Annotated in this window: 47 protein-coding genes and 1 riboswitch; of the genes, 17 read left to right on the top strand and 30 right to left on the bottom strand. The window is 70.8% G+C overall.

Going from position 1 to position 51526, the window contains the following annotated elements:
• Window positions 1-68: 68 nt before the first annotated feature.
• A complete protein-coding gene (locus AB0I53_RS28580; protein ID WP_358609402.1) occupies window positions 69-1037 on the bottom strand; it encodes a type IV toxin-antitoxin system AbiEi family antitoxin domain-containing protein in 969 nt (322 codons plus the stop codon).
• A gap of 133 nt (window positions 1038-1170) precedes the next feature.
• The gene (locus tag AB0I53_RS28585) at window positions 1171-1779 is read right to left on the bottom strand and encodes a TetR/AcrR family transcriptional regulator (RefSeq protein ID WP_358609405.1); all 609 of its coding nucleotides are present in this window, start codon (window positions 1777-1779) and stop codon (window positions 1171-1173) included.
• A gap of 153 nt (window positions 1780-1932) precedes the next feature.
• On the opposite strand from AB0I53_RS28585, the gene AB0I53_RS28590 reads away from it, so the two are divergent.
• The 3 genes from AB0I53_RS28590 to AB0I53_RS28600 all read left to right on the top strand — a co-directional run bounded on the left by AB0I53_RS28590 (window position 1933) and on the right by AB0I53_RS28600 (window position 4728).
• A complete protein-coding gene (locus tag AB0I53_RS28590; protein WP_358609408.1) occupies window positions 1933-3498 on the top strand; it encodes an MFS transporter in 1566 nt (521 codons plus the stop codon).
• 138 nt (window positions 3499-3636) lie between these two features.
• Window positions 3637-4356, top strand: a complete 720-nt coding sequence (locus AB0I53_RS28595; RefSeq protein WP_358609411.1) for a sulfite exporter TauE/SafE family protein — start codon at window positions 3637-3639, stop codon at window positions 4354-4356.
• A gap of 153 nt (window positions 4357-4509) precedes the next feature.
• Complete coding sequence (locus tag AB0I53_RS28600; RefSeq protein WP_358609414.1) at window positions 4510-4728, top strand: zinc finger protein; 219 nt, start codon at window positions 4510-4512, stop codon at window positions 4726-4728.
• A gap of 275 nt (window positions 4729-5003) precedes the next feature.
• Here AB0I53_RS28600 and AB0I53_RS28605 read toward each other — a convergent pair whose 3' ends face one another.
• The 5 genes from AB0I53_RS28605 to egtA all read right to left on the bottom strand — a co-directional run bounded on the left by AB0I53_RS28605 (window position 5004) and on the right by egtA (window position 9784).
• Window positions 5004-5345 carry a hypothetical protein gene (locus tag AB0I53_RS28605; RefSeq protein WP_358609417.1) on the bottom strand — a complete coding sequence of 114 codons (342 nt, stop codon included), beginning with the start codon at window positions 5343-5345 and terminating at the stop codon, window positions 5004-5006.
• A 120-nt stretch (window positions 5346-5465) separates the two neighbouring features.
• Window positions 5466-6437, bottom strand: coding sequence for an L-histidine N(alpha)-methyltransferase (egtD, locus tag AB0I53_RS28610; RefSeq protein WP_358609420.1), 972 nt, complete (start codon window positions 6435-6437; stop codon window positions 5466-5468).
• Window positions 6434-7195, bottom strand: a complete 762-nt coding sequence (gene egtC, locus AB0I53_RS28615) for an ergothioneine biosynthesis protein EgtC (RefSeq protein ID WP_358609423.1) — start codon at window positions 7193-7195, stop codon at window positions 6434-6436. Before egtC ends, egtD begins: the two co-directional genes overlap by 4 nt.
• 3 nt (window positions 7196-7198) lie before the next feature.
• Window positions 7199-8536 carry an ergothioneine biosynthesis protein EgtB gene (gene egtB / locus AB0I53_RS28620; protein ID WP_358609426.1) on the bottom strand — a complete coding sequence of 446 codons (1338 nt, stop codon included), beginning with the start codon at window positions 8534-8536 and terminating at the stop codon, window positions 7199-7201.
• An 18-nt stretch (window positions 8537-8554) separates the two neighbouring features.
• Window positions 8555-9784 (bottom strand): ergothioneine biosynthesis glutamate--cysteine ligase EgtA, encoded by a 1230-nt coding sequence (gene egtA / locus AB0I53_RS28625; RefSeq protein WP_358609428.1) that lies wholly within the window; start codon window positions 9782-9784, stop codon window positions 8555-8557.
• Window positions 9785-10055: 271 nt separating this feature from the next.
• Here egtA and AB0I53_RS28630 point away from each other — a divergent pair, with 271 nt between their 5' ends.
• The 4 genes from AB0I53_RS28630 (at window position 10056) to AB0I53_RS28645 (ending at window position 15947) form a co-directional block, all read left to right on the top strand.
• Window positions 10056-10649, top strand: coding sequence for a helix-turn-helix domain-containing protein (locus AB0I53_RS28630; protein ID WP_358609430.1), 594 nt, complete (start codon window positions 10056-10058; stop codon window positions 10647-10649).
• A 96-nt stretch (window positions 10650-10745) separates the two neighbouring features.
• Window positions 10746-12836 (top strand): FUSC family protein, encoded by a 2091-nt coding sequence (locus tag AB0I53_RS28635; RefSeq protein ID WP_358609433.1) that lies wholly within the window; start codon window positions 10746-10748, stop codon window positions 12834-12836.
• Window positions 12837-12953: 117 nt separating this feature from the next.
• The gene (locus tag AB0I53_RS28640; RefSeq protein WP_358609436.1) at window positions 12954-14333 is read left to right on the top strand and encodes a pyridoxal-dependent decarboxylase; all 1380 of its coding nucleotides are present in this window, start codon (window positions 12954-12956) and stop codon (window positions 14331-14333) included.
• A 102-nt stretch (window positions 14334-14435) separates the two neighbouring features.
• Window positions 14436-15947, top strand: coding sequence for an alpha/beta hydrolase (locus AB0I53_RS28645; RefSeq protein ID WP_358609439.1), 1512 nt, complete (start codon window positions 14436-14438; stop codon window positions 15945-15947).
• A 46-nt stretch (window positions 15948-15993) separates the two neighbouring features.
• Here the strand turns inward: AB0I53_RS28645 and AB0I53_RS28650 are convergent, their stop codons facing one another.
• Complete coding sequence (locus tag AB0I53_RS28650; protein WP_358609442.1) at window positions 15994-17469, bottom strand: peptide MFS transporter; 1476 nt, start codon at window positions 17467-17469, stop codon at window positions 15994-15996.
• A gap of 221 nt (window positions 17470-17690) precedes the next feature.
• Here AB0I53_RS28650 and AB0I53_RS28655 point away from each other — a divergent pair, with 221 nt between their 5' ends.
• The 5 genes from AB0I53_RS28655 to AB0I53_RS28675 all read left to right on the top strand — a co-directional run bounded on the left by AB0I53_RS28655 (window position 17691) and on the right by AB0I53_RS28675 (window position 23355).
• Complete coding sequence (locus AB0I53_RS28655) at window positions 17691-18251, top strand: TIGR03086 family metal-binding protein (RefSeq protein ID WP_358609445.1); 561 nt, start codon at window positions 17691-17693, stop codon at window positions 18249-18251.
• Between the two features lie 182 nt (window positions 18252-18433).
• Complete coding sequence (locus tag AB0I53_RS28660; RefSeq protein ID WP_358609448.1) at window positions 18434-19771, top strand: hemolysin family protein; 1338 nt, start codon at window positions 18434-18436, stop codon at window positions 19769-19771.
• Complete coding sequence (locus tag AB0I53_RS28665; RefSeq protein ID WP_358609450.1) at window positions 19768-20808, top strand: hemolysin family protein; 1041 nt, start codon at window positions 19768-19770, stop codon at window positions 20806-20808. The genes AB0I53_RS28660 and AB0I53_RS28665 overlap by 4 nt, the downstream gene beginning before the upstream one ends.
• Before the next feature lie 111 nt (window positions 20809-20919).
• On the top strand, window positions 20920-22443 hold the full coding sequence (locus AB0I53_RS28670; RefSeq protein ID WP_358609453.1) for a protein kinase: 1524 nt from the start codon (window positions 20920-20922) through the stop codon (window positions 22441-22443).
• 36 nt (window positions 22444-22479) lie between these two features.
• On the top strand, window positions 22480-23355 hold the full coding sequence (locus AB0I53_RS28675) for a 3-methyladenine DNA glycosylase (protein ID WP_358609456.1): 876 nt from the start codon (window positions 22480-22482) through the stop codon (window positions 23353-23355).
• On the opposite strand, the gene AB0I53_RS28680 is transcribed toward AB0I53_RS28675, so the two are convergent.
• Both AB0I53_RS28680 and AB0I53_RS28685 read right to left on the bottom strand, forming a co-directional pair.
• Window positions 23356-23736, bottom strand: a complete 381-nt coding sequence (locus AB0I53_RS28680) for a helix-turn-helix domain-containing protein (RefSeq protein ID WP_358609459.1) — start codon at window positions 23734-23736, stop codon at window positions 23356-23358.
• A 40-nt stretch (window positions 23737-23776) separates the two neighbouring features.
• Window positions 23777-25039, bottom strand: a complete 1263-nt coding sequence (locus tag AB0I53_RS28685; RefSeq protein ID WP_358609461.1) for an MFS transporter — start codon at window positions 25037-25039, stop codon at window positions 23777-23779.
• Window positions 25040-25114: 75 nt separating this feature from the next.
• Between AB0I53_RS28685 and AB0I53_RS28690 the strand changes: the two genes are divergently transcribed.
• On the top strand, window positions 25115-26092 hold the full coding sequence (locus tag AB0I53_RS28690) for a DUF5937 family protein (RefSeq protein WP_358609464.1): 978 nt from the start codon (window positions 25115-25117) through the stop codon (window positions 26090-26092).
• Here AB0I53_RS28690 and AB0I53_RS28695 read toward each other — a convergent pair whose 3' ends face one another.
• Window positions 26093-27325: a Bcr/CflA family multidrug efflux MFS transporter gene (locus tag AB0I53_RS28695; protein ID WP_358609467.1), complete on the bottom strand. Its 1233-nt coding sequence runs from the start codon at window positions 27323-27325 to the stop codon at window positions 26093-26095.
• A gap of 138 nt (window positions 27326-27463) precedes the next feature.
• Here AB0I53_RS28695 and AB0I53_RS28700 point away from each other — a divergent pair, with 138 nt between their 5' ends.
• Window positions 27464-28045 carry a TIGR03086 family metal-binding protein gene (locus tag AB0I53_RS28700; protein ID WP_358609470.1) on the top strand — a complete coding sequence of 194 codons (582 nt, stop codon included), beginning with the start codon at window positions 27464-27466 and terminating at the stop codon, window positions 28043-28045.
• Window positions 28046-28351: 306 nt separating this feature from the next.
• On the opposite strand, the gene AB0I53_RS28705 is transcribed toward AB0I53_RS28700, so the two are convergent.
• The 13 genes from AB0I53_RS28705 to AB0I53_RS28765 form a co-directional block, all read right to left on the bottom strand.
• Window positions 28352-29890, bottom strand: a complete 1539-nt coding sequence (locus tag AB0I53_RS28705) for an AMP-binding protein (RefSeq protein WP_358609473.1) — start codon at window positions 29888-29890, stop codon at window positions 28352-28354.
• Window positions 29891-30127: 237 nt separating this feature from the next.
• Window positions 30128-30907 carry an ABC transporter ATP-binding protein gene (locus tag AB0I53_RS28710; protein WP_358609476.1) on the bottom strand — a complete coding sequence of 260 codons (780 nt, stop codon included), beginning with the start codon at window positions 30905-30907 and terminating at the stop codon, window positions 30128-30130.
• Entirely contained in the window at window positions 30895-31662 is a 768-nt protein-coding gene (gene cbiQ / locus AB0I53_RS28715; RefSeq protein WP_358609479.1) for a cobalt ECF transporter T component CbiQ, read from the bottom strand. Before cbiQ ends, AB0I53_RS28710 begins: the two co-directional genes overlap by 13 nt.
• A 2-nt stretch (window positions 31663-31664) precedes the next feature.
• On the bottom strand, window positions 31665-32006 hold the full coding sequence (locus tag AB0I53_RS28720) for a PDGLE domain-containing protein (RefSeq protein WP_358609482.1): 342 nt from the start codon (window positions 32004-32006) through the stop codon (window positions 31665-31667).
• Window positions 32003-32674, bottom strand: a complete 672-nt coding sequence (locus AB0I53_RS28725; protein WP_358609531.1) for an energy-coupling factor ABC transporter permease — start codon at window positions 32672-32674, stop codon at window positions 32003-32005. Before AB0I53_RS28725 ends, AB0I53_RS28720 begins: the two co-directional genes overlap by 4 nt.
• Before the next feature lie 177 nt (window positions 32675-32851).
• Window positions 32852-33121: a HesB/YadR/YfhF-family protein gene (locus AB0I53_RS28730; RefSeq protein ID WP_358609485.1), complete on the bottom strand. Its 270-nt coding sequence runs from the start codon at window positions 33119-33121 to the stop codon at window positions 32852-32854.
• 155 nt (window positions 33122-33276) lie between these two features.
• Window positions 33277-36171, bottom strand: coding sequence for an aminomethyl-transferring glycine dehydrogenase (gcvP, locus tag AB0I53_RS28735; RefSeq protein ID WP_358609488.1), 2895 nt, complete (start codon window positions 36169-36171; stop codon window positions 33277-33279).
• Between the two features lie 172 nt (window positions 36172-36343).
• A riboswitch (glycine riboswitch) is annotated at window positions 36344-36445 on the bottom strand.
• A gap of 86 nt (window positions 36446-36531) precedes the next feature.
• Entirely contained in the window at window positions 36532-37101 is a 570-nt protein-coding gene (locus AB0I53_RS28740) for a MerR family transcriptional regulator (protein WP_358609491.1), read from the bottom strand.
• A 236-nt stretch (window positions 37102-37337) separates the two neighbouring features.
• Window positions 37338-37814 carry a bifunctional nuclease family protein gene (locus AB0I53_RS28745; protein ID WP_029534961.1) on the bottom strand — a complete coding sequence of 159 codons (477 nt, stop codon included), beginning with the start codon at window positions 37812-37814 and terminating at the stop codon, window positions 37338-37340.
• A 393-nt stretch (window positions 37815-38207) separates the two neighbouring features.
• The gene (gene garA, locus AB0I53_RS28750; RefSeq protein WP_358609494.1) at window positions 38208-38675 is read right to left on the bottom strand and encodes a glycogen accumulation regulator GarA; all 468 of its coding nucleotides are present in this window, start codon (window positions 38673-38675) and stop codon (window positions 38208-38210) included.
• Between the two features lie 133 nt (window positions 38676-38808).
• A complete protein-coding gene (gcvH, locus tag AB0I53_RS28755; protein WP_358609497.1) occupies window positions 38809-39192 on the bottom strand; it encodes a glycine cleavage system protein GcvH in 384 nt (127 codons plus the stop codon).
• Window positions 39193-39381: 189 nt separating this feature from the next.
• The gene (locus AB0I53_RS28760) at window positions 39382-40095 is read right to left on the bottom strand and encodes a CDP-alcohol phosphatidyltransferase family protein (protein WP_358609500.1); all 714 of its coding nucleotides are present in this window, start codon (window positions 40093-40095) and stop codon (window positions 39382-39384) included.
• A 170-nt stretch (window positions 40096-40265) separates the two neighbouring features.
• Complete coding sequence (locus AB0I53_RS28765; RefSeq protein WP_358609503.1) at window positions 40266-40523, bottom strand: hypothetical protein; 258 nt, start codon at window positions 40521-40523, stop codon at window positions 40266-40268.
• A 330-nt stretch (window positions 40524-40853) separates the two neighbouring features.
• On the opposite strand from AB0I53_RS28765, the gene AB0I53_RS28770 reads away from it, so the two are divergent.
• Window positions 40854-42734 (top strand): propionyl-CoA synthetase, encoded by a 1881-nt coding sequence (locus tag AB0I53_RS28770; protein WP_358609505.1) that lies wholly within the window; start codon window positions 40854-40856, stop codon window positions 42732-42734.
• 10 nt (window positions 42735-42744) lie between these two features.
• On the opposite strand, the gene AB0I53_RS28775 is transcribed toward AB0I53_RS28770, so the two are convergent.
• The gene (locus AB0I53_RS28775) at window positions 42745-43650 is read right to left on the bottom strand and encodes a LysR family transcriptional regulator (protein WP_358609508.1); all 906 of its coding nucleotides are present in this window, start codon (window positions 43648-43650) and stop codon (window positions 42745-42747) included.
• A gap of 74 nt (window positions 43651-43724) precedes the next feature.
• On the opposite strand from AB0I53_RS28775, the gene AB0I53_RS28780 reads away from it, so the two are divergent.
• Both AB0I53_RS28780 and AB0I53_RS28785 read left to right on the top strand, forming a co-directional pair.
• A complete protein-coding gene (locus AB0I53_RS28780) occupies window positions 43725-44582 on the top strand; it encodes an EamA family transporter (protein WP_358609511.1) in 858 nt (285 codons plus the stop codon).
• Between the two features lie 105 nt (window positions 44583-44687).
• On the top strand, window positions 44688-46265 hold the full coding sequence (locus AB0I53_RS28785) for a beta-N-acetylhexosaminidase (RefSeq protein ID WP_358609514.1): 1578 nt from the start codon (window positions 44688-44690) through the stop codon (window positions 46263-46265).
• A 309-nt stretch (window positions 46266-46574) separates the two neighbouring features.
• Here the strand turns inward: AB0I53_RS28785 and AB0I53_RS28790 are convergent, their stop codons facing one another.
• The 5 genes from AB0I53_RS28790 to AB0I53_RS28810 are packed head-to-tail and all read right to left on the bottom strand — an operon-like array spanning window position 46575 to window position 51241.
• Window positions 46575-46820 carry a phosphopantetheine-binding protein gene (locus AB0I53_RS28790; RefSeq protein WP_358609517.1) on the bottom strand — a complete coding sequence of 82 codons (246 nt, stop codon included), beginning with the start codon at window positions 46818-46820 and terminating at the stop codon, window positions 46575-46577.
• A gap of 24 nt (window positions 46821-46844) precedes the next feature.
• Window positions 46845-47498 carry an isochorismatase family protein gene (locus AB0I53_RS28795; RefSeq protein WP_358609519.1) on the bottom strand — a complete coding sequence of 218 codons (654 nt, stop codon included), beginning with the start codon at window positions 47496-47498 and terminating at the stop codon, window positions 46845-46847.
• A gap of 40 nt (window positions 47499-47538) precedes the next feature.
• Window positions 47539-49170 carry a (2,3-dihydroxybenzoyl)adenylate synthase gene (locus AB0I53_RS28800; protein ID WP_358609522.1) on the bottom strand — a complete coding sequence of 544 codons (1632 nt, stop codon included), beginning with the start codon at window positions 49168-49170 and terminating at the stop codon, window positions 47539-47541.
• Between the two features lie 9 nt (window positions 49171-49179).
• The gene (gene dhbC, locus AB0I53_RS28805; RefSeq protein ID WP_358609525.1) at window positions 49180-50424 is read right to left on the bottom strand and encodes an isochorismate synthase DhbC; all 1245 of its coding nucleotides are present in this window, start codon (window positions 50422-50424) and stop codon (window positions 49180-49182) included.
• Between the two features lie 31 nt (window positions 50425-50455).
• Window positions 50456-51241, bottom strand: a complete 786-nt coding sequence (locus AB0I53_RS28810) for a 2,3-dihydro-2,3-dihydroxybenzoate dehydrogenase (RefSeq protein WP_358609528.1) — start codon at window positions 51239-51241, stop codon at window positions 50456-50458.
• Between the last annotated feature and the right edge of the window lie 285 nt (window positions 51242-51526).

A 51526-nucleotide genomic window follows, 5' to 3' on the forward strand; every position in this document is an offset into this window, starting at 1 on the left:
GCGAACAGCGCGATCAGCGAGAACAGGATCGGCGGGAACCACGGAGCCGCGGACTCACGGCCCCGTGCTCACGGGCCGATGCACCTATCGCACCGCATGGTCGGCCCTTGCCAACCTTTTCTGCGGAGCACCGTCATGACCTCGCGCGCAACTGCGCACGGGTTGCGATTGACGTCCTGCCAGCCGTACACCAGCCGTGCCGTTCCGCTGAGCTCCGCCGCGTTGTCCCGCCTGCGGTCGCGGAACGCCGTTTCTGCGTCGCTGTGGTAGGCGCGGCCGTCCAGGCGAACTATCAGCCGCACCCCGATGTTCTCGTAAGCGCAATCCTCGATGAGCTTCCGACCAAAGGCTGCGACGGGCACCTGGCGCAGCCCGCTGGGTATTCCGTGCGCCCGCTCGACGTTCAGGAAATACCGGGTTTCCAGCAAGGATGTGAGCCCTTCGCCTAGCAGTCGAACGGCGCGTTCGAGGCGAGCCTGATATCGGTAGGGTCGCCGTTCTTCCATTCGCACGCGGATTTCGTCGGCCCCGACCCGGTTTGCCGAGGCGACTTCGAGCAGGGTTCGCGCAGCCTCCTCTTCAGAGGGCTCGGCGGCGGCCAGGTCGATGACGGTATCCGCGCGGGACGTTCGCGGTGGCTCGTAGGACGACTGAATGTGCTTGAACGCTCGGCTGCGATGGATCACGACATCGCGTTGCGGCTTGTGCGACGTCCCATAGGGCACCGTGACGTGGATGGCACCGTCGTCCACGGGATACCAGCCCCATTCCTGGGCGGCGGTGCGGTGGCTGAGAACTGCTGGGAGATCGGCGTACAGCAATGCGGCCGCAATTCTCGACTCCCGTGGGAGCGGGCCGCTGAAAAGCGCGATCACCCCGCGATGGACGCGTTGCCAGCGTCCCGCGTCGATGTTCGACCGCAGGGCGGCGTAGCTGACACCGAAAGCCCGGAGTTGCTTGCGGGTGAAAACGGAATGCTGGCGACGGTCCAGGAGCTGCCACTCCGCCAGATCTGATTCCTTGATGGAAAGAGACACACCGGTATAGAGACGCCGACCCGCCGATCAGATACACCCGTGAGTCTTTTGGGCTGCTATAGCAACCCAAAAGACTCACGGTCCCGTGCCCACGCCCCCGTGCTCCTAGGCAGTGAGCATGCACCTCGCCGGGTCAGGGCTGGGGGCTCAGGGTTCGGCGAGTGAGGGTTTGGGTTTTCTTCGTCAGGTCCGCGACGTCGATCTCGGCTCCGGTGGCGATCAGTTCGTCGAGGAGGCCGTCCACGCCGTGGTACACGATCCGGAACGCCGTGGGCGCGTCCGGTGCGAAGGTGCCGTCGGGCACGCCTTCCGCGACGAAGTCGCCGATCCGGTCGATCACCCGGCGGTTGATGTCCTTGCACAGCTCCAGGGCCTTGGCGTTGGCCGAACCGTAGACCGTGCGGTGCAGTTCGGCGTTGCGCACCGCGTGTTCCAGCAGCGCCGCCCACAGCTCGTCCAATGTGGACCACCTCGACCCGTCGCCGGCCAGCACCCGGTCGGCGATCTCCAGGATGCCTTCGACGTAGCGTTCCCAGACGGCGGCGAGCAGATGTTCCTTCGATTCGAAGTAGAGGTAGATGGTGCCCTGGGCGATCCCGCCGGCCCGGGCCACCTCCGCCATCGTGGCCTTCGCGAAGCCCGTGGTCGAGAAGACCTCCGTGCCGGCCTGCAGGATCGCTTCGCGCCGGTCCTCGGGGCTCATGGTCACCCGGCGGCGACGTGCCGGTGCTCGTGCGGACATCTCGGCGACCTTCCTGCTGCGGGGCGGGCGCCAGCATAGCATCCGACTGAACGACGCTCACTGAGCGGCGTTCATTGACTGACTGAACCTCATTCAGTTAGCGTTCGCGGCGGCGCGCTCGCGCCGTCCGATCACTCCGCGAGGTTCTCCCGAATGCCGAATTCCCCTGTCCCCACCCGTCATCGGCGGCTGCTGCTGGCGCTGATCAGCAGCGGCGCCTTCCTGGTTCAGCTCGACGCGACAATCGTGGCCATCGCCCTGCCTGACATGCAGGCGCGCCTCGGCGTCGGCGTCGGCGACCTGCAGTGGATCGTCGCCGGCTACACGCTGATGCTCGCCGGGCTGCTGCTCACCGCGGGCACCCTCGGCGACCGCTTCGGCCACCGGCGGCTGTTCCTCGGCGGGCTCGTCGCGTTCACCGCCGCCTCCGCGCTGTGCGCGCTCGCGCCGACCTTCGAGACGCTGCTGGCGGCACGCATCCTGCAGGGCGCCGCGGGATCCGCGCTGGTCCCGGTGTCGTTGGCGCTGATCAGCACGGTGTTCCCGGAACCGCGAGCGCGTGCGAAGGCCATCGGCACCTGGGCCGGCATCGGCGGGCTGGCGCTCGCGGTCGGGCCGCTGCTCGGCGGCGCCCTGGTCGGCGCCTTCGGCTGGCCGAGCATTTTCTGGGTGAACATCCCGGTCGGCGTCGGCGCCGCGCTCGTCCTCCGGCGACTGCTCCCCGCGCACAGTCCACAAGGGACTCGTTCGCTCGATCCGCTGGGACAGCTGCTGTTCGCCGCATCGATCGCCGCGCTCACCTACGCGCTGATCGAAAGTGGGCGCGACTGGACGGCCACACCCGTCGTGGCCGCGCTCGTGGTGGCCGCCGCCGGCCTGGTCGTCTTCGTGCGCTGGGAACTGCGGCATCCAGATCCGATGGTGCCGATCCGGCTGTTCCGCAGCCCGGTGGTGCTGGTCGCCGGGGCGGTCAACCTGTTCGGACTGCTCGGCCTCTACGGCGGCATCTTCCTGCTCACCCTCTATCTGCAGCAGGTGAACCGGCTCAGCGCCGCCGCGGCCGGGCTGCGGTTCCTGGCGCTGAACCTGGCCATCATGGTCTTCTCCTACCTGGCCAGCGTGCTGGCCGCCCGGCTGGGGCCGCGGCCGCCGATCGTCGCCGGTTCGGCGCTGACCACCATCGGCCTGCTGGCCCTCACCTGGCTCGGCGTCGGCACCGGCTACGGGCAGTACTGGTGGGCGCTCGCGCTGCTCGGCGCCGGGGTGTCCCTGGTCGGCGCGCCCGCCACCGTGGCACTGCTGAGCGCGGTTCCGCCCGAGCAAGCCGGTGCCGCATCGGGAATCTCCAACACCTTCCGGCAGCTGGGCAGCGTGTTCGGCGTCGCCGTGTGCGGCACGCTGCTCGTCGCACACCTGCGAACGGAACTGCCCGCCCGGCTGCCGGCGCTCCCCGCGGACGCGATCAACCCGCTGTCCAGCGGAGATCTGTCGATCATCGACCGGCTCCCGCTCGACCTCCGGCAACCGGCCTTCGACGTCAGCGCGCGGCTGCTCGTCGAAGGACTGCACCTGAGCGTCCTGGTGGCCGCCGCCTGCGCCCTGCTCGCCGGGCTGTCCGCCCTGCTGTTCCTGCCCCGGAGCTCCGCCATCCAGCCGTTTTCCCAGCCCCAGCCGCAAGTTCGCGCCCGCCGGAGAAGGACGCCGCGGCGCCGGGTGTAGCCTTGGGCCGCTGGCCGCGTACTGATGGCACCTCCCCCCAGTGGCTGTCGGTGCGCGGCCGGCCCTGAACACAATTCGTCGCCACCGCCGCGAAAAACGGCCTTCGACGGCTCTCGTCGCGGAACAGAAAGGGCGCTGGTGTCACCGGTTTTCGCGCTGATCATCGCCGTCCTGGTGGTGTTCGTCGGCGCGATCGTGCAAGGCAGCGCGGGCCTGGGGATGAACCTGCTCGCCGTGCCACTGCTGGCCATCATCGATCCCGAGCTGGTCCCGGTTCCGCTGCTGACCTGCTCGCTGCTCCTTTCGGTGCTGGCGATGCGCCGCGAGTTCGGCGACATCGACTGGCGCGGCACGGGCTTCGCGGTCGCGGGCCGCGCTCCCGGCACGGTGCTGGGCACGCTGGCCGTGGCGATGCTGTCCGACCGCGGATTCTCCCTCGCGGTGGGCGGATTCGTGCTGCTGTGCGTGCTCGCCTCGATGCTGTCCTGGCGGCCGCGCCCCACCGGCCCGGCGCTGGTGGCCGCGGGATTCGTCGGCGGAGTGCTGGGCACCGCGTCGTCCATCGGCGCGCCGCCGGTCGCGCTGCTCTACCAGCACGAGGCCGGTCCGCGGATCCGCGCGACGCTGGCCGCGTACATGACTTTCGGCGGCGTCCTGTCGCTGGTGGCGCTGGGCGTCGGCGGGCAGATCGGGCTGCCGCAGATCTACGGCACCCTGGTGCTACTGCCGTTCATGGCCGCCGGGTTCGCGTTGTCCGGGCCGTTGCGCCGGTTCCTGGACGCCGGCTGGATGCGGCCGTGCGTGCTGGTGCTCGCCGGCGGCGGCGCGCTGTTCCTCATCGCCCGCGCCCTGATCTGACGACGGTGCGTGCACACCGACCCCGATTCGCCAGCCGTTCGGGTGAATGGTCGATCATTGCCGCAGGAGGACGTTGGGCCGAACGGGTCATTGCCGGTCCACCGGGCGTCACGCGTCCCCCGCGCGCCAGTCCCGTCCGCGGAGGTGGGCAAGATGTTTCGACCCAAGCACCACTGGCAACCTGCCGAGCACCAGCGGCACGCCGTCGCGGGAACGCTGCCGGGCGGGCAGCGCAATCGGGACGGGGAATCCGTCGAAGCCCTTTGCCAGCGGACCGTTTCCACGGCCGGGCGCACCGAACTGGACTGGCTGTGGCCGACCTGCCCGGACTGCCTGCAAGCGGCCGAGCGGCTCAACGGAGTCCCGTCATGACCCGCACCGTGGTGGTGCGCTTCGCCTTTGGGGTCGTCAGCGAAGCCGGCCGCCAATCACACCTCGCGGTCTCCCCCGGCGGCATCCCGGAACACTGGCTCACGTACTGCGGCGTGGAGATCCCCGCGAACATCGCCGAGGTGTCCGCGCAACCGGCCGGCTGCCGTGCATGGGCTGCCTCAGCGCCCCCGGCGGCCCGGCGAGACCACGCCTCGGCTCCGGATAGCAGAACCGCACCCGCCCGGAGGCCGGGCGGGTGCGGTCGGCTGCGACGATCAGCGCGAGAAGATCACGGAACGCACCGCGACGCCGTTCGGGGCCTGCTGCCCCGGCTGCAGGACGTAGTGGTACACGTCGCTGGCGCAGTTCTCGTCCAGGAAGACGATCGCCGTCGCGTCGGTGTTGTTGCGCACACCGTAGGCCGGCGTTTGCGGGTTCGGCAGGTCGAGCCGGTGGCAGAGCCGCCCGGCCGGGTCCAAGAGCGCGCGCTGGTGGTACGCGTTGGTCCCCTCGACCCAGTAGCTGAACTCGCCGTCCGCGGCGAGCGCGGAGCCCGGCAGCGAGAGCAGCAGACCCGCCGCACCGAGTGTGGCGGCGACAGTTGCGCGAAGACGCATCGAAATCGTCCCTTTCTGGGAAAATCGGACGCTGACACCGCAATACTCGTGCCCCGGTCCGCGCGCGCCACCGTGATCACCCGCTGGTGGAGTGATCACCAGGATTTTCACCGTCCGGCTCTACCGCGCCGCGGCCAGCGACAGCGCGAAGTCCTCGGCGTCGTCCAGCCACCAGTGGCGCAGTTCGAAGCCGGCCACCGCGAGCTCGTCGCGGACCCGGTCGTGCCGGAACTTCGCCGAGATCTCGGTGCGGATCTCCTCGCCGTCGGCGAAGTCCACGCCCAGCCCCAGCTCCGGCAGCCGGACGCGCATCGGCCGGTCGGCCCGCAGCCGCATCTCGATCCACTCCTGCTCGACGTTCCACAGGGCCACGTGCCGGAACCGCTCGGGCGCGAAGTCGGCGCCGAGCTCCCGGTTGAGCACCCGCAGCACGTTGCGATTGAACTCCGCGGTCACGCCCTGCGCGTCGTCGTAGGCGCGTACCAGCCGCCCGGGATCTTTCACCAGGTCGGTGCCCAGCAGCAGCCATTCGCCCGGTCGCAGCGCCGCGCGCACGGCGGCGAAGAAGCCCGCGCGCTCGGCCGGCAGCAGGTTCCCGATGGTGCCGCCCAGGAACGCGACCAGCCGCCCGGCTCCTTCGTCCAGCGCGGACAGGCCGCTGGTGAAGTCGTCGACGACGCCGCGCACCCGGAGTTCCGGGTAGTCCAGCGCGATGGATTCCACGGCGGCGTGCAGCGCCGATCCGGAGACGTCCAGCGGCACGAACCGCTCCAGCGTTTCGGTCTTGCGCAACGCCTCCAGCAGCAGCCGGGTCTTCTCCGACGATCCCGACCCGAGCTCGACCAGGGTGGCCGCGCCGGTGATCTCGGCGATCTCCAGCGCGCACCGCTGCAGGATCTGCTGCTCGGCGCGGGTCTGGTAGTACTCCGGCAGGGTCGTGATCCGCTCGAAGAGGTCGCTGCCCGTCGCGTCGTAGAACCACTTGGGCGACAACCACTTCGGGCTGTCGGTCAGGCCTTCCCGGACATCGGCGCGCAGCGCCCGGGCCGCGTCTTCCTCGGTGAATCGGACGACCAGTTCCGGTTCGCTCATCGCTCCCCCATCGACAACTCCGACAACGACGTCACCCGCGCATCCGCGGTGTCCGCGACGAGCAGGCACCGGTCCGGGACCTCCACCCACCCGGTTTCCGGGCCGAACGGCTCCGACGCCACCGTCACCGACGCCTCGCTCCGCCGCATCCACAACGCGTGCGTCCAGGTGGTGGCGATCAGCCGGACGCCGTCGGAGAGCAGCAGGTTCAGCCGCGAATCCGGCGCGGCGGCGACGACCTCGCACACCAGCTCCCGCACCGCCCGGTCCGGCTCCTCGCCCTCGGCCAGCCGCTGCCGCAGCAGCGCCCACAGCAGCGCCGAGTCGGTGGCCGCCTCCAGCGTCAGCAGGTCCACGACCTCCAGCCCGGCGGCGAGCTTCGCCAGCGAATCCGGCCAGCCGGTGACCCGGCCATTGTGGCTGAACAGCCAGGCGCCATCGGTGAACGGCGCGCACGCGCCCGGCGTCACCGGCATGCCGACGGTCGCCGAGCGGACCGCCGCGACCACCGCGCCGCTGCGCACGTCCGCGGCCGTCTGCCGGAACGATTCGTCCGTCCACATCGGAACGGCGGCCCGGTAGCGGGCGACCGCGCCGTCCGGCCGGTACCAGCCGACGCCGAAGCCGTCGGCGTTGATCGTGCCGCCGCCGCGCATGTCGTTGGGCGCCCACGTCTGCTCCAGCAGCGAATGGGCCGGTTCGAGCAGCAGTTCCGCCAGCGACACCGCTGGCCCCAGGTATCCCACGTGCCGGCACATCGGTCAGTCGCGCTCCCCGCGTCGAGGCGTCCGGGCGCACCTGAACCCGGCGAAGATCTGCCGCCGGATCGGGTAGTCCCAGTTCCGGAAGGTGCCGCGGCAGGCCGCGGCGTCGGTGCCGAACGAGCCGCCGCGCAGCACCTTGTAGTCGGGTCCAAAGAAAACTTCGGAGTACTCGCGGTACGGGAACGCCGAAAACCCCGGATACGGCAGGAAGTCCGTCGCCGTCCACTCCCAGACGTCGCCGATGAGCTGCCGCGCGCCGCACGGCGCGGCCCCGTCCGGATACGCCCCGGCGGGCGCCGGCTGCAGGTGCCGCTGGCTCAGGTTGGCGTGCTCGGGCCGCGGGTCGGCGTCGCCCCACGGGTACCGGCGGGACCGGCCGCTGGCTGGATCGAACCGCGCGGCCTTCTCCCACTCGGCCTCGGTGGGCAGCCGTTTGCCCGCCCACGCCGCGTACGCCTCGGCCTCGTGGAAGCTGACGTGCACCACCGGCTCCTCCGGCGGCACCGGCTCGACGTGGCCGAACCGGCGGCGCAGCCACCGGTGGCCCTCCAGCCACCAGAACCGCGGCGCCCGCAGGCCGACCCGCTGCCGGTACGTCCAGCCCGCGTCGCTCCACCAGCGCGGATCGTCGTAGCCGCCGGCGTCGATGAACGCCAGGTACGCGCCGTTGGTGACCGGCGTGCTGTCGAGGTAGAAGTCGTCGACGTGGACCTGATGCGCCGGCCGCTCGTTGTCCAGCGCCCAGGGCTCCGCGGAGGTGCCCATGGTGAACGGCCCGCCGGGCACGAACACCTCGGGCGGCAGGACGTCCACATCGGACGGTGGCGGTGCGGCGGCGAGGGCAGGCGGGCCGTCCCGCAGCTGGTGGGTGGCCAGCATCGTCTCGTCGTGCTGCTGCTCGTGCTGCACGATCATGCCGAAGGCGAACGCCTGCCGGACCAGCCGCCGCCCCTCCAGCGGGACGCCGTCGACCAGGTCGAAGACCTTCGAGCGCACCGTACCGACGTACTCGCGCGCCTCGGCCGGGCCCAGCAGCGGCAGCTGCGGGCGGTCGACGCGGGCGTGCTGGAACGCGTCGTAGAGGTCGTCGATCTCCGGGCGGATCGCCGGCGCGCCGCCGACGTCGCGCACCAGCCACAACTCCTCCTGGCTGCCGATGTGCGCCAGGTCCCAGACCAGCGGCGACATCAACGGCGAATGCTGCTTGACGAGGTCCTCGTCGTCGACCGAGTCGGTCAGCCCGGCGCTGCGCTGCCGGGTGCGCGCCAGCTCCGCGGCCACGTGCGCGCGCAGGTCGGCTATCCCCAGATCGGCCAGATCTTGCGTGCTTTCCACCGGTCACCTCCGGTTTCGTCAGCGGTCGCCGGGCGCGGCGAGCCGCCGCGCCACGAAATCCGCCAGCCGCCCGGCCAGCCCCGCCGGGCTGTCCGGCTCCTCCAAGTGCCGGCACGCCAGCTCGAACACGTCGCTGGCGCTGCGCGCCAACGCCGGGTCCAGCAGTCCGTGCCGCGCGGCGTGCACCCACCGGCCGACCGCCGGGGACGTCATCGCCAGCACCTTGTCCACAGTGGATTCGTCGCGGAACAGCGCGATCAGCGCGCCCGCGGGCAGCATCCAGTCCTGGCCGGGCTGCGCGTCGAGGTAGCGGACCTCGAAGTAGCCGCGCGGCCGGACCGGCGGGAACACCGTGGACAGGTGGTAGTCGAGGTCGTCGCGGGTGGGCGGATCCGGCAGCGCGCCGTGGATCCACTCCGCGAAGCTGATGCCGCTGGGCGCCGTCCAGTCACCGCCGTCGCGGCGCAGGCACACGATCGCGGTGTCGAGCACCCGCTTGGCCCAGCTGGCCGCCGGGTCGACGGTGATCGGGCCGGGCCGGGTGCGCGGCGGATCGGTGCGCAGCAGCGCGCGGGTGCGGGTGGACACCCAGCCGGTGCGCTCGCCGAACAGCATCGGCGAGTTCGCGAACGTCGCCATCATCACCGGCCCCAGCGCGTGCAGCGCCGCCCAGCGGGCGGCCACCCGGTCCGGTTCGCCGGCGTCGAGGCAGACCTGCACGCCAGCAGTGCTGCACATCATCAACCGGCCGTCCAGGCCGATGCGGTCGAAGGCGGTTTCCATCGCGGCGTAGCGCGGCACCTGCAGGATCCGGTTCGGGTACCGCCACGGGTCGGTGCCCTGCTCGCCGAGCACCAGCCCGGCGGCGCGCAGCCGGCGCTCGACGTACTCGGCATCGGCGGCGACGACGCTGAACAGCGACTGCATGGACGTGGTGGGAAGGCTGGAGATCTCGACCTGGCCGCCGGGTTCGACGGTGAGCACCGAGCCGTTGGGCAATTCGCGGTGCGGGCTGTCCGGGACCAGGGAGCGCGGAGCGTGTGGGCCGAGTGCGGCGATCAGCGTCGCGGCGTCGAGCGTTCGGCCCGGATCGTCGGAGTGGTGCACGGTCCATTCGAGTTCGATGCCCATCAGTCGCGGCGGACCGTGCTTGAAGCACACCGACGCGACGTAGGCCTCCGCCTCGGCCCTGGTGCGGACCCGGGAGGCCGGGAAGTCGGCGGCTGCGGGGTCGGTCGTAGTGGGCATTTTGATCACCCCCTGTAATTGGCCGGTTACCGACGCTACCGCTCCCCCCTGACGCCCGCGACCCTTGTTCTTGATCCGGAGAACTGCTACGAGCAATACGAGAAACCTCTTTCCCTGCCTGCTTTTCCCAGATCTCGAGCGCCGCGTGCGAGTAACGGTTCCGCCGTCCTCGGCGACCATATGATCGGGAGGTCGCCCATCGGCTGGGACCCGCGCAGCAAAACGTACGTACGGATTGCAAAGTGGCGACCGGACCTGGGACGATCAGGTCATGCCTCGGGTCAGCCAAGACCACCTCGACGCCCGGCGCCGTCAGATCCTCGACGGCTCCCGGTCGTGCTTCGCGCGCTTCGGCTACGAAGGCGCCACCGTGCGGCGACTGGAAGAAGCGACCGGCCTGTCCCGGGGCGCGATCTTCCACCACTTCAAGGACAAGGAGTCGCTGTTCCTCGCGCTGGCCGAGGACGACGCGACCCGGATGGCCGACGTGGTGGCCGAGCAGGGCTTGGTGCAGGTCATGCGCAACCTGCTCGACGAGCCCGCCGACGGCACCAGCAGCGCGCCCGGCGCGGACTGGCTGGGCACCCGCCTGGAGGTGTCGCGCCGGCTGCGCACCGACGAGGAGTTCCGGGCGCGCTGGGCACAGCGCTCCGAGCAGCTGACCGCCGCCACCCGCGCCCGGCTGAAGTGGCAGCGCGACGCCGGGAACCTCCGTGACGACGTCGACGTCGACGTGCTGACCGCCTACCTTGAGCTGGTGCTGGAGGGACTCGTGTCCCACCTGGCGATGGGCCTGCCCGCGGAACACCTCCCCGCGGTGCTGGACCTCGTCGAGGAGAGCGTCCGCCGCCATCGCGGCAGCTGACCGGCGCGGCACGCCCGGGTAATCTCGCTACCGCGAACGGCCGAGCCCGGGAGGACCATCCGGATTCGGCGCATACCCCGAAGGAGCGCACGGCGCATGTGGAGCGAGTGGTGGAACCGCTTCCTTGCTTCTGACCCGGCCCTGCGCCGACTGCGCACCGCGGCCCGGGTGACGCTGTCCGTCGCGCTCTCGCTCGTGGTGGTGCTGCCGCTGCTGGCGTGGTGGGGGCAGCCGCTGCCGCTGGCCATGCTGGCGGCGGTGGTGGCGATCAACTCCTCGCTCGGCATCAACGACCCGGACCGGCGGCAGCAGAAGATCACCAACCTGCTGATGCCGCTGCCCGCGGTGCTCGCGCTGCTGCTGTCGATCCTCACCGCGTCGTGGCCGCTGGTGCACAGCCTGCTGTTCCTGGTGGTCATCTTCGCGGCCACCTACATCCGCCGGTTCGGCCCGCGGTTCTTCCCGCTGGGCATGGTCGCGTTCATGGGCTACTTCTTCGCGATGTTCCTGCGCCCTCAGCTGCCGCAGCTGCCCGCGCTGATCGCGGCGGCGGTGACCGGCGCGCTGGCCGCGTTCGCGATGCGGTTCCTGGTGCTGCGGGACGATCCCGAAGGCGTGCTCGAACGCGGCCGCCACACGCTGCGCGCCCAGGTGCACGGCCTCCTGCACGCGGTGCGCGACGTCGCCGAGCACCCGGATTCGGCGCAGCGGCGCCGCGAACTGCACAACCGCTCCGTCCGACTCAACGAGACCTCGCTGATGCTGGAGAACACCGTCGGCCAGCTCGACGACCTCGACGAGGCGGGCCGCGAGCTGCTCCGGCAGCGCATCCTCGACGTCGAGCTCGCGGCCGAGAACCTGCTCACCCCACTGATGCGGCTCGTCGACCACCCCAGCGGCGGTGCCACCGCGCCGCACGCGATCAGCGCGCTGATCGCGGTGCTGAACACCGAGCCGCAGGAGATCCGGGAGGCCACCCGGCTGGTCGCCGAGCGGATCGAGCAGCAGGGTTCGGTGGAGATCGCGATGGCGGTGCGGCGGCTCGGCGCCGGGCTCGCGGAGCTGGCCGACGCGACCGGCGAACTCGGCGGCGAACGCCGGGACGAGGCACCGCCGGAACCGGCCGGAGAACCGGAGCCTGCCGAAGACGACGAGACCGGGTTGCGGCGGCGGCCCGAGCTGCGGATGGCGATCCAGGTGACTTGCGCGACCGGGCTGGCGATCATGCTCGGCCAGCTGGTCTCGCCGAACCGGTGGTACTGGGCGGTGATCACCGCGTTCGTCGTGTTCATCAGCACCAACAGCCGCGGCGAGCTGCTGGTGCGGGCGTGGCAGCGCACCGCGGGCACCATGCTCGGCGTGGTCGCGGGCATCCTGGTCGCCGCGCAGATCTCCGGCAACACGCTGGCCGAGATCGCGATGATCCTGGTCTGCGTGTTCCTGGGCTTCTACTTCGCCGGCTACTCGTACGCGGTGATGACGTTCTTCATCACCACCTTGCTCGGCGCGCTCTACGGGATGCTCGGCACCTTCGACGAGGCCGTCCTGGAGACGCGGCTTTGGGAGACCGCGGTCGGCGCGGCGGCGGGCGTGCTGGCAGCGGTGTTCGTGCTGCCCACCCGCACGCGCTTCGTGGTGCGCACCAACATCCAGGACTTCCTGCTGTCGTTGCGGGACTTCCTGCGCGGCACCGGCACCGAGATCAGCGAGCACGGCACGGTCGCCGGGCTGCAGGAGTCGATGCGCGAGCTCGACGACGGGCTGCAGCGGGTGATCAACAGCGCGAAACCGCTGACCAACTACCGGCTGCGCTCCCGGCGCAGCCAGGTCCAGCGATCGGTGGCGATGCTCAGCGGCTGCGCCTACTACGTGCGCAACTTGGCGGTCGCGCTGTCCTCCACTGTGGACATGGTCGACGACGACACCCGCAACCGGCTGGCCGAGCTGCTGTGGGCGCTGGCCGACGCGGTGGAGTCGCTGACCGACGAGGGCCAGGTCAGCTTCGAGGCGGCGATCACCTCGGCGCACCGCACGGCCGACGCGCTGCACGACATCGCCGAATCGCTGACCGACGGCCCCACCTCCCTGCACCGCACCATCCGCTGGCTGGACCGCACGACCCAGGTCGTCGAAGACCTGGCGCGCGAACTCCCCGCGACCACCCACGAAAAACAACCCGCCGCCTGAGCTGCCGGGCAGTCCAGTCGATCCGGATTGGACCGCGCCGCCGCGCGCCTGCTTCGTTACGGTCGTGAGCGGGTTTTCCGGTTCTTACCGGATCAAACGCTCACGAAGGACGTCGCATTGCACCCGAAGCTCTCCGAAGACCTCGCCCGGTTTCCCGAGCTGCTCGACAGCGCCCGGCGATGCGCCGTCGAGGCGCTGTCCGGGATCGCGGACCGGCCGGCCGCCGCACCGCCGGCACCACCGAATCCTGCGCCGCTGCCCGACTCCGGCGTCGGCGCCGAAGACGCCCTCGAACGGTTCCGGAGCCGCTGGGCACCGGGTTTCTCCGGCAGCGCCGGGCCGCGCTACCTCGGGTTCGTGACCGGCGGCGCAACCCCGGCTGCCGTGGCGGGCGACTGGCTGACCAGCGCGTTCGACCAGAACGCGGCGACCGGCGGCGACTCGTCGGCGCTGGACCTGGAGCGCGAAGCGACCGGCTGGTTGCGCGAGCTGTTCGGCCTCGGCACGGCGCACGAGGGCGCGTTCGTCAGCGGCGCGACGATGTCGAACCTCGTCGGACTGGCGATCGCCCGCGAATGGGTCGGCGAACAGCTCGGCGTGTCCGTGGCGCAAGACGGCGTGGCCGCGCTCGGGAACGTCCCGGTGTTTTCCGGCAGCCCGCATTCCAGTGTCTACAAGGCACTGTCGATGCTCGGCCTGGGCCGCGGTTGCGTTCGCGAGGTGGCCACGCTGCCGGAGCGGGAGGCGGTCGACGTTGATCGGCTCGCCGCGGAACTCGCCGCGCTCGACGGGCGGCCCGCGATCGTGGTGGCCAATGCGGGAACGGTCAACACCGTGGACTTCGACGACCTGCGGGCGATCGCCGAATTGCGGCGGCGCTTCCCGTTCTGGCTGCACGTCGACGCCGCCTTCGGGGGCTTCGCCGCGCTGTCCCCGCGGCACGCCGAACTGGTCGCCGGCATCGACGAGGCCGATTCGGTGTGCGCGGACCTGCACAAGTGGCTCAACGTGCCCTACGACAGCGCCATCCAGTTCACCCGGCGGCGGGACCTGCAGGTTCGGGTGTTCCAGAACGCGGCCGCGTACCTGGGCCAGATCACCGAGGACCCGGACTTCGTCCACCTCACACCGGAGAACTCGCGCCGGCTGCGCGCCCTGCCGGCCTGGTTCACGCTCGCCGCCTACGGGCGGCAGGGGCACCGCGAGATCGTCGAACGCGACGTCGCACTGGCACGCGACCTCGGCGATCGGATCGCCGGGATGCCGCACCTGCGGTTGCTCGCACCGGTGCGCCTCAACGTCGTCTGCTTCACCCTCGCGGACGATCCGACCGCGGAGCGGGTCGACGCGCTGGTCCGCTCCGTCGCCGGATCCGGGGAAGCGCTCCTCACCCCGACCGTCTACAAGGGAACGCCCGGTTTGCGCGCGGCTTTCAGCAATTGGCGCACCACCGAGGCGGACGTCGTCCGCGTCGCCGCCGCCTTGCGGGCCGCTTGATCCGGAATCGACCGGGGGACACGGACTTTCGCTGCCAGGTACGGAACCGGACCACCGATTACGCTCCGCCCTGACCCGGTCCCATTCTGCTAGGAGACGCCCGTGAAGCGTTCGATCGCACTCGGCCTCGCCGGGGCGGCGGTGCTGGCCGGCACCGCGGCCCCGGGGGCGACCGCCCAGGCCGCGCCCGGCCTGCAGTTCGGGGCGTGCCCGCAGGACATCAGCCAGTCCCACCCGCGGCTGCAGTGCGCCAACCTCGACGTCCCGCTGGACTACGCCGCGCCGAACGGCGAGAAGCTGCAGCTGCTGGTCTCGAAGTCGCCGGCGCGCAAGCCCGAGGCCCGGCGCGGCACGCTCCTGGTCAACCCCGGTGGACCGGGCGGGCCGGGCGCGACCTTCGCCGGCTCGCTGTCCGGCCGGCTGCCCGCCGACGTGCTCGACGCCTACGACCTGATCGGGTTCGACACCCGCAACTCCGCGCACAGCACCCCGATCAGCTGCGTCGACCCGGCGACCTACTGGCAGCACCCGCTGCCCGATCCGGACTCGCCGCAGACCCGGGAGCAGAACTGGCAGCGCGCCCAGGAATACGCTGACGGATGCGCGCAGCGGGCCGGCAAGTACCTGCCGCACCTGAACACGCCGACCAACGCCCGGGACATGGACCGGATCCGGGACGCGCTCGGCGAGCAGAAGATCAGCTATCTCGGCTACTCCTACGGCACCTACCTCGGCGCGGTGTACGGCCAGCTGTTCCCGGAGCGCGTGGACCGGATGATCCTGGACAGCGCGGTCAACCCGGACACCTCCGAGGTCTGGTACCGCAACAACCTCAACCAGGACGTCGCCGCGCAGCGGCGGCTGGGCCACTACTTCGACTGGATCGCCCAGCACGACCAGGTGTTCCACCTCGGCACCGACCGCGGCCAGGTGCAGGCGGTCTGGGACGGCGTCCGGGCCGAGCTGCGCAAGGCTGCGCGCGGCGTGTTCGGCCCGTCGGAACTCACCGACATCACCTTCAGCGCCCTCTACAGCGAGAGCAACTGGGCCGGGCTCGCCGAGGCGGTCGCCGACTTCCACCTCCGCAACGACGACCGCAAGCTCGTCGCGAAGGTGTCGACGAAGGACGCGGCGGCGGAGAACAGCAACGCCATCTACAACGCCGTGGAGTGCGTGGACGCCTCGTGGCCGACCCGCCGCAGCGAGTGGGAGCGCGACTCCGCGGAGCTGGCCGCCGACCACCCGTTTGCCGCCTGGTACAACAGCTGGACCGTCGCTCCCTGCCGGGTGTGGCACGCGCCCCGGCAGCAGCCGCTCAAGATCACCGGGGCGGGGCTGCCGCCGATGCTGTTGTTCAACTCGGAGCACGACGTGGCCACCCCGTACACGGGCGCGGTGGAGATGCACCGGTCGCTGCCGTCGTCGGTGCTGGTCACCGAGAAGGACGCGGGCAAGCACGGGGTGTGGGCGATGGCCGGGAACGCCGAGGTGGACCGGATCGGCACCGACTACCTGGTCCGGGGCGAGCTGCCGAACGCGAACGTCGCGGTCCCGGGCCACGCGGACCCGGACCCGGCGGCCCCGGAGAAGGCCCGGACCTTCGACCTGCGCTGAAAAAGGCCGGCCCCGAGATCGTCGGGGCCGGCCTTTTGCTGTCACATCAGTTCACGCCGTGCATGTAGCGCTTGATGCTCTTCGAACCGATCAGGAGGAGCGCCGCGCAGCCGATCGTGGCCACGCCGACGATGCCGAAGTAGATCGGCTGGTTGTCCACCGAGTACAGCTTCACCACCTGGGCGCCGAGGCCCTGTCCCATCGCCGGGGCGAGGAAGTACAGGCCCATGGTCTGGGAGGCGAAGACCTTCGGCGCCAGCTTGGTGCTCGCCGACAGGCCGACCGGCGAGAGCATCAGCTCGCCCAAGGTCATGATCACGAACACCAGCGCGAGCAGGATCGGCAGGTGCTTGCCGTCGCCGGCGACGAACTTCGACACCACGACCCACAGGAACGAGACGCCGACGAAGAACAGCCCGCCGACGAACTTCTGCGGGGTCGACGGCTGCCGCTCCCCCAGCTTCGTCCACAGCAACGCCATCAGCGGCGCCAGCACGATGATCGCCAGCGAGTTGATCGACTGGAACCACGAGGCCGGGATCTCGAAGCCGAAGATGTTCAGGTCGGTGTCCGCCTCGGCGATGTTGGCCAGCGTGTTCGGCTGCTGCTCGAACAGCAGGAAGAACAGCGCGGTCGCCAGGAACAGCGGAATGTAGGCGATCAGCCGGTCCCGCTCGATCTTGGTGATCTGCTTGCTGGAGAGCATCACCGCGAAGTAGATGACCGGCAGCACCGCGGAGATCAGGCTGATCACGTTGACCAGGCCGTCCAGGCCCATCACGCCGCTCACCGACAGGCCCACCAGGACCACGATGAACGCCAGGCCGATGCCGATCGCGCGCGCCAGCACCCGGCCCTTGTGCCCGGTGGGCAGCGGATTGACCGGCACCAGCCCGGCCGAGCCCAGGTTCTTGCGCCCGAACTGGTACTGGATCAGCCCGATCGCCATGCCGACGGCCGCCGCACCGAACCCGACGTGCCAGCTGACCTTCTCGCCGAGGGTGCCGACGACGAACGGCGCCAGGAACCCGCCGAGGTTGATGCCCATGTAGTAGATCGAGAACCCGGCGTCGCGGCGCGTGTCGTGTTCCCCGTAGAGTCCGCCGACGAGGCCGGAGATGTTCGGCTTCAGCAGGCCGGTGCCGATCACCAGCAGCACGAGCCCGAGCACCACCGTGGCGATGCCGCCGGGCAAGGCCAGGCTGATGTGGCCGAGCATGATGACGCAGCCGCCGTAGAACACCGCTCGTTGCGCGCCAACGACCCGGTCGGCGAGCCAGCCGCCGAGGATGCCGGTCATGTAGACGGAGGCGCCGTAGACGCCGACCACCGACAGCGCGGTCGACTCGGGAATCCCCAAGCCGCCCTGGGCGACCGCGAAGTACAAGTAGTACCCGAGGATCGCGCGCATGCCGTAGTAGGAGAACCGCTCCCACATCTCGGTGAAGAACAGCGTCGACAAGCCGCGGGGGTGGCCGAAGAAGCCCCTCTGCGGTGCGTCCGCAACCGTGGGTGTGCTCACGATCACGTCCTCTCGTGTGTGACCTGGCGGCGGTAGCCGCTCGACGAAACCTGCGGCAGGTTACGTCTCGCCTCAGTGGCTTAGACCACCGGGGCGTAAACCCGCCGCGGCGCGGATGCCGCACGAGCCCCCGACCAGCCACACTGAACGCGTGGCCAGGGACTCCGCCGCCACCACCAGGCGCTCCGTGACCGATTTCACAACGCTCATCGGGAGAAATCATGCAGCTGCTGGACGCCCACCGCAGGGCCATGGCCGAGTTCGACGCCCGGGTGGAGCGCATCGGCGCCGAGCAGTGGGACGCGCCGACGCCGTGCACGCGGTGGAGCGTCCGGGACCTGCTCGGCCACCTGGTGTCCGAACAGCTGTGGGCTCCGTGGTTGCTCGACGGCGCCACCTTGGACGAGGTCGGCGACCGCTTCGACGGTGACGTGCTGGGCGCCGACCCGGTCGGCACGTGGCGGGAGGCCGCCGCGGCGGCCCGGCGGGCGTGGGACGAACCGGGCGCGACCAGCGGCGAAGTCAACGTCACCGGCGGCGTGATCCCGGCGCAGGACTACGGCTGGCAGATGACGCTGGACCTGGCGGTGCACGCCTGGGACCTGGCCCGCGGCATCGGCGCCGACGACCGGCTGGATCCGGCGCTGGTGACGGCGGTGCACACCGTGTTCGCGCCGCAGATCCCGGCCTGGGCGGACATGGGGATCTTCGCCCCGCCGCGACCGGTGGCCGCCGACGCCGATGAGCAGGCGAAGCTGCTGGCCCTGCTCGGGCGCTCGTGATGATGTTGGCACGGCCGGACGGGAATCGACCCCGTATACTGGCGTCGTATTTTTCCGAATTTCTGTCTAGGAGTGACGTCTTCAGTGCCTGCGGCACAATCCCCTGAGGGCAGTACCGAGCCGGGACATAGTCCCGGCTTTCCGAATCTGATGGCCGGTTTCCCTGCCCGGGGTGACCGGTGATGGAAATCCTGCTGGCCGTTCTCGGCCTCGTTTTCGTCGGCATTCTCACGCTGGGCACCGGATTGGCGGTCGCCGCGGAGTTCTCGCTGACCTCCCTGGAACGCAGCACGGTGGACGCGCACGTTCGCCAGGTCGGCGACCGGCGCGCGCGGGCCGTGCACAAGGCGCACCGAACGCTGTCGTTCCAGCTCTCCGGCGCTCAGGTCGCGATCACGCTGACGACCCTGATCACGGGTTACGTCGCCGAGCCGTTGATCGGTGAGCTGATCAGGCCGGCGCTGATCGCGCTGGGACTGCCCGGCGAGGTCGCCGGGGCGGTGTCGCTGACGCTGGCGATCCTGCTGGCCACCACGCTGTCGATGGTCTTCGGCGAAATGGTGCCCAAGAACCTCGCGATCGCCCGGCCGTTGCCGACCGCGCGCGCGGTTTCCGGCTACCACGCCCGGTTCTCGCAGGTCTTCCGCTGGCTGATCGATGCCATGAACAACAGCGCCAACTGGGTCGTGCGCCGCTTCGGGATCGAGCCCCAGGAGGAACTCCGGTCGGCGCGTTCGCCCGACGAGCTCGGCTCGATCGTGCGTTCCAGCGCCGAGCACGGAACGCTGGACTCGGCGACCGCCCAGCTGATGGACCGATCGCTGCGCTTCGGCGACCGCACCGCCGAAGAACTGATGACCCCGCGCGTGCGCGTCGAATCGCTGACGGCCGGCGACAGCGTGCTGGACCTGCTCGACATCGCCCGCCGCACCGGGTTCTCCCGCTTCCCGGTGCACGGCGCCGACCTGGACGAGGTGCACGGTGTCGTCCACGTCAAGCAGGCGTTCGGCGTGCCCGCCGCTCGTCGCGAAGCGACTCCGGTGGGATCGCTGGCCCGGCCGGTGCCGACGGTGCCGGAGACGCTGGACGGCGACGCGCTGCTGAACCGGCTGCGCGGTTCCGGGCTCCAGCTGGCCGTGGTGGTCGACGAATACGGCGGCACCGCGGGCATCGTGACGCTGGAAGACGTCGTCGAGGAGATCATCGGCGACGTCCGCGACGAGCACGACCGCCGCGAGATCGCCGCCGTGCGCCGCGTCGGCGATGACACCTGGATCATCTCCGGGCGGCTGCGCCCGGACGAGCTCGCCGAGGCCACCGAGTTCGCCGTGCCCGACGGGGACTACGAGACCGTCGCCGGTTTCGTGCTGGCCCGGCTGGGCCGCATTCCCGAGGTCGGCGATCGCCTCGACCCCGCTGGATGGAAGCTGACCGTCACGCGGATGGACCGCCACCGCATCGCCGAGCTGCGGCTCGCCCGCCAGACGGCGCCCGCCGAGGTCGTGGAGGAAGTCCGATGAGCGACGGTTTCGCGATCCTCCTCGGTGTCGTCCTGCTGCTGCTCAACGCGTTCTTCGTGGGCGCGGAGTTCTCGCTGCTGTCCTCGCGCCGCGACCGGCTGGAGGCGCTGCTGGCCCAGGGCAAGACCCGGGCCAGGATCGTGATCAAGGCCAGCCAGGAAGGCTCGCTGATGCTCACCAGCGCCCAGCTGGGCATCACGCTGTGCTCGCTGGGACTGGGGCGGCTCGGCGAACCCGCCGTCGCCCACCAGCTGGAGGTGCCCTTCGCCGCCCTCGGCATCCCCGCTCCGGTCATGCACGCCGTGGCGTTCGCGATCGCGTTGGCGATCGTGGTCGTCCTGCACGTGCTCGTCGGCGAGATGGTGCCGAAGAACCTGGCCATCGCCGAGCCCGAGCGGCTCGCGCTGTGGCTGGTGCCGCCGCTGGTCGGGTTCGTCACCCTGGCCCGGCCGCTGATCGCCGTGTTCAACATGCTGGCCAACACCGTGCTGCGCCTGCTGCGGGTGGAGCCCAAGGAGGAACTCGACACCGCCTACACCTCGGCGGAACTCGCCGAGCTGCTGGTGGAATCCCGCCGCGAAGGCCTGCTGGAGCAGTCCGAGCACCGCAGGCTGGCGCAAACGCTGTCCTCTGTGGAGCACACCGTCGCCGACGTCCTCGTGCCGCTGCCGGAGCTGACGACGCTGCCGCAGCGCCCGACGCTGGGCGATGTGGAACGGGTGGTGACCGAGACCGGGTTCTCCCGGTTCCCGGTGCGGGGTGATGACGGCGCGCTGCGGGGCTACCTGCACGTCAAGGACGTGCTCGACCAAGCCGGGCACGATCCCTCCACTCCCATCGCGCCCGGCCGCATCCGGCGGCTGCCGACGGTGCCGGTGGGCGCCCTGCTCGACGAGGCCCTGACGTCGCTGCGCCGGGCCGGGAGCCACCTCGCCGAAGCCGTCGACACCACGGGCAAGCCCGTCGGCGTCGTCGCGCTCGAGGACCTGGTCGAGGAGTACGTCGGCACCGTCCGCGACGCCACGCACGTGCACTGACGGAGCGCGTCTTCTGGGTTTCGACCGCAGCCCAGAAGACGCGTTTTCGCACTCATACCCATTAGCCGATTTATCACCCATTAGGGTCACGGTGTGCGAGATGATCGGGTCGTGGCTCACCACCAAGAGGTCAGCACGGCCCCCCGCGTCATCGGCGGCCGGTACCGGCTGGAGAGCACCATCGGCCGCGGCGCGATGGGTTACGTCTGGTCGGGCACCGACGAGCTGCTGCAGCGGGAGGTGGCGGTCAAGGAGCTCCGGCTGTCCCCCGGCATCCCCGAAGAGGAGGCGGCCGAGCTGCGCGAACGCGCCCTGCGCGAGGCGCGCTCGATGGCGGTGCTCAGCCACCCCAACGCCGTCATGCTCTACGACGTCGCGCGGGATGGCGACCAGCCGTTCGTCGTGATGGAGCTGGTGCGGGCGCAGAGCCTGTCGAGCCTGCTCAACAAGAACGGGGCGCTGAATCTGCACCAGCTCGCCGTGCTGGTCGACGGCGTCGCCGCGGCGCTGGAGGCGGCGCACCAGGTGGGCATCGTGCACCGCGACGTCAAGCCCGGAAACGTGCTGCTGGGACGCCACGGCCAGGTGAAGCTCGCCGACTTCGGCATCTCCCGCAACGCCGCGGAAACGACGCTCACCCGCACCGGCGTCCTGGTCGGCACTCCCGCCTACCTGGCGCCGGAGATCGCGATGGGCCGCTCCCTGAGCCCCTCCGCCGACCTGTGGAGCCTCGGCGCGACGCTGTTCGCGGCGGCCGAAGGGCGGCTGCCGTACGACACCTCCGGCGACCCGCTGATCACCGTCAGCTCGATCGTGCACGGGCCGGTGCCGCAGCACCGCCAGACCGGCCCGATCGGCGATGTCATCAGCGGTCTGATGGTCAAGGATCCGGAGCAGCGGATGCCGCTGCTCGAAGTGCGCCGCCGCCTCCAGGACCTGACGCGCGGTGCCGGCGCGGCCCCGTTCGACGCCCTGCTCGACGCCACCGAGCCCGCACCGCGCGCACCCACCCACCTGGGCACCTCGTCGCAAACCCTGCCCACCGGGCCGGTGAACGCGCCGAAAAGCCGGAACGGGCGCCGGACGGCGGTCGCGGTGGGCGGCCTCGCGGTGCTGCTCGCGGGTGCCGCCGGGGTCGCCGGTTTCTACGCCGGAGTCGCCGAACGCCCGTCCGGCGGCCCGGGCGTGGCGCCGCTGGAGCCATCGTCCGGGCAGAATCGCAGCACGTCCGCCTACCGCATGATCCAGGCGGAGTCCTTCGAGACGCAGTCCGGCGGCGTCGCCGCCGACAATGAGGGGCCGGTCGGGTTCATCGGGCCGATCAACAACGGCGACGGGGTGCTGTTCCGGGGCATCGACTTCGGCTCCGAGCCGGCGACCCAGGTTTCCGCGCAGCTGCGGACGTGGGCCGACGACGGGGTGAAGGCGAAGATCGAGGTCCGGCTCGGCGGCCCGAAGGGCAAGGTCATCGGCAAGATCAACGTGTCGTCCACCGTGGACGGACAGAAGTGGAAGGAGGTGCCGGTCGACCTGCAGGAGCCCGTTACCGGCAGGCGGGACGTGTACCTGTCCTTCGTCGCGGACGGAGGCGGGGACTTCCTGGACCTCGACTGGTTCAAGTTCTTCCACCGCTGACCGCCGCCGCACCGGCCTCGACTACCCTGACCGGCGATGATTGTGCTGTCTGAGCAGGACTGGCGGACCCGGCAGGCCGCCCACCGGGAGCGGGTCGCGCGCTGGACGCAGCCGCACCGCCAGCGCCAGCACGAGCGCCGGAAGCACCCGGTGCTGGACTTCCTCTTCCAGTACTACTCATTTCGCCCTGCCCGGCTGGAGCGCTGGCAGCCGAGCGTCGGCGTCGCGCTGGCGGGCGGCCAGGAGTTCCTGGCCCGCCGCGGCTTCGCCGAGACGCTGGACGGCGTCGCGCTCGATCCGGCCGCGCTGACCGAGAAACGCCGCGCCAGCACCGAATTCGTGCTCGGGCTGCTGACCGCCACGGCCTCCCGCAAGGCCCGGCTCGGCTGCTTCGGGCTGCACGAGTGGGCCATGGTCTACCGGACGCAACCGGTAGACATCCGGCACACCGGATGGCCGCTGCGGCTCGGGCACGACGGCACCGACGAGGTCGTCGAGTCGATGCCGATCAGCTGCACGCACCACGACGCGTTCCGGTTCTTCACCCCGCAGGCCCGCCCGCTCAACGCGCTGCAACCCGAGCGCGCCGACCAGGTCAGCCTGGAACAGCCGGGCTGCCTTCATGCGAACATGGATTTGTTCAAATGGAGCTACAAGCTCGAACCGTTCGTGCCCGCCGAGCTGGTCGCCGACTGCTTCGAGCTGGCCGTGCGGGTGCGTGAACTCGACATGCGGGCCAGCCCGTACGACTTGCGTGAACTCGGCTACGAGCCGTTGCCGATCGAAACTCCCGACGGCCGCGCCGACTACGTCCGGCGGCAACGCGACTTCGCCGCCGAGGCCGCCGTCCTGCGGCAGCGGCTGATCGACACCTGCCGCGAGATCCTCGACTGGGCGGCCCAGCCGGTGTGATCATCCTTCGTCGGCGGCGGCCCGGGCGGCGAGGATGCGGTTGACGTTGCGCTCGGACCAGTCCGCGATCGCCTCCACCGGCCCGCGCAGCGAATGCCCGAGGTCGGTCAGCTCGTAGGTCACCTTCGGCGGCACCTCCGGGTACACGGTCCGGATCACCAGACCGTCGCGCTCCATCGCGCGCAACGTCTGCGTCAGCACCTTCGGCGCGACTCCGCCGATGCCGCTGCGCAGCCGCGTGAAGCGCATCGGGCCGTCGGACAGCAGCGTCACCACCAGCACCGTCCACTTGTCCCCGATGCGGTCCAGCACCAGCCGGGTCGGGCAGTTCGGATCCGTCAGATCCCCGCGCTTGAGGATGCTGTCCTCGCTGGTAACCACCAGGTACCTATAGCACGGCCGAGCAGTCGGTTACAACTGGTTACCGTGGCGCCGGAACACGCGGCTCCGCAGGCAGCTCCCGCAGGAAGCGCAACGGCGAGAGGAAGACGACGAGCCAGCTCACCGCGAAGGCGCCCGCCGAAACCCACAGCACCGCGCGAACGCCCGCGAGTTCGCCGAGCACCCCGGCCAGCACGGATGCGACGGCGAGCGCGCCGGTCAGCAGGAACCGGAACGTCGCGTTCATCCGGCCCATGAGGTGATCCGGCGTGGCGGCCTGCCGCAGGCTCACCGCGAGCACGTTCCCGATGCCGGCCTTCATGGTGATCAGCGCCCACGCCACGGCCGCCAGCCACAACCACGAACCGCTGCCGAGCAGCGGCACGAAGCACCCGGCGCAGCTCGCGACCGCCCCGGTGATCCACAGCATCCGGCCGTGCCCGAAGTGCTCGCCGAGCGCACGCGCGCCGATCGCCCCGGCCAGCGCACCGCAGCCGCCGATGGCGAGGAACAAGCCCAGCGCCAACTCGCTGATCCCGAGCTCCCGGACGAACAGGACCGGCAGGATCGTGAGGGTCAGAGTCGTGGCGAAGTTCGTCAGTGCGCCTTCGATCGCCATGGGCCGCAACAACCGGTTCCCGAGCACGTGACGCACACCCGCCGCGACATCCGACCACACTCGCGATGCTCGCTGCACCGGCGCGGTCGCCCGCACGGCCCGGATCCGCCCGATGGCGACGGCCGCGCATGCGTAGCTGATCGCGTCGAACGCGATCGTCACCGGCGCGGTGAGCACCGACACCAGCAATCCGCCGACGCTCCGGCCGACGATCTGGTTCACCCCGCGCATCCCCATCAGCCGGGCGTTGGCCCGCACCAGCTGCGCCCGCCCCACGACTTCCGGCAGGAAGCTCTGAGCGGCCACCTCGGAGAACACCGTCGCGATCCCGCCGAGCAGCGCGACCGCGTACAGCTGCGCCATCGTCAGCACGCCCAGCAGCCACGCGGCGGGGATCGAGGCGTACAGCACGGCGCGCACCACATCCGTGGTGATCATCACCGCGCGGCGGGGCAGCCGGTCCACCCAGGCCCCGGCGGGCAGCCCGACCAGCAGGAACGCGACGGTGCTGAGGGCGCCGACGGCGCCGACCTGCGCCGGGCCCGCGCCGAGCGCGAGGACGGCGGTCAGCGGCAGCGCGACGAAGCTGATCTGGGTGCCGAGGTCGCTGCCGCCGACAGCGGCGAACAGCAGCCGGAATTCCCTCGGCAGGCGGGCTGAATCGTTGGTCCGGTCGTTGATCACCCGGCAACCATGGTTCTCACCCTGTCGGGTGACCACGAATTTAGACTGAGCCGAATCACCACCGGGAGGCATCGGATGCTCAAGATGACGATGTCCGCCGGTGACCTGGCCCGCGTCCGGTTCGCGTTCTCGCCCCTGTGGGAGGTCGCGGCCAGCGTGCGGATCCTGAAGGAGCCCGGCCGGCACCCGCTGCACGGCTCGTGGCGGGCCGAGGTCGAGCAGCGGTTGCAGCGCAGCACCGCCGACCTGTCGCTGCTGTTCGACCTGGTGCCGACCCCGACCAAGTACCTGCCCGGGTTCCTCGCGCCGACCCCGACCACCTCGCGACCGACCCTGGCCGAGGAGCTCGAAGGACTGCGGGCGGTGCCGCCGCATTCGGTCCGGACGATGATCGAGAACGCCGGCCACACCGCGTCGGCGCCGGTCCGCCGGCTGCACGCCGACCCGGGCCGCGAACTGCACCGGCTGGCCGGGATGATCGAGAGCTACTGGGAGCGGGCGATCCGGCCGTGGTCGCCGGAGATGCTCGACCTGCTGGACCAGGACGTCCGGCACCGCGGCGCCCTGCTGGTGGAGGGCGGCGCCACGCGGCTGCTCAACGAGCTCAGCCCCCGAGTCCGCTGGCACGACGACGGCCTGCAGGTGACGCACCGGTACTTCGCCGGCACGCACGCGCTGGACGGCCGGGGCCTCGTCCTGGTGCCGTCGACGTTCGTCTGGCCCACCGTCTTCTCCAAGCTGGAGCCGCTGTGGCCGGCGGCGCTGCGCTACCCGTCGCGCGGCATCGCCGCGCTCTGGACCCCGAAGCAGCGCACCGCGCCCGACGCGCTGGCCGCGGTCATCGGCAGATCCAGGGCCCTGCTGCTGGCCGAACTGTCCGCCCCGAGGTCGACCACGGAACTCTCCCGCCGGACCCGGATGTCCGCCGGGAACGCCTCGCAACACCTGACCGCCCTCCGCGACGCCGGGCTCGTTTCGGTGCGGCGGGAGGGACGCTACGTGCTCTACAGCCGGACGGACCTGGCCGAGGCCCTCCTCGCCCGGTCCAGCTGATCAGCGCTGGGTGGTCCGCTCCTCCGCACGGTCGCCCGATCGCGCCTCGGACCGGGCGCGGCGGGTCAGCGCGAGGTAGACCACGACCGCGGACAGCGACAGGGCTCCCATGACCACGCCCATCGGCAGTGCGGTGCCGGTGCCCGCCGAACCCACCAGCGGCGCGGCGAGGCCACCGGCCAGGAACTGCATGACGCCCAGCAGCGCCGATGCGCTCCCGGCCGTCTCGGGATGCCCGGACAGCGCCAGGGTCATGGCGTTGGGGAACACCACGCCCATGCTCGACGCCACCAGGAAAAGCGCCGGCAGCAGCCCCGGCAGGCCCAGCCCGAACGCGGCGGACAACGCCACCGCGACGCCGCCGACCGCGTTGATGCCGAGCCCGATCGCCAGCAGCCGCCTCGGGTCGACCCGGGCCACCAGCCGTCCGTTGAGCTGCCCGAAGAGCACGATGCCCAGCGAGTTCACGCCGAACACCAGGCTGAACAGCTGGGGCGACATGCCGTAGACGTCCTGCAGCACGAACGACGAACCGGCGATGTAGGCGAACATCGCCGCGAACGCCAGCGCCGCGGACAGCGAGTACCCGACGAACGCCCGGTCGCCGAGGAGGCTGCCGAAGGTCCGCAGCGTGCTGCCCAGGCTGCCGGGCCGCCGCGACTCGGTCGGCAGCGTCTCCCGCACCCCGAACGCGGTCGCCACCAGCAGCACCACGCCGATCACGCCGAGCACCAGGAACACGCCGCGCCAGGACGTCACCCGCAGCATCTGCCCGCCGATCAGCGGCGCGAGGATCGGTGCCAACCCGTTGACCAGCATGAGCAGCGAGAAGAACCGCGCCATCGCCACGCCCGAGTACAGGTCTCGCACCACGGCGCGGGCGACGACGATCCCGGCGGCACCGCCGAGGCCCTGCACCAACCGCAGCCCTGCCAGCGCATACGCCGACGGCGCGACCGCGCACAGCAGCGACGCCAGGGTGAACACCACCAGCCCGATCAGCAACGGCCGGCGGCGGCCGAAGGTGTCCGACAGCGGTCCGGCGACGAGCTGGCCCAAGGCCAGGCCGACCGTGCAGGCCGTCAGCGACAGCTGCACCTGCGACGGCCCGGCTTGCAGGTCGGCGGCGATCGTCGGGAAGGCGGGCAGGTACATGTCGATCGACAGCGGGCCGAACGCGGACAGTGCGCCCAGGATCAGCACGTACTTCACCCTGCGCGGTTGGTCCCCCATTTGTTCGCTCCCGTGGTGCTCGATACCGACCGGTAACCGTAACTCCGCGACGCACACCGGGCAGCGGGCGGGCCTGCCGATGAGAATCGGGCACCGGATCGGTCTCTCCCACCAGGACAGCCTTCCAAGGAGTCACGAATGACCGACCTGCCCGACCTCAGGCCTGCCGCCGAGCAGCTGGCGACCCTGCTGGAGCACGTTGCCGACGAGCAGCTCACCGCGCCGACGCCGTGCACCGAGTACACCCTCGGCGACCTGATCGACCACGTAAGCGGGCTGTCGCTGGCGTTCACCGCGGCAGCCGCGAAGGACTTCTCGCTGACCGGCGGAGGACCGTCCGGAGACGCCGCCCGGCTGCCCGGCGACTGGCGAACCCGCATCCCGGCCCAACTGGCCGCGCTGGCCGAAGCGTGGCGCGAGCCGGCGGCTTGGGACGGCATGACGCAGGCCGGTGGCATCCAGCTGCCCGGCCCCGTCGCGGGCGCGGTCGCGATGAACGAGCTGGTGGTGCACGGCTGGGACATCGCGAAGGCCACCGGGCAGCAGTTCCGGTGCGACGCCGCGTCGCAGGCGGCCACCCTGGAGTTCGTGTCCATGGCCGCCGCCGAGGAACGCAGCTCCGACAGCCCGTTCGGCCCGCCCGTCGAGGTCACCCCCGACGCGACGCCGTTGGACAAGCTCGTCAGCCTCACCGGCCGCAACCCGGCCTGGCAGCCATGAGAAACCCGTGAGCACTTTCGGTTGCTACTACAGAGCCTGTTTCCAAACTCGTTCTGCATAGCGGTGCGGGTGGCGGAACCTCAGAGGCCTTCTCGCTGTGGGATCCCCGACATCATGAATGCCAATTCACCACGTCGGGGCTGTCCTCGCGAGAAGACCTCTGAGAACCCGCGGCGGTGCAAGCTGCGAGGGTGGGCTAAGCGGCTGCGCCGCTTCAAATACAAAACGCCCGCGTTACCACATCCGCACGTCACCACATCCAAAACAGCCTCTATAGCGACAGAAAGTGCTCACGAGTCTTCGGGCTCAGCGGCCCCAGACCGGGTTTCCCCACTCGGTCTGCTCGCGGAGTCGGCGTTTGAGCAGCTTCCCTCCCGGGTTGCGGGGCAGCGGGTCGGTGCGCACCGCGAAGTACTGCGGCACCTTGAAGTCGGCGAGGCGATCAGCCAGGTAGGCCAGCGCCGCCTGCGGGTCGAACTCGCCGCCCAGCGGCGGTACCACCACCGCGCCGACCTTCTCCCCCATCACGTCGTCCGGCACGCCGACGACCGCCACGTCGGCGACGCCGGGCGCCCCGGCCAGCGCGTTCTCCACCTCGACCGAGTACACGTTCTCGCCGCCCCGGTTGATCATGTCCTTGGCGCGGTCGACGACGCGGACCAGACCGTGCTCGTCGATGCGCGCCAGGTCTCCGGTGTGCAGCCAGCCGTCGACGAAGGCGTTCGCGGTCGCCTCCGGCTTGTTCCAGTACCCGGCCACGATGTTCGGGCCGCGGATGAGCAGCTCGCCGACGCCGCTTTCCGGGTCCGGCGCGTCCACCGCCAGATCCACCACGGGCGCGGCGAACCCGACGGAGTCGGCGTGCTCGGCGGCCCACTCGTGCGGCAGGAACGTCGCGATCGACGACGTCTCGGTCAGGCCGAACCCGTTGCCCACCCTGGCCCGGGGGAAGCCCGCCTTGATCCGCTCTACCAGTGCCGGGGCGATCGGCGCGCCACCGTAGTTGACCTGGGTGACCGCGCTGACATCCAGGTCCGCGAAGTTCGGCTGCGCCAACGCCAGCGCGTAGATCGCGGGCACCGTTATGAGGGTGTTGATCCGCTCCTCGACGAGGGCGCGCAGGAACCGCTGCGCCTGGAAGTCCGGCAGCACGACGGTGGTGCCGCCGAGGGCGAGTTGCACGAGCAGCTGGGTGTTGCAGCCGGTCACGTGGAACAGCGGCACCGACACCAGGTTGCGCTGCCGCGGGCCGTCGGCCCGGTCCGTGCCCATCACCCGGAGCGCGGTCTCCACATTGGACAGGAAGTTCTCGTGGGTCGTCATCGCCCCCTTCGGGAAACCGGTGGTGCCGCTGGTGTAGAAGATCGCCGCGAGATCGTCCGGCGACAGGTCATCGACCGCGCAGGACGGGCCGTCGGGCAGCGGATCGCCGGGCCGCAGCACGTGCTTCGCGCCGGAGTCGGTCAGCACGTAGTCGATCTCGGGCGCGGCGAACCGGATGTTCACCGGCACCGCGACCGCCCCCGCCAGCTGCGTGCCCAGGAATCCCAGCACCCACCCCACCCCGGCGGGCAGCAGGCTCGCGACCCGGTCGCCCCGGCCGATCCCGGCCGCGCGCAACCCGCCGGCGACCCGCGCCGCCCGGTCCCACAACTGCCGGTAGGTGAGCCGCTCGCCGTCGACCTCGACGAGCGCCTCGTTGTCCGGGAAGCGTTCCGCCGTGGACCGGAGCATGGTCACCAACGACGAGGAAAGGCCGGTGTAGTGCGCGATTCCGCGACTGTCGCGCCGGATTCCGGAGGTGTCGAACGGAGCGGCACCGCGCGGATGCGGTTCGATCGGCATCCCGCTCACTCCTCCCCGGCCACGTCGTGCCGGGGATTGCCGACCAGCGTCGTCTCGTACCTCGGTGCTTTGCCCAGATCGCCGGGATCTACCGGTCCGCGAACGGTTTCCACCGAACCCATCGGTGCCTCCTCGCCACGCTGCGACAGACCCGCTCACCCTCGCCTTGCGAACAAGCGAGGTCAAGGCGTCCGAAAGCGGCAAAGATCCGACCGGATCCGCGCCGCGGGAGCCCGGTCAGGGAATCCGGAAGCCGTAAGGGAGCTCGAGGCGGTGCGCGGCCAGCAGCTCCGCGTCGGACAGCAGTTCCGCGGTGGGACCGTCGGCGACCACCGCGCCGTCGTCGATCAGCACGCTGCGCGGGCACAGCTGCAGCGCGTACGGCAGGTCGTGGGTGACCATGAGCATCGTGCCGCCCCAGGCCAACAGCACCTCGGCGAGTTCGCGCCGAGCCACCGGTTCGAGGTTCGACGACGGCTCGTCCAGCACCAGCAGCTCCGGCCGGCACGCGAGCACCGTGGCCAGCGCGACCCGCTTGCGCTGACCGCCGGAGAGGTGCAGCGGAGAGCGATCCGCGTGCTCGACCATGCCCACCGCGTCGAGTGCCGACCGGACGCGCTCGGCCAGCGCCTCGCCGCGCACCCCGAAGTTCGCCGGGCCGAACGCGACGTCCTCGCGCACCGTCGGCATGAACAGCTGGTCGTCGGGATCCTGGAACACCAACCCGACGCGGCGGCGGATCTCCTTCAGATTCCGCGAATCCACCGCCAATCCACCGACGTCGATGCGCCCCGACTCGGCGCTCAGCACGCCGTTGAGGTGCAGCGTCATGGTGGTCTTGCCGGCGCCGTTGGGGCCGAGCACGGCGACCCGCTCCCCGCGCTCGACGCGCAGGTCCACGCCGCTGAGCGCGCGGTGGCCGTCCGGATAGCGGAACGCCAGCCCGGACACCTCCAGCGCCGGCGCGGACGGCGACTCGGCGGTGGTCTCCGGCGAGGGTTCGGTCAGGCGGTCCACAAGGCCACTCCCAGCACGACGGCGGCGACGGCCGGTGGCGCCATGCCCAGCCACCACGCCGCCGATGATGTCCGGCGCGACTCGCCCAACTCGGGCATCGCGCCACTCCAGCCCCGCGACACCATCGCCAGGTGCACGCGTTCGCCCCGCTCGTAAGAGCGGATGAACAGGCTCCCGACCCCGCGCGCGGTCGCGCCGAGCTGCCACAGGAACCGCGGATCGTGACCGCGGCAGATGCGCGCGACCCGCATCCTCTTGGCCTCGGCGACGATCACCTCGGCGTAGCGCAGCATCAGCGTGATGATGGTGATCAGCAGCCGGGGCGCGCGCAGCCGTTGCAGCCCGACCACCAGCTCCCGGGGCGCGGTCGTGGCGGCCAGCAGCAGCGACGTTGCCAACCCGAGCGTGCCCTTGACCAGGATGTTCCAGCCCGCCAGCAAGCCTTCGACGGACAGTGCCAGGCCCGCCACCTCGGTGGTCGCGCCGCCCGCGGTGAACGGCAGCACCAGGGCGAGCACCACGAACGGCACCTCGATCAGCAGGCGGCCGGCCAGCCAGCGCGGCGGAATCCGGGCCATCAGCGCCAGCCCGAACAGCAGCGCGGCGTATCCGCCGAACGCCCAGAACACCTCGCGCGGCGTCGCCACCACGCACAGCACCACCAGGAAAGCCGCGACGATCTTGACCTCGGGCGCCGACCGGTGCAGGGCCGAATCGCCGGGCAGGTGCAGCGCGCTGGCGTGGCCGGCGCCCACCGCTACTCGCCCCCGGTCCGGCGGCGCAGGCCCCAGAACAAGCCGCCGGCGGCGCCGAGCGTGACCACCGCGCCGATCACGCCGGCCACACCGGTCCAGCGGTCATCGCCGCCGACGGTGTAATCCGCCAGCGGGCCGCCGGAGAACGCGTGGTCCTGGGCGTGCTGCGCGATGCACCGACCTTCCAACTGCTCACCCTGCTCGGTCTCGACCACGGTGCAGCCGCGCTGCGTCACCGCGTCCAGCCCGTCCGGGTCGGAATCCGCGAAGTAGGCCACGCCGCCCGCGACGACGAGGATGAACAGGCCGAAGGCCAGCAGGAAACGCCGGCGCGGGACGCTCATCGCACGTTCTCCTTCGTCCGCTTTCCGACGCGCAGCAGGTGGACCAGGTCCGGTCTGGCGGCCGCGACGGCACCCACCGTGGCCGCCGTGATCACGCCCTCGCCGATGCCGATCAGGCAGTGCACCCCGACCACCGCGATCGAGGCCGTGCCGAGGCCGAAACCGGCCGCGCCGCCCACCGCGTATTCGAGGATGAAGCCGCCGGAGGCGGCGACGGTGTTCACCCAGGCCGCGACGAAGGCGGTCACCAGCAGCCCGGCCCGGCTTCGCCGCGCGAAGCGGCGCAGCGCGAGCGCGACGAGGTAGCCGACGGCGGTGCCGATCAGCGCCATGTTGGTGATGTTCGCGCCCAGCATGGTCAGCCCGCCGTCGGCGAACAACAGCGCCTGCACCACCAGCACGATCGCCACGCACAGCGCGCCGACCCACGGCCCGGCCAGGATCGCCGCCAGCGCCCCGCCGAGCAGGTGCCCGCTGACGCCGGGCAGCACCGGAAAGTTGATCATCTGCGCGGCGAAGACGAACGCGGCGACCAACCCCGCCATCGGCGCCGTGCGGTCGTCCAGGTCGGCCCGCGCCTTGGCCAGCGCGACCGCCAGCCCGGCTATCGCCACGGCCGCGAACAGCAACGCCGTCTGCGCGTTGAGCAACCCGTCGCTCATGTGCATCGCGAGCGTGGTGGTCGGCACGACGCGCTCCCTCCTGGCCGGAACAGCTGCGCATCGAGAGTAGTTGCGGCAATACCGCAATCACCAGTACCTGGCAGGAGGCCTAGATCGCAGTTGGGCGAGAAAAAACCGCCGTCCCGGGCATAACACCCAGAACGACGGTTCGAGTCCGTTCGGTCAGTCTCGGACGGCCAGCGCCAGTTCGCCGTTGGTGTCCCGCTCGGCGTCCAGCACCTTGTCGCCGAGCAGCGCCGCGACCTGCGACTCGAGGAACACCCGCACCCCGGACTCCTCGATCACCTCGTCACCCGCCTGCGGTTCGGCGGCGATCGACGCCTGCAGTCCTTCACCCGCCGGCGCAATGCGCAGGCCGGAACCTTCCGGAGAGTCGCCACCGACGAGGACAAGCTTGATGACCTCTGCGGCGCTCTCACTGATGGTGAGCATATTGCTCAACCCCTTCTCGGAGCCGGTCAGCTGAAGGGGCCACCGTGTCATCAGCCGCCGCCGCTACGCAAACCGAGCCGTCCCCGGCGTGTCACCGGCCCCGAACGCCACGACGCCCCCGGCCGCAACAGCGGTCCGGGGGCGTCGTCGACGGATCACGCCTCGTAGGCGTCCAGGGGCGGGCAGGAGCAGACCAGGTTGCGGTCGCCGCGGGCGCCGTCGATTCGGCGCACCGGCGGCCACACCTTCGGCACGTCGGTGCCCAGCGGGTAGGCCGCCTCCTCGCGGGAGTAGGCGTGGTCCCAGTCCTTCGCCAGCGACTGCGCCGTGTGCGGGGCGCCCACCAGCGGGTTGTCGTCGGCCGGCCACTGCCCGGCGACGACCTTGTCGATCTCCGCCCGGATCGCGATCATGGCCTCGCAGAAACGGTCCAGCTCCGCCAGGTTCTCGCTCTCCGTCGGCTCGACCATCAGGGTGCCGGCCACCGGGAACGACATCGTCGGCGCGTGGATGCCGTAGTCGGCCAGCCGCTTGGCGATGTCGTCGACGGTGATGCCGCTGGTCTTGCTGATCTGCCGCAGGTCGAGGATGCACTCGTGCGCGACGAAGCCGCCCTTGCCGGTGTAGAGCACCGGGAAGTAGTTGTTGAGGCGGCGGGCGACGTAGTTGGCGGCCGCGACCGCGGTCAGCGTCGCCCGGCGCAGGCCGTCGGCGCCCATCATCCGCACGTACGCCCAGGAGATCGGCAGGATCGAGGCGCTGCCCCACGGGGCGGCGCTGATCGGGCCGACGCCGGTCGCCGGTCCGGCGGCGGGCTGCATCGGGTGGTTCGGCAGGAACGGCGCCAGGTGCTCGCGCACGCCGATCGGGCCGACGCCCGGGCCGCCGCCGCCGTGCGGGATGCAGAACGTCTTGTGCAGGTTCAGGTGCGAGACGTCGGAGCCGAACTTGCCCATCCGCGCCAGGCCGATCAGGGCGTTCAGGTTCGCGCCGTCGACGTAGACCTGGCCGCCCGCGTCGTGCACCAGCCCGCACACCTCGCGCACGGTGTCCTCGTACACGCCGTGCGTGGACGGGTAGGTGATCATGATCGCAGCGAGGTCGTCGGCGTGCTCGGCGACCAGCTCGCGCAGGTGCTCCAGCTCGATGTTGCCGGCCTCGTCGCAGCGCACCACGATCACCCGCATCCCGGCCATGACGGCGCTGGCGGCGTTGGTGCCGTGCGCGCTCGCCGGGATCAGGCACACGTCCCGGTCCGCGGCACCACGGCTGCGGTGGTAGGCGCGGATCGCCAGCAGGCCGGCGAATTCGCCCTGGCTACCGGCGTTGGGCTGCAGGCTCACCGCGTCGTAGCCGGTGACCTCGGCCAGCCAGGTCTCCAGGTCCTTGACGATCGACAGCAGCCCCTCGGCGTCCTGCGCGGGCGCGAACGGGTGCAGCGAGCCGAACTCGGGCCAGGTGATGGGCTCCATCTCGGCCGTCGCGTTGAGCTTCATCGTGCACGAGCCCAGCGGGATCATGCTGCGGTCCAGCGCGATGTCCTTGTCCGACAGCCGCCGCAGGTAACGCAGCAGCGAGGTCTCGGAGCGGTGGGTGTGGAACACCGGGTGGGTCAGGTACTCAGAGGTGCGCTCCAGCGCCGCGGGCAGCGCGTCCGGCGTCTCGATGTCGAGCTCGTCGACGTCGGTGCCGGCGATCCCGAACGCCTGCCACACCGCAGTCAGGTGCGCCCGCGTGGTGGTCTCGTCGCAGCTGATGCCGACGTGGTCGGCGTCCACCCGACGGAGGTTGATGCCGCCCCGGCGGGCCGTGGCGACGATGTCGTCGGCCTTGCCCGGCACCTTCGCGACGATCGTGTCGAAGAACTCCCGGTGCGGCACCTCGATCCCGCCGCGGCGCAGCTGCTCGGCGAGCACCGCCGCCATCCGGTGCGCGCGGGTCGCGATCGACCGCAGCCCGGCCGGGCCGTGGTACACCGCGTACATCGACGCCACTACGGCCAGCAGAACCTGCGCGGTGCAGATGTTGCTGGTGGCCTTCTCGCGGCGGATGTGCTGTTCACGGGTCTGCAGCGCCAGCCGGTAGGCCGGGTTGCCGTCGGCGTCGACGCTCACGCCGACCAGCCGCCCCGGCAGCTGCCGCTCGAGCCCCTTGGCCACGGCCATGAATCCGGCGTGCGGGCCGCCGAAGCCCATCGGCACGCCGAACCGCTGCGTGCTGCCGACCACCACGTCCGCACCGATCTCGCCGGGCGAGCGCAACAGCGTCAGCGCCAGCAGGTCGGCAGCGACGACGGCCTTCGCGCCGCGCCGGTGCACCTCGGCGATGATCTCCTCGTGGTCCCGCACCGCGCCGGAAGCGCCCGGGTAGGACAGCAGCACGCCGAAGAACTCGCCTTCCGGCAACGCCTGCGCGCCCGCGGAGAGGTCGGCGACGACGACCTCGATGCCCAGCGGCTCCGCGCGGGTCTCGATCACCGCGATGGTCTGCGGCAGCGTGTCGGCGTCCACCACGAACCGCGGCGATTTCGCCCGGCCCGCGCGGCGCACCAGCGTCATGCCCTCGGCCGCCGCCGTGGACTCGTCGAGCATCGACGAGTTCGCCACCGGCACCCCGGCCAGGTCGGCGACCATCGTCTGGAAGTTCAGCAGCGCTTCGAGCCGGCCCTGCGAGATCTCCGGCTGGTACGGCGTGTAGGCCGTGTACCAGGCGGGGCTCTCCAGCACGTTGCGCAGGATCACCGGCGGCGTGACCGTGCCGTAGTAGCCGAGCCCGATCATCTCGGTGTGCGGGCGACAGCGGCGCGCCAGCTCGCGCAGCTCGGCCAGCGCCTCGGACTCGGTGGCCGGCTCTGGCAGCGCCAGCTGCAGGTCGCCTTCCCTGATCGTGTCCGGCACGGCGTTCTGCCCCAGCTCCTCCAGCGAGCCGACGCCGATCACGTCGAGCATGCGGGCCAGCTCGGCCGGCATCGGGCCGACGTGCCGGTCGGCGAACGGCGTGCCGTGCTCCAGGGCGGCCAGGGGGATGCGGTCGTGGGTCACGTCGGTCATCGCCAAACCTCAATCGTCGCGGCGGCAAAGGGCGGCAGGCAGCCGGAACTGCCCTGCTCTCCCCCTCTGTCACTGTCCGCGAAGCGAACGCCTGAGAGCTTCACCCGGGAACCGGGCTTGCACCGTCGGCGGGGTGCACCACGACTGTGGTGCGCCCTCTTTCCAGAGGTATCTCGCCCGTGCGGTCCAGGTGGCCTGAGAGGTTGTCGGGGAGGGTTGCTCCTTCGGCGCCGACCGCGGCCGAGGCCGGGCCGGACTCTCCCGCACGGGGTCGGCGATGTGCCGCAGCTTACCCGATCAGGGGGCCCTAACGGACCAGCGATGTCACCGGCCGCACACCACCCGACCGGACCAGTCGGCTCAGCCGGTCTCGGCCTGCCGGTCGCGCCGGCGGCGGGACAGCTCGTCGTCCACCGGCACCAGCTCGGCGCCGTCGGCCCGCTCGGCCGGGAAGTCGTGGATCGTGCCGCTGATCTCGCGCATCGCACCGCTGACGGCGATGCCGAACACCCCTTGGCCACCCTGCAACAGGTCGACCACCTCCTCGGCAGAGGTGCACTCGTAGACCGTCGTCCCGTCGCTGAACAGCGTCAGCTTGGCCAGGTCCTGCACGCCCCGGTTGCGCAAGTGCTCCACTGCGACCCGGATGTTGTGCAGCGACACCCCGGTGTCCAGCAGTCGCTTGACCACCTTGAGCACCAGGATGTCCTTGAACGAGTACAGCCGCTGCGAGCCGGAGCCGGCGGCACCGCGGATGGACGGGCCGACCAGCTTGGTGCGCGCCCAGTAGTCCAACTGGCGGTAGGTGATGCCGGCGATCTGGCAGGCGGCCGGGCCCCGGTAGCCGACCAGTTCGTCCGGCAGCGAGGCGTCGGGGAACAGCTCGCCCTGCTCCACGGCAGCATCCCGGTTGGACGCTTCCTCGACCACGCCTGCCTCCCCTCGTCCGGCACGAAGCCGACGACGATCACCAGCTCCCGGACCATCGCGATCCGGGGCCGCGAACACCGCCCAGCGGCCGAATCACACCGGGGCAATTCGCGTAAGTTCGACGGTATGCCTGCCCCGCGGGGAGGTCAACGCGACGCGCGGGGCACCCGGACGACCCGGCCCCCGCCTGCTCGCGCAGACGGGGGCCGGGCTGTCTCGTCGGTCGATCGGCGGGCTCAGGTGTCGGCGCCGCGGAAGTCCTCCGGGGAGACGGAGTCCAGGAACTCGCGGAACTTCTCCACCTCGTCCTCCTGCTCGTCCGGGATGATCAGCCCCGCCTCGTCCAGCACCGACTCGTCGGCGTGGATGGGCACCCCGATGCGCAGCGCCAGCGCCACCGAGTCGCTCGGCCGCGCGGAGACCCGCACATCCCCGTCGAACACCAGCTCGGCGAAGAAGGTGCCGTCCTGCAGGTCGGTGATCCGCACCTGTTCCAGGTCGCGCCCGAGGGCGCCGATGACGTCCTTCAGCAGGTCGTGGGTAAGGGGTCTCTGCGGCCGCACACCCTGCTGCTCCAGCGCGATGGCGGTCGCCTCGACCGAGCCGATCCAGATCGGCAGGTAACGCTCGCCGTGCGCTTCGCGCAACAGCAGAATCGGCTGGTTTGCTGGTAGTTCAACTCGCACGCCGACGACGCGCATCTCGCTGCTCATCGTCACATCGCCTCCTCCAGCGCGCCGAAGCGTGACATCCCCGTCGAGGATCGCGCACCGACGCCTCCGACGCTACCCGCGTTGCGGCGGACACGCCCATCCCTTTAGCGGTCTGGTCGACCACCGAATCCGCGGCCTTCTTGCCGGTGCATCTGGCCCGAACCGCTGGCTGAGCTCGTCTTCGAGCATTACCAGCACGATACACCGCCAACCCGCCCGCCGGACCGGCGGAAAGAGGACCGCTACAACGTGGAAACCGGTTGCGACGGCGGGAAATTCCCCGCTCGGGAACTCAGTTGATCTCGGCTGCGCAGTACCTTCACGCGCCAGCGGGGCGACGCCACTTCGGCGCCGCCCCGCTGGCGGATGGACTATTCGGTCCCTGGGCCACCCTCAGCGGGAGCCCGGCCCCCCGTCGATCGGACCGGTCAGGAACACCAGCCGGAACTTCCCGATCTGCACCTCGTCACCGTTGGCGAGCACCGAGGTGTCGACTGGCTCCCGGTTGACGTAGGTGCCGTTGAGGCTGCCGACGTCGACGACCACGAAGTCGTTGCCTTCGCGCCGGAACTCGGCGTGCCGGCGGGAAACCGTGACGTCGTCGAGGAAGATGTCGCTGTCCGGGTGCCGTCCCGCGCTGGTGGTCTCCCGGTCCAGCAGGAATCGCGACCCCGCGTTGGGGCCGCGCTTGACCACCAGCAGGGCGGACCCTGCGGGCAGCGCATCGACCCCGGATGCGGCGGCGGGCTCCGGGGACGCACTCTCGGTGCTTTCCGGCTCCGAGAGGAAGGGCCTGAAGACCGAGGTGGTCTCCGGTGACTGCTCCGGCGGAACGTCGCCGTGGCCGGGGAATTGGCTCACCTGAGCTCTCCTCTACGCGGATAGATCGTGCCAAGTATGTGCCCAACGTACCGTGCAGGTACAGGCACGAGACGCGGGACTCCCGACATCTTCCTCGCAGACCCTGACAGGCCGACGATCTTGCCTGGTCGGATCAGGTTTCGGTCAGCTTCTGGTAGGCCTCGGCGTCGAGCAGACCGTCCAGCTGCGCCGAGTCGGCGAGCTTGAGCTCGACCATCCAGCCGCCGCCCAGCGGGGCCGAATTGACCAGCTCCGGCTCGTCCTCCAGCTGCTCGTTGCGGGCCACCACCTCGCCGGTCACCGGCGCGTAGATCTCCGAGACGCTCTTGGTCGACTCCACCTCGCCCATCGACTCGCCGGCGGTGACCTGCTGGCCGAGGTCCGGCAGCTGCACGAACACCACGTCGCCCAGCTGCTGCTGGGCGTAGTCGGTGATCCCGATGCGCACCTTGTCGTCAGCCGTGCGCTGAATCCACTCGTGCTCTTCGGTGTACTTGATCTCGTCCGGGGCCGCCACGTGGTCCCGCCTTCCTCGTCCGCTGGTGCTGTGGATCACCGTTCACGGAGGTTCGCGTGATCGGCTCGGCGAGCGTATTCACCACGCGGCACAGGCCGCAAGGCGACCCTCCAGCCGGCGCGACGCGAAAGGGCGCCTCCCGCCAACCGACTTTGGCAAGAGGCGCCCTTCGGGACGTCTGGACGGCTCTCAGGCCGGTCTGGCGCGGTCCTGGTGGACCGCCGCCACCACCTGGCCGAGGTAGAGGACGCCGGCCCACAGGTAGAGCGCACCGCCCCAGCAGGTGAAGGCGTAGGCGATCGGGCGCACCACGTCGGAGAACGGGAAGTCCTCCTGCACCAGCAGCAACAGCGGGAACGCGTACATCAGGCAGAACGTCGCGGCCTTGCCGAGGTAGTGCACGTCGGGCGGTTCGTAGCCGTGCCAACGCAGCACCGGCAGGCAGAGCGTCAGCACCACGTCGCGGATGACCAGCGCGGCGGCGACCCACCAGGGCACCACGTCGCGCAGCACGAACGCCACCAGGGTCGCGACTATGTAGAGGCGGTCGGCGGCGGGATCGAGGAGCTCGCCGATGCGGCTGTACTGGTTGAGCCAGCGGGCGAGCTTGCCGTCGAGCCAGTCGGTGATGCCGCTGATCACCAGCACCAGCAGGGCGAGCAGATCGGCCTTCGGGCCCAGCAGCAGCCAGAGGAAGACAGCCACGCCGGCCAGCCGGATCACGCTGAGCAGGTTCGGCAGTGTCCACCATGGATCGGCCCACACGCCGGCGGCGGCCTCCCGTATCCGGGCGATGCCGGGATCGGGTCTCCCCGCCGCGGGCTCCTGGCCCGCCGGACCGGGATTCATCCCGCGATCCCCGCTCGTGGTGTTCTCCGTGGTGCGCTCAGCATCCTGCACCACGAGCCTCCCCTGAATGGTTGTGCGTCCTGCCCCGCTTCGGACGCACCTCGTGCATCCCGACCAGATCAGGGTCTCACATTCCTCGCACAACACACTTGGCGGCCAGGCTCCCGCGAAGCCGGTCGATCGGGCTGCTCCGCGTGGCGGGAGCCGTCGGCCACCGGGTGCGGCTACGCCTGCGTACGGCTCCAGCCGCGACGGAGGAGGTCCGCATCGGTGAGGAACCGGGCCCGGCCGCGGTCGTCGACGCCCGCCCAACGGGCCCCGGTGGAGCCTTCAAGGACGTAGGAATGGCCGCCGCTCCACACCACGCTGCACGGCGCGGTGGGCAGTTCGGTGGCCGAAGGGCTGCGGACGGGTTCGACCCGGGTGGCAGCGGCGGTCTGGGCGGCGGATACCTGTGAAGGCAGGGCCGGTTCCGTGCTCATCGTTGTAGCACCTCCGATTCGGTTGTCGGCGAGATGTGCCGTGGTGTTAGCCCGATCATCGACTTCGGCTTGATTGTGTTCGGCCGAGCACGCTGTGTCGCGCCGATCCACCCGCTCAGCGCCAAACGGACACGTTGTGTCGCCGAATTGCATCCGGGTATCCGAGCGGTGCTCAGCGCGGCCGAAGTCCGGGCCGCCGTTCGTCCGATCGGCCGTGTTTCGGTTGTGACAAAAGCGTTTCGCGCATCGCTACCGGTGGCCCTGGCGCTACGCCGAGTTGTGCGGTAGGACGACAGGCGACGTCGCGGAGGATGCGGGAGGAACGTGGTCATGGGTGCCTATGCCGAGGCCTACCGGCGGAGTTCGGCCGATCCGGAGGGCTTCTGGCTCGACGCGGCGGCCGCGATCGAGTGGGAGCAGGCACCTACTCGGGCCTTGGACGCCACCGCGGACCCGTTCTTCCGGTGGTTCCCCGACGGGGAGCTCAACACCTGCTTCAACGCGCTGGACCGGCACGTGCGCGACGGGCGCGGCGAGCAGCCAGCGCTGATCTGGGATTCGGCGATGACCGGCGAGGTGCGCCGCTGGACGTACCAGGAGCTGCTGGACCGGGTCGCGCTGTTCGCCGGGGCGCTGCGGGCGCAGGGCGCCGAGCCGGGCGATCGCGTCGTGATCTACATGCCGATGATCTCCGAGGCCGTCGTCGCGATGCTGGCCTGCGCGCGCATCGGCGCGGTGCATTCGGTGGTCTTCGGCGGCTTCGCGCCGAAGGAGCTGGCGGCGCGCATCGACGACGCCCGGCCGACGGTGATCGTCGCCGCGTCGTGCGGCCTGGAGCCGAACCGGATCGTCGAGTACAAGCCGATCGTCGACGAAGCGCTGCGGGCGGCCGAGCACCAGCCGAAGCGGGTGATCGTGTTCCAGCGCGAGCAGGCCCGCGCCGAGCTCGGGCCGCGCGACGTCGACTGGCACGACGCGCTGGCGCAGGCCGAACCGGCGGGCTGCGTGCCGGTGAAGGCCACCGATCCGCTGTACGTCCTCTACACCTCGGGCACCACCGGGCGCCCGAAGGGCGTGGTGCGCGACAACGGCGGACACGCGGTCGCGCTGCGCTGGTCGATGGCCAACATCTACGACATCGGGCCGGGCGACGTCTTCTGGACCGCCTCGGACGTCGGCTGGGTGGTCGGCCACTCCTACATCGTCTACGCGCCACTGCTGACCGGGGCGACCACTGTGGTCTACGAGGGCAAGCCGGTGGGCACGCCGGACGCGGGCGCGTTCTGGCGGGTCATCGCCGAGCACCGGGTCAAGGCGTTGTTCACCGCGCCGACCGCGTTCCGGGCGATCAAGCGGGTGGACCCGAACGCCGAGCTGCTGGCCGACCACGACATCACGAGCCTGCAGGCGCTGTTCCTGGCCGGCGAGCGGCTGGACCCGGAGACCTACCACTGGGCGTCGAAGCAGCTCGGCGTGCCGGTGATCGACCACTGGTGGCAGACCGAGACGGGCTGGCCGATCTGCGCGAACCTGCGCGGGCTGGAGCCGATGCCGGTCAAGCCGGGTTCGCCGACCGTGCCGGTGCCCGGCTACGACGTGACGGTCCTGGACCAGGCCGGGAACCCGCTGCCGCCGGAGACCGACGGCGCGATCTGCCTGAAGCTGCCGCTGCCGCCGGGCACGCTGCCGACGCTTTGGGGCGACGACGAGCGGTTCCGCGAGTCGTACCTGTCGCGCTATCCCGGCTACTACCTCACCGGTGACAACGGCTACGTCGACGCCGACGGCTACGTGTTCGTGATGGGCCGCACCGACGACGTGATCAACGTCGCAGGGCACCGGTTGTCGACCGGGTCGATGGAGGCGGTGCTCGCGGCGCACCCGGCGGTCGCCGAGTGCGCGGTGATCGGCGTGCGCGACTCGCTCAAGGGCCAGGTGCCGCGCGGGTTCGTGGTGCTGAAGTCCGGTGTGGACATCACCGAGGAGACGCTGCGGGACGAGCTGGTCGCGGCGGTGCGGGCGCAGATCGGGCCGGTGGCGGCGTTCCGGGACGTCTCGGTGGTGGACGGGCTGCCCAAGACCCGTTCCGGGAAGATCCTGCGGAAGTCGATGCGCGAGATCGCCGACACCGGCGACACCAGGGTGCCTTCCACCATCGAGGACCCGGCGGTGCTGGACAAGCTGCGCTCCTCGCTGCGCGGCGAGGAGTAGGCGCGGCGCCTCACCCGCCCTGCCGGCTCCGCGCGACCTCCTCCAGCGCTTGGAGGACGGCGGCGATCGCGGGTTGCGCACGGCTGCCCCGGCGCACGCAGGTGAGGACGCTGCGCGACGGGGCGGGCTTGTCCCGCAACGGAATTCGCACCACGTGGTGGTCCGGCGAGATGGTGGCGAGCCTGGGCAGCAGGCAGATGCCGAGCCCGTGCGAGACCAGGGTCAGCACCGAGTTCCACTCGGCCGCCTCGTGCGCCACGCGCGGGGCGAAGCCGGCCGCCGCGCACGCGACCTCGATCAGCTGGAACTGGTCGTGGTGCGGCGCGATCCAGGTCTCGTGCGCGGTCTCGGCCAACCGCACGGAGTCGCGCTCGGCGAACGCGTGGGCCGCGGGCACGACCAGGTCCTGCGGGTCGTCGAGCAGGACCCGCTGGTCGAATCGCGGATCGTCCAGCGGCGGGGTACCGGGGACGGGCAGGATCGCGATGTCGGCCTGCTCGGCCAGCAGGAGTCGCAGGCTGTCGTCGATGTCCGTCTCCCGCAGCCGCACCTCCAGCCGCGGGTGGGAGTCGCGGATCCGGGCGGCGGCGGGCGCCAGCAGCGAGCCGAAGCTGGTCGCGAAGCCTCCCACCCGGACCTGTCCGACCGCGCCGCCGGAGTGCGCGGCCAGGTCGGCGCGGGTCCGCTCCCATTCGGCCGCGATCGCATCGGCGTGCTCCAGCACGATGTGCGCGGCGGGCGTGAGCCGGACCCGACGGCCTTCTGGCTGCAGCAGATCGGCACCGATCTCCCGGGAGAGCAGCCGGAGTTGCTGGGAGACGGCCGAGGGCGTCAGGTAGAGCGCCCGCGCGGTCGCGGTCACCGTGCCTTCTTCGCGGAGCACCCGGAGGACCTGGAGTCGGCGCAGGTCGATCATGTAGGTGATTCTTCACAGTGCGCGGCAGAAATGCGAGATGGACCTGAACGGGCGGTGCGTCCCAGGCTTCAGTCGTGAAGACTTCGACCCCGCCGCAGCGTTCCGCTACCGGCGTGCCGCCGTTCCTGCTCGTGCTGGGGGCTGTGGTCAGCGTCCAGTTCGGGCAGGCCTTCGGGAAGCAGCTGTTCTCCGCTGCGGGGCCGCTCGGGGTCGCGGCGTTGCGACTGTCGCTGGCGGCCGCGGTGCTGCTGGTCCTGTGGCGCCCGCGGATCCCGCCGGATTGGCGCTCGCGGGGACTGATCGTCGCGTTCGGCGCGGCGATCGCGACGATGAACGTCATCTACCTCGCGCTGCCGCACCTCCCGGTGGGAGCCGCCAGCACGCTTCAGCTGCTCGGCCCGCTCTCCGTGGCGCTCCTGGGCTCCCGACGGCCGCGCGACGTGCTGTGGGCCGCGCTGGCGGCGCTGGGCGTTTTCCTGTTCTGCGGCCCGATCGGCGCGCCGCTACCGGCCATCGGCGTCGGTCTCGCCCTCGTGTCGGCAGCCGGCATGGGCAGCTACCTCCTGCTGAGCCACCGCGTCGGCGGGCTCAGCAGCGACGGCTCGCCGCTGGCGCTGGCCGTCGCGTGCGCCGCCGTCATCGCGCTGCCGTTCGGCATCGTCGAGTCCGGGACGGCGTTGCTCTCCCCTGCTGTTCTGCTGGCCGGGCTGGGCGTCGCCGTGCTGTCGGCGGTCGTGCCCTATTCGCTGGAACTGGCCGCGCTGCGCCGGATTCCGCCCAGGGTCGTCGGCGTGCTGCAAAGCCTGGAGCCCGCGGCCGGCGCCGCGGCGGGCCTGCTGCTGCTGGCCGAGCTGCTGACTCCGACCCAGGTCATCGCGCTCGGTTGCGTCACCGCGGCGTCGATCGGAGCGGTGCTCACCCGGGCTCGTTGAGGCGGGTGACCGTTCGGCATGCCCGATACGCCCAGTTGGAGGCTGCCGGTTCCAAATTTGGTCTATACCTTTATGGGGCCGTTCCCCGATCATGGAGCGAGACACATGACCAGACCGCCCCTACCGACGGTGCGCAAAGCAGCGCTCGCCGTCGTGGCGGGTGCGCTGCTCGCCGGTGGGCTCGTAGCTCCCGCCGGCGGCGCACCAGCCGTGGAGAATCCCGCGATGGAAAACATCATCCCCGTACCCGAGTCGGTGCAGCCGGACCCCGGCGCCACCTTCGAACTCACCGAGCAGACCTCGATCGAGGCCGCCGGCGACACCGCCGAGGTCGGCGAGTACCTGGCCGGAATCCTGCGCCCGGCCACCGGTTTCCCGGTTCCGGTCAACCAGGGCTCCGGCGGGATTTCGCTGGCGCTGGACGGATCCCCCGAGCTCGGCCCGGCCGGGTACCGCCTACAGGTGGCCGACGACAACATCGGCCTCCACGCGAGCAGCCCCGAAGGCCTGTTCAACGGCGTGCAGACGCTCCGCCAGCTGCTGCCCGCCGCGATCGAGAGCCCGACCGAGCAGCCCGGGCCGTGGGCCGTGCCCGGCGGCGAGATCGTCGACAAGCCGAGGTTCGAGCACCGGGCCACGATGCTCGACGTCGCGCGGCACTTCTTCACCGTGGACCAGGTCAAGCTCTACATCGACCAGATCGCCCGCTACAAGATCAACTGGCTGCACCTGCACCTGACCGACGACCAGGGCTGGCGGATCCAGATCAACAGCTGGCCGCGGCTGACCGAGCACGGCGGCAGCACCGAGGTCGGCGGCGGCCCGGGCGGCTACTACACGCAGGAGGACTACGCGGAGATCGTCGAGTACGCGGCGTCCCGGCACATCACCGTCGTGCCCGAGATCGACATGCCCGGGCACACCAACGCCGCGCTGTCCTCCTACGCCGAGCTCAACTGCGACGGCGTCGCGCCGCCGCTGTACACCGGCATCGAGGTGGGCTTCAGCTCGTTCTGCGTCGACAAGGACATCACGTACCGGTTCGTCGAGGACGTCATCCGCGAGGTCGCGGCGATCACTCCAGGGCCGTACCTGCACATCGGCGGCGACGAGGCGCATTCGACCACCGACGAGGACTACAAGCAGTTCTTCGAGCGGGTGATCCCGCTGCCCGCCAAGTACGGCAAGACCGCGCTGGGCTGGCACGAGTACGGCAAGGGCGCGCCCGAGGGCGACGCGGTGCTGCAGTACTGGGGCACCACCGACGCCGATCCACTGCTCAACGATGCGGTCGCCCGGGGCAACAAGATCCTGGCCTCCCCGGCGAACAAGTCCTACTTGGACCACAAGTACGACGAGAACACCGAGCTGGGCCTGCACTGGGCCGGCTACATCGAGGTCGCCGACGCCTACGGCTGGGATCCGGGCAGCTACCTGAAGGGCGTGCCGGAGGAGTCGATCCTCGGCGTGGAGGCTCCGCTGTGGTCGGAAACCCTGGAGAACTCCGACCACATCGAGTTCATGGCCTTCCCGCGGCTGCCGGCCATCGCCGAGCTCGGCTGGTCCCCCAAGTCCGCCCAGGACTGGGAGTCCTTCCGCCAGCGGCTGGCCACCCACGGCCCGCGCATGACGGCATCCGGCATCGACTACTACCGCTCACCCCAAGTCCCCTGGCAGGACTGAAAGGCTGTTTCCAAACTCGTTTTGCGTAGCGGTGCGGGTGGCGGAACCTCAGACGCCGTCTGGACTGTGGGAGCCCCGACTTACGTATGACCAATACGCGGCATCGGGGCTGTCCTCGCCAAGAACCCCGGCGGGGTGGGCGCTGTCTGAGAACCCGCAGCGGTGCGAGTTGCGTAGGTGGGCTAAGCGGCTGCGCCGCTTCAAAGGACAAAGCCCGCTCTTCCACACCCGACTGCAACTGTTCCAGAACAGCCTCTGATCGTTCGAACGAATGAGGGACGCCTACCACCGGAAGGCGTCCCTCGTTCGTCACTCCCCTGCCGGGAGCTTGGGTTCCAGGACCGCCCACCACTCCGCCAGGGTCGGGCGTTCGGCGAGGTCGGCGAAGGTGATCTGGACACCGAGGCGCCGCCACTTCTCCACCAGCGTCATGATCCGCACCGAGTCCAGGCCCCAGTCGATGAGGTTCTCCTCGTCGGTCAGCTCCGCCGGGTCCTCGTACAGCAGCTCGGCGACCTGCGCCCGCACGTCTTCCAGCGTCAACTTCTGCGACATTCCCACGTTCTCCCCGAAAATTCGTCAGGCCACTTCGGACTCGCGCAGCACCAGCGACCGCGCCAGCTCCCGCGAAGTGTCCACCACCGCGCAACGCTTGGCGGCGTAATCCAGCGCCATCCGGTGCTCCGCCAGCGAGAAGTCCGCGACCGCGTCGGCGGCCAGGAACGCCTGGACGTCCTGCTGGAACGCCTCCGCCGCCGTCATCAGGCAGCCGATGTGAGCGTAGATGCCGGTGATGATCAGCTGGTCGCGGTTCCAGTCGCGCAGCAGCTCGCGGAGCTCGGTGCGCTGGAACGCGCTGTAGCGCCACTTGGTCAGCTGCACGTCGCCGGCGCCGGGCGCCAGCTCGTCGATGATCGCTTCCTGCGCCGGATCGGCGACTCCTGCGCCCCACCACTCCAGCTGCAGCCCGCGCTGTTCCGGCGTCTGGCCGCCGGGCTGCGCGCAGTACACCACCGGCACGCCCGCCGCGCGGGCGCGCTCGCGCAGCATGCGGATGTTCGGCACCACCACGTTGAGCGGTTCGCTGTTGCGCGGATAGGCGTTGACGAAGTGCCGCTCCATGTCGTGGATCAGCAGCACCGCGCGATCCGGCTCGGGCCGCCAGGCCACCCGGTTCTCGGGCAGCTCGTCCTGCTGCGGCACGCGGTACGGTGCGATGGCCGGAAGTGCCACCGGTCCTCCCTGTCTGTCGTGGTTTGCGGGCACGCGCAGGTCACGTCCGGCGCCGCAGTTCCGGGACCAGCTCGCGGGAGATCGCCTCCCGCAGGTCGCGCTTGCTGACCTTGCCGACCCCGGTCTGCGGGAACTCCTGGACGAACTCGACCCGGTCCGGCACCTTGTACGCGGCCAGGCCGCGCTCGCGCACGAACTTGATCAGCTCCCGCGCCTTCGGCGGGGTGCCGCGCGGCACGACGAACGCGCAGCTGCGCTCGCCGAGGTAGTCGTCGGGCATCGACACCACTGCGGCGTCGTGCACCGCCGGGTGCGCCAGGAGGTGGTTCTCCACCTCTTCCGCGGCGATCTTCTCGCCGCCGCGGTTGATCTGGTCCTTCGCGCGGCCTTCGACGACGACGTTGCCCGCCGGCGTGAGCCGCACGACGTCGCCGGTGCGGTAGAAGCCGTCCGCGGTGAACGCCCGCGCGTTGTGCTCCTCGGCCCGGTAGTAGCCGCGGATGGTGTAGGGCCCGCGGGTGAGCAGGTGCCCGGTTTCTCCTGGTGCCACCGGGTTGTCCTCATCGTCGACGACGAGCACCTCGTCGTCCGGCGAGATCGGGCGGCCCTGCGTGCCGAGGATGACGTCTTCCGGGTCGTCGAGGCGGGTGTAGTTGACCAGGCCCTCGGCCATGCCGAACACCTGCTGCAGGGTGGCGCCGAGCACCGGCCGCACCCGCCGCGCGACCTCCTCGCTGCACTTGGCCCCGCCCACCTGCAGCACTTCCAGGCTGGACAGGTCGTGCTCGGTGTTCGCGGCGGCGTCCAGCCACACCAGTGCCAGCGGCGGCACGGCCGCGATGAGCGTGACGCGTTCCCGCTCGATCAGCGGGAACACCTCGTCCGGGCTGGGCCGGCGGGCCAGCACCACGGTGCCGCCGGCGTGCAGCACGCCGAACGTGCCGGGCGAGCTCATCGGGAAGTTGTGCGCGATCGGCAGCGCCCCGAGGTAGACCGTGTCGGCGGTGACGCCGCAGATCTCGTTGCTGGCGCGGAAGGAGTAGATGTAGTCGTCGTGGGTGCGCGGGATCAGCTTCGGCACGCCGGTGCTGCCGCCGGAGAGCTGCAGGAAGGCTATGTCGCCGGGCCGCGGGCCGGCGAGCTCCGCCGGTTCGGCGTCCACATCGGACAGCGCACGGAACTCGCCGGGCTCGCCCGCGATCAGCACGCACAGGTCCGGGAGTTTGGCGACGACCTCCGCAGCGAGCTTCCGGTGGTCGAACCCGGCCTCGACGTCGACCGTGATGTAGGCGGCGGCCTCGCTGAACTCGCAGAAGTAGGAGACCTCGGTCAGCCGGTGCGAGGGCAGCGCGAACACCGGGATCGCGCCGAGCCGGAACAGCGCGAAGCACACGTCGAAGAACTCGGCGATGTTCGGCAACTGCACCACGACCCGGTCGCCAGCGCCGATGCCGAGCTCGCGGAGCCCGGCCGCGAGGCGGTCGGCGCGGACGTCGAGGTCCCGGTAGGAGACGCGGCGGTCGCCGTCGACGACGGCGGTGCGGTCGGGGTGTTCGGCGGCGCGGTCGCGCAGCAGCTGCCCGAAGGTGTAGCCGCGCCAGTGGCCGGCGGCCCGGTAGCGCTGCGCGAACTCCTCCGGCCAGGTGGGGCAGCCGGGTAGCGATGCGGTCATGTTCTCCCCTCAGACGACCTGGTCCAGGCCCATCGCGGACAGTGCGGTGCGGAACTTCGCGGAGGTCTCGGCGAGTTCGTCGGCCGGGTCGGAACCCGCGACGATGCCCGCGCCCGCGTACAACCGCATCGAGTCGTCCTCGATGTCGGCGCAGCGGATGGCGACCACCCACTCGCCGTCGCCGGCGGCGTCGCACCAGCCGACCATGCCCGCGTAGTAGCCGCGCTCGAACGGCTCGGTTTCGGCGATGACCTCGCGGGCGCGCTGCAGCGGGGTGCCGCACACCGCGGGCGTGGGGTGCAGCGCGTCGGCCAGTTCCAGCGAAGAGGTCGCCGGGTCGCGGAGCTCGCCGGTGATCTCGGTGGCCAGGTGCCACATGGCGGCGGTGCTGATCACCGACGGCGCGGGCACCTGCAGGTCGCGGCAGAACGGGCGCAGCGCCTGCACGACCGCGTCGACGACGGCGGCGTGCTCGCGATGATCCTTGTCCGAAGTAGACAGTTCGGCGGCGCGGCGCCGGTCCTCGACCGGATCGGTGCTGCGCGGCCGCGAACCGGCCATCGGGTTCGACCGCACCCGCATGCCGCGGCGGGAAACCAGCAGTTCCGGGCTGGCTCCGAGGAAGGTGCGCCGCAGCGGCGGCGGCGTGCCGAAGCTGTCCCGGGTGCCGTCCTCGCCGTGCCGCGGCAGGTCCACCGCGAAGGTGTAGCTCGCGGGGTCGGCCAGCGCGAGGTTGCGCAGCACGCTGCGGACGTCGATCGACTCACCGGCGGTCAGCTCCAGGGAACGCGCGAGGACCACCTTGCTCAGCTCGTCGTCGGCCAGCCGCTTCAGCACCCGGCTGACGCCGCGCTCGTACTCGGCGGGCGCGGGCACCGGGCGGACGGAGCAGTCCGGCGCGCCGCTGCGCGGCGGCTGCGGCACCACGACGTTCAACGGGGCGGCGCGAACCACCTCGTCGGGCAGCACCAGGTGCGCGGGCAGGCTCTCGCCGAACGGCACGGCGCCCACCACCATCGGGTTGCGGCGACCGAATTCCGTTGCGCTGTTGAGGAAATCCGACACCCGTCGGGGCAGTTCCTCGCGCGCGCACTGCGTCTTGGGAACGATCGCGGACACGCCGCGGGCTAAAAGCACGCCGTGCGGCGCGGAGAAGAGGAACGACGAACCCGCCTCGTAAGCCGCCAGCAACCGGGTCGCCTCGTCGTCCGCGACGAGGCCGATGCTGTCGGTTTCGCTGTCCATCGTGGTCATGGCAACCTTCCGGGGTTTGCGGCGGGCGTGGTCAGGCGCGCAGGGTCGCGCCGCCGTCGACGTACAGGTCGTGCATCGTGATGTGCCCGGCCTGGTCGGAGGCCAGGAAGACGACTGCGTCGGCGATGTCTTCGGGGGTGGCGAGCTTGCGCAGCGGGATACCCGCCTTGAACGCCTCCGGGGAGCCGGCGATGACGCGTTCGGCGCCGCGCTCGTCGGCCCACATCCCGCGCTGCATCTCGGTGTCGGTCGACCCGGGCGCGACGACGTTGCACCGGATCCCGAACTCGGCGAGTTCCAGCCCGAGCGACTTGGTGAACAGCGTCGCCGCGGCCTTGGAAGCGGCGTAAGCGGACATCCCGTGCCGAGGCACGCCGGCGGCGTTCGAGCTGACCGTGACGATGGCGCCGCGCCGCCGGTCGATCATGTGCTTGGACACCGCGCGGGACAGGTTGAACACGCCGGTGGTGTTGACCGCGAAGGTGCGGTGCCAGTCCTCGTCGGTGAGCTCCTGCACGGTGCCGACCTGCAGGACGCCCGCGACATTGGCGAGGACGTCGACGGGGCCGTGCGTGCGCTCGACGCGCTCCACGACATCGTTGACGGCGGCGGCGTCCGCGACGTCAGCGCGGTAGGCGTGGACCTCGTGGCCCCGGCCGGTCAGCTCGGCGGCCACGGCTTCGGCCTGCTCTCCGTTTCGGTCCACGGCCGCGACCGTGGCGCCGAGCTCGGCGAGCGCGGTGGTCACCGCCGCCCCGATGCCCTGGCCCGCGCCTGTCACGATGGCGACCTTGCCGCCGATCCCCGTCCGGTTCATCGCGCCCTTCTGTCTAACTCAGGCAAGCCTAACCTTTGTCAGGCGAGCCTGAGTTTAGAACACGGACGTGGCTGGATCTTCCCTCCATCGAGGTGGCATTGATCACCGAGCGCAATCTGCCGCGCCACGAATGCGCCGGACCCCTAACCCGGGTGCTCTAGTGGCTGTTTTGGATGTGGTGACATGCGGGTGTGGTAACGCGGGCGTTTTGTCTTTGAAGCGGCGCAGCCGCTTAGCCCACCTACGCAACCGGCACCGCCGCGGGTTCTCAGAGGTCTTCTCGCG

The organism is Saccharopolyspora sp. NPDC050389 (assembly GCF_040655595.1).
Classification (GTDB): domain Bacteria; phylum Actinomycetota; class Actinomycetes; order Mycobacteriales; family Pseudonocardiaceae; genus Saccharopolyspora.

Coding starts and splice junctions, on each gene's coding strand:
- AB0I53_RS28585 (WP_358609405.1), bottom strand. CDS start 1,779: ATGTCCGCACGAGCACCGGCACGTCGCCGCCGGGTGACCATGAGCCCC.
- AB0I53_RS28590 (WP_358609408.1), top strand. CDS start 1,933: ATGCCGAATTCCCCTGTCCCCACCCGTCATCGGCGGCTGCTGCTGGCG.
- AB0I53_RS28600 (WP_358609414.1), top strand. CDS start 4,510: ATGTTTCGACCCAAGCACCACTGGCAACCTGCCGAGCACCAGCGGCAC.
- AB0I53_RS28605 (WP_358609417.1), bottom strand. CDS start 5,345: ATGCGTCTTCGCGCAACTGTCGCCGCCACACTCGGTGCGGCGGGTCTG.
- egtD (WP_358609420.1), bottom strand. CDS start 6,437: ATGAGCGAACCGGAACTGGTCGTCCGATTCACCGAGGAAGACGCGGCC.
- egtC (WP_358609423.1), bottom strand. CDS start 7,195: ATGTGCCGGCACGTGGGATACCTGGGGCCAGCGGTGTCGCTGGCGGAA.
- egtA (WP_358609428.1), bottom strand. CDS start 9,784: ATGCCCACTACGACCGACCCCGCAGCCGCCGACTTCCCGGCCTCCCGG.
- AB0I53_RS28630 (WP_358609430.1), top strand. CDS start 10,056: ATGCCTCGGGTCAGCCAAGACCACCTCGACGCCCGGCGCCGTCAGATC.
- AB0I53_RS28635 (WP_358609433.1), top strand. CDS start 10,746: ATGTGGAGCGAGTGGTGGAACCGCTTCCTTGCTTCTGACCCGGCCCTG.
- AB0I53_RS28655 (WP_358609445.1), top strand. CDS start 17,691: ATGCAGCTGCTGGACGCCCACCGCAGGGCCATGGCCGAGTTCGACGCC.
- AB0I53_RS28660 (WP_358609448.1), top strand. CDS start 18,434: ATGGAAATCCTGCTGGCCGTTCTCGGCCTCGTTTTCGTCGGCATTCTC.
- AB0I53_RS28665 (WP_358609450.1), top strand. CDS start 19,768: ATGAGCGACGGTTTCGCGATCCTCCTCGGTGTCGTCCTGCTGCTGCTC.
- AB0I53_RS28675 (WP_358609456.1), top strand. CDS start 22,480: ATGATTGTGCTGTCTGAGCAGGACTGGCGGACCCGGCAGGCCGCCCAC.
- AB0I53_RS28690 (WP_358609464.1), top strand. CDS start 25,115: ATGCTCAAGATGACGATGTCCGCCGGTGACCTGGCCCGCGTCCGGTTC.
- AB0I53_RS28695 (WP_358609467.1), bottom strand. CDS start 27,325: ATGGGGGACCAACCGCGCAGGGTGAAGTACGTGCTGATCCTGGGCGCA.
- AB0I53_RS28700 (WP_358609470.1), top strand. CDS start 27,464: ATGACCGACCTGCCCGACCTCAGGCCTGCCGCCGAGCAGCTGGCGACC.
- AB0I53_RS28705 (WP_358609473.1), bottom strand. CDS start 29,890: ATGCCGATCGAACCGCATCCGCGCGGTGCCGCTCCGTTCGACACCTCC.
- AB0I53_RS28720 (WP_358609482.1), bottom strand. CDS start 32,006: ATGAGCGTCCCGCGCCGGCGTTTCCTGCTGGCCTTCGGCCTGTTCATC.
- AB0I53_RS28725 (WP_358609531.1), bottom strand. CDS start 32,674: ATGCACATGAGCGACGGGTTGCTCAACGCGCAGACGGCGTTGCTGTTC.
- AB0I53_RS28730 (WP_358609485.1), bottom strand. CDS start 33,121: ATGCTCACCATCAGTGAGAGCGCCGCAGAGGTCATCAAGCTTGTCCTC.
- gcvP (WP_358609488.1), bottom strand. CDS start 36,171: ATGACCGACGTGACCCACGACCGCATCCCCCTGGCCGCCCTGGAGCAC.
- AB0I53_RS28745 (WP_029534961.1), bottom strand. CDS start 37,814: ATGAGCAGCGAGATGCGCGTCGTCGGCGTGCGAGTTGAACTACCAGCA.
- AB0I53_RS28765 (WP_358609503.1), bottom strand. CDS start 40,523: ATGAGCACGGAACCGGCCCTGCCTTCACAGGTATCCGCCGCCCAGACC.
- AB0I53_RS28770 (WP_358609505.1), top strand. CDS start 40,854: ATGGGTGCCTATGCCGAGGCCTACCGGCGGAGTTCGGCCGATCCGGAG.
- AB0I53_RS28775 (WP_358609508.1), bottom strand. CDS start 43,650: ATGATCGACCTGCGCCGACTCCAGGTCCTCCGGGTGCTCCGCGAAGAA.
- AB0I53_RS28785 (WP_358609514.1), top strand. CDS start 44,688: ATGACCAGACCGCCCCTACCGACGGTGCGCAAAGCAGCGCTCGCCGTC.
- AB0I53_RS28790 (WP_358609517.1), bottom strand. CDS start 46,820: ATGTCGCAGAAGTTGACGCTGGAAGACGTGCGGGCGCAGGTCGCCGAG.
- AB0I53_RS28800 (WP_358609522.1), bottom strand. CDS start 49,170: ATGACCGCATCGCTACCCGGCTGCCCCACCTGGCCGGAGGAGTTCGCG.
- dhbC (WP_358609525.1), bottom strand. CDS start 50,424: ATGACCACGATGGACAGCGAAACCGACAGCATCGGCCTCGTCGCGGAC.
- AB0I53_RS28810 (WP_358609528.1), bottom strand. CDS start 51,241: ATGAACCGGACGGGGATCGGCGGCAAGGTCGCCATCGTGACAGGCGCG.